The organism is Dehalococcoidia bacterium, from assembly GCA_035310145.1.
GTDB lineage: Bacteria > Chloroflexota > Dehalococcoidia > CAUJGQ01 > CAUJGQ01 > CALFMN01.
Genome location: DATGEL010000005.1, coordinates 1 through 54,721, shown reverse-complemented (window position 1 = coordinate 54,721; position 54,721 = coordinate 1). Strand labels below are relative to the sequence as shown.

Annotated in this window: 57 protein-coding genes (1 of these 57 cut by a window edge); 29 read left to right on the top strand and 28 right to left on the bottom strand. The window is 69.3% G+C overall.

All coding sequences use genetic code 11. The annotated features are described in order from the left end of the window. Positions 1–301, top strand: partial view of an FAD-dependent oxidoreductase gene (locus VKV26_00860; protein HLZ68436.1) — the 3' portion only. Its footprint begins 128 nt before the window's first position; only the last 301 of its 429 coding nucleotides appear in the window; its start codon lies beyond the left edge, outside the window; the stop codon is at positions 299–301. 18 nt (positions 302–319) lie between these two features. Continuing rightward, positions 320–631: a hypothetical protein gene (locus VKV26_00855; protein HLZ68435.1), complete on the top strand. Its 312-nt coding sequence runs from the start codon at positions 320–322 to the stop codon at positions 629–631. Positions 632–649: 18 nt separating this feature from the next. Here VKV26_00855 and VKV26_00850 read toward each other — a convergent pair whose 3' ends face one another. After that, on the bottom strand, positions 650–2,152 hold the full coding sequence (locus VKV26_00850; protein HLZ68434.1) for a 4-hydroxyphenylacetate 3-hydroxylase N-terminal domain-containing protein: 1,503 nt from the start codon (positions 2,150–2,152) through the stop codon (positions 650–652). Between the two features lie 132 nt (positions 2,153–2,284). Here VKV26_00850 and VKV26_00845 point away from each other — a divergent pair, with 132 nt between their 5' ends. Continuing rightward, positions 2,285–2,713, top strand: a complete 429-nt coding sequence (locus VKV26_00845) for a hypothetical protein (GenBank protein ID HLZ68433.1) — start codon at positions 2,285–2,287, stop codon at positions 2,711–2,713. Positions 2,714–2,949: 236 nt separating this feature from the next. Here the strand turns inward: VKV26_00845 and VKV26_00840 are convergent, their stop codons facing one another. From VKV26_00840 to VKV26_00830, 3 genes are all read right to left on the bottom strand, one after another. Next, a complete protein-coding gene (locus tag VKV26_00840; GenBank protein ID HLZ68432.1) occupies positions 2,950–3,750 on the bottom strand; it encodes a glucose 1-dehydrogenase in 801 nt (266 codons plus the stop codon). 1 nt (position 3,751) lies between these two features. Continuing rightward, positions 3,752–4,183 carry a nuclear transport factor 2 family protein gene (locus VKV26_00835; protein ID HLZ68431.1) on the bottom strand — a complete coding sequence of 144 codons (432 nt, stop codon included), beginning with the start codon at positions 4,181–4,183 and terminating at the stop codon, positions 3,752–3,754. An 89-nt stretch (positions 4,184–4,272) separates the two neighbouring features. After that, positions 4,273–5,097, bottom strand: coding sequence for a hypothetical protein (locus VKV26_00830; GenBank protein ID HLZ68430.1), 825 nt, complete (start codon positions 5,095–5,097; stop codon positions 4,273–4,275). 360 nt (positions 5,098–5,457) lie between these two features. Between VKV26_00830 and VKV26_00825 the strand changes: the two genes are divergently transcribed. From VKV26_00825 to VKV26_00805, 5 genes are all read left to right on the top strand, one after another. Next, entirely contained in the window at positions 5,458–6,090 is a 633-nt protein-coding gene (locus VKV26_00825; GenBank protein ID HLZ68429.1) for a helix-turn-helix domain-containing protein, read from the top strand. Between the two features lie 161 nt (positions 6,091–6,251). Next, a complete protein-coding gene (locus VKV26_00820) occupies positions 6,252–6,512 on the top strand; it encodes a hypothetical protein (GenBank protein HLZ68428.1) in 261 nt (86 codons plus the stop codon). Positions 6,513–6,714: 202 nt separating this feature from the next. Continuing rightward, the gene (locus VKV26_00815) at positions 6,715–7,533 is read left to right on the top strand and encodes an enoyl-CoA hydratase-related protein (protein ID HLZ68427.1); all 819 of its coding nucleotides are present in this window, start codon (positions 6,715–6,717) and stop codon (positions 7,531–7,533) included. Positions 7,534–7,555: 22 nt separating this feature from the next. Next, positions 7,556–8,206 carry a LysE family transporter gene (locus VKV26_00810; GenBank protein HLZ68426.1) on the top strand — a complete coding sequence of 217 codons (651 nt, stop codon included), beginning with the start codon at positions 7,556–7,558 and terminating at the stop codon, positions 8,204–8,206. Between the two features lie 95 nt (positions 8,207–8,301). Further along, positions 8,302–9,474 (top strand): acyl-CoA dehydrogenase family protein, encoded by a 1,173-nt coding sequence (locus VKV26_00805; protein ID HLZ68425.1) that lies wholly within the window; start codon positions 8,302–8,304, stop codon positions 9,472–9,474. 190 nt (positions 9,475–9,664) lie between these two features. On the opposite strand, the gene VKV26_00800 is transcribed toward VKV26_00805, so the two are convergent. Next, positions 9,665–12,625, bottom strand: a complete 2,961-nt coding sequence (locus tag VKV26_00800) for an adenylate/guanylate cyclase domain-containing protein (GenBank protein HLZ68424.1) — start codon at positions 12,623–12,625, stop codon at positions 9,665–9,667. A gap of 228 nt (positions 12,626–12,853) precedes the next feature. Between VKV26_00800 and VKV26_00795 the strand changes: the two genes are divergently transcribed. The 3 genes from VKV26_00795 to VKV26_00785 all read left to right on the top strand — a co-directional run bounded on the left by VKV26_00795 (position 12,854) and on the right by VKV26_00785 (position 16,811). After that, positions 12,854–13,801 (top strand): hydroxymethylglutaryl-CoA lyase, encoded by a 948-nt coding sequence (locus VKV26_00795; GenBank protein ID HLZ68423.1) that lies wholly within the window; start codon positions 12,854–12,856, stop codon positions 13,799–13,801. Beyond that, positions 13,798–14,841 (top strand): adenosine deaminase, encoded by a 1,044-nt coding sequence (gene add, locus VKV26_00790; protein ID HLZ68422.1) that lies wholly within the window; start codon positions 13,798–13,800, stop codon positions 14,839–14,841. The genes VKV26_00795 and add overlap by 4 nt, the downstream gene beginning before the upstream one ends. A 146-nt stretch (positions 14,842–14,987) precedes the next feature. Continuing rightward, on the top strand, positions 14,988–16,811 hold the full coding sequence (locus VKV26_00785; protein HLZ68421.1) for an ABC transporter ATP-binding protein: 1,824 nt from the start codon (positions 14,988–14,990) through the stop codon (positions 16,809–16,811). Between the two features lie 138 nt (positions 16,812–16,949). Here the strand turns inward: VKV26_00785 and VKV26_00780 are convergent, their stop codons facing one another. The 5 genes from VKV26_00780 to VKV26_00760 form a co-directional block, all read right to left on the bottom strand. After that, on the bottom strand, positions 16,950–17,981 hold the full coding sequence (locus VKV26_00780) for an LLM class flavin-dependent oxidoreductase (GenBank protein HLZ68420.1): 1,032 nt from the start codon (positions 17,979–17,981) through the stop codon (positions 16,950–16,952). 105 nt (positions 17,982–18,086) lie between these two features. Further along, positions 18,087–18,659, bottom strand: a complete 573-nt coding sequence (locus VKV26_00775) for a hypothetical protein (GenBank protein HLZ68419.1) — start codon at positions 18,657–18,659, stop codon at positions 18,087–18,089. A gap of 134 nt (positions 18,660–18,793) precedes the next feature. Beyond that, complete coding sequence (locus tag VKV26_00770; protein HLZ68418.1) at positions 18,794–19,180, bottom strand: group 1 truncated hemoglobin; 387 nt, start codon at positions 19,178–19,180, stop codon at positions 18,794–18,796. 232 nt (positions 19,181–19,412) lie between these two features. Further along, on the bottom strand, positions 19,413–19,715 hold the full coding sequence (locus tag VKV26_00765) for a hypothetical protein (protein ID HLZ68417.1): 303 nt from the start codon (positions 19,713–19,715) through the stop codon (positions 19,413–19,415). A 184-nt stretch (positions 19,716–19,899) separates the two neighbouring features. Continuing rightward, positions 19,900–22,527, bottom strand: a complete 2,628-nt coding sequence (locus VKV26_00760) for a LuxR C-terminal-related transcriptional regulator (protein HLZ68416.1) — start codon at positions 22,525–22,527, stop codon at positions 19,900–19,902. Between the two features lie 215 nt (positions 22,528–22,742). On the opposite strand from VKV26_00760, the gene VKV26_00755 reads away from it, so the two are divergent. After that, positions 22,743–23,114, top strand: coding sequence for a group 1 truncated hemoglobin (locus VKV26_00755; protein HLZ68415.1), 372 nt, complete (start codon positions 22,743–22,745; stop codon positions 23,112–23,114). Between the two features lie 113 nt (positions 23,115–23,227). Here VKV26_00755 and VKV26_00750 read toward each other — a convergent pair whose 3' ends face one another. Continuing rightward, positions 23,228–23,743, bottom strand: coding sequence for a hypothetical protein (locus VKV26_00750; GenBank protein HLZ68414.1), 516 nt, complete (start codon positions 23,741–23,743; stop codon positions 23,228–23,230). Further along, complete coding sequence (locus tag VKV26_00745; protein ID HLZ68413.1) at positions 23,698–23,955, bottom strand: DUF5678 domain-containing protein; 258 nt, start codon at positions 23,953–23,955, stop codon at positions 23,698–23,700. Before VKV26_00745 ends, VKV26_00750 begins: the two co-directional genes overlap by 46 nt. Before the next feature lie 186 nt (positions 23,956–24,141). Between VKV26_00745 and VKV26_00740 the strand changes: the two genes are divergently transcribed. From VKV26_00740 to VKV26_00695, 10 genes are all read left to right on the top strand, one after another. Beyond that, entirely contained in the window at positions 24,142–24,963 is an 822-nt protein-coding gene (locus VKV26_00740; protein ID HLZ68412.1) for an SDR family NAD(P)-dependent oxidoreductase, read from the top strand. Between the two features lie 39 nt (positions 24,964–25,002). Beyond that, positions 25,003–25,917 carry an NAD(P)-dependent oxidoreductase gene (locus tag VKV26_00735; GenBank protein HLZ68411.1) on the top strand — a complete coding sequence of 305 codons (915 nt, stop codon included), beginning with the start codon at positions 25,003–25,005 and terminating at the stop codon, positions 25,915–25,917. A 35-nt stretch (positions 25,918–25,952) separates the two neighbouring features. Next, the gene (locus VKV26_00730) at positions 25,953–26,987 is read left to right on the top strand and encodes a J domain-containing protein (GenBank protein HLZ68410.1); all 1,035 of its coding nucleotides are present in this window, start codon (positions 25,953–25,955) and stop codon (positions 26,985–26,987) included. Between the two features lie 69 nt (positions 26,988–27,056). Further along, entirely contained in the window at positions 27,057–27,845 is a 789-nt protein-coding gene (locus VKV26_00725) for an SDR family NAD(P)-dependent oxidoreductase (protein ID HLZ68409.1), read from the top strand. Between the two features lie 33 nt (positions 27,846–27,878). Next, positions 27,879–29,504 (top strand): 4-hydroxyphenylacetate 3-hydroxylase N-terminal domain-containing protein, encoded by a 1,626-nt coding sequence (locus VKV26_00720; GenBank protein ID HLZ68408.1) that lies wholly within the window; start codon positions 27,879–27,881, stop codon positions 29,502–29,504. A gap of 31 nt (positions 29,505–29,535) precedes the next feature. Then, entirely contained in the window at positions 29,536–30,804 is a 1,269-nt protein-coding gene (locus VKV26_00715) for a CoA transferase (protein HLZ68407.1), read from the top strand. Further along, on the top strand, positions 30,801–32,051 hold the full coding sequence (locus VKV26_00710; GenBank protein HLZ68406.1) for a CaiB/BaiF CoA-transferase family protein: 1,251 nt from the start codon (positions 30,801–30,803) through the stop codon (positions 32,049–32,051). Before VKV26_00715 ends, VKV26_00710 begins: the two co-directional genes overlap by 4 nt. A 246-nt stretch (positions 32,052–32,297) precedes the next feature. After that, entirely contained in the window at positions 32,298–33,458 is a 1,161-nt protein-coding gene (locus tag VKV26_00705) for an amidohydrolase family protein (protein ID HLZ68405.1), read from the top strand. Positions 33,459–33,589: 131 nt separating this feature from the next. Continuing rightward, positions 33,590–33,940: a hypothetical protein gene (locus tag VKV26_00700; protein ID HLZ68404.1), complete on the top strand. Its 351-nt coding sequence runs from the start codon at positions 33,590–33,592 to the stop codon at positions 33,938–33,940. Between the two features lie 315 nt (positions 33,941–34,255). Then, the gene (locus tag VKV26_00695; GenBank protein ID HLZ68403.1) at positions 34,256–35,398 is read left to right on the top strand and encodes an amidohydrolase family protein; all 1,143 of its coding nucleotides are present in this window, start codon (positions 34,256–34,258) and stop codon (positions 35,396–35,398) included. A 247-nt stretch (positions 35,399–35,645) separates the two neighbouring features. Here the strand turns inward: VKV26_00695 and VKV26_00690 are convergent, their stop codons facing one another. Together VKV26_00690 and VKV26_00685 are read right to left on the bottom strand one after the other, a co-directional pair. Then, positions 35,646–36,599, bottom strand: coding sequence for a D-2-hydroxyacid dehydrogenase family protein (locus VKV26_00690; protein HLZ68402.1), 954 nt, complete (start codon positions 36,597–36,599; stop codon positions 35,646–35,648). 74 nt (positions 36,600–36,673) lie between these two features. Beyond that, positions 36,674–37,090, bottom strand: a complete 417-nt coding sequence (locus VKV26_00685; GenBank protein HLZ68401.1) for a helix-turn-helix domain-containing protein — start codon at positions 37,088–37,090, stop codon at positions 36,674–36,676. 102 nt (positions 37,091–37,192) lie between these two features. Here VKV26_00685 and VKV26_00680 point away from each other — a divergent pair, with 102 nt between their 5' ends. Then, complete coding sequence (locus VKV26_00680; protein ID HLZ68400.1) at positions 37,193–37,642, top strand: VOC family protein; 450 nt, start codon at positions 37,193–37,195, stop codon at positions 37,640–37,642. A 55-nt stretch (positions 37,643–37,697) separates the two neighbouring features. Further along, positions 37,698–38,462: a class III extradiol ring-cleavage dioxygenase gene (locus tag VKV26_00675; protein HLZ68399.1), complete on the top strand. Its 765-nt coding sequence runs from the start codon at positions 37,698–37,700 to the stop codon at positions 38,460–38,462. 105 nt (positions 38,463–38,567) lie between these two features. Here VKV26_00675 and VKV26_00670 read toward each other — a convergent pair whose 3' ends face one another. From VKV26_00670 to VKV26_00660, 3 genes are all read right to left on the bottom strand, one after another. Then, on the bottom strand, positions 38,568–39,383 hold the full coding sequence (locus VKV26_00670; protein HLZ68398.1) for an enoyl-CoA hydratase/isomerase family protein: 816 nt from the start codon (positions 39,381–39,383) through the stop codon (positions 38,568–38,570). A 41-nt stretch (positions 39,384–39,424) separates the two neighbouring features. Beyond that, the gene (locus tag VKV26_00665) at positions 39,425–40,318 is read right to left on the bottom strand and encodes an aldo/keto reductase (protein HLZ68397.1); all 894 of its coding nucleotides are present in this window, start codon (positions 40,316–40,318) and stop codon (positions 39,425–39,427) included. 163 nt (positions 40,319–40,481) lie between these two features. Then, on the bottom strand, positions 40,482–40,703 hold the full coding sequence (locus tag VKV26_00660; GenBank protein HLZ68396.1) for a hypothetical protein: 222 nt from the start codon (positions 40,701–40,703) through the stop codon (positions 40,482–40,484). A gap of 205 nt (positions 40,704–40,908) precedes the next feature. Here VKV26_00660 and VKV26_00655 point away from each other — a divergent pair, with 205 nt between their 5' ends. Then, positions 40,909–41,724 carry a 5'-methylthioadenosine/S-adenosylhomocysteine nucleosidase gene (locus tag VKV26_00655; protein ID HLZ68395.1) on the top strand — a complete coding sequence of 272 codons (816 nt, stop codon included), beginning with the start codon at positions 40,909–40,911 and terminating at the stop codon, positions 41,722–41,724. Here VKV26_00655 and VKV26_00650 read toward each other — a convergent pair. From VKV26_00650 to VKV26_00640, 3 genes are all read right to left on the bottom strand, one after another. Continuing rightward, complete coding sequence (locus VKV26_00650; protein ID HLZ68394.1) at positions 41,721–42,092, bottom strand: DUF4267 domain-containing protein; 372 nt, start codon at positions 42,090–42,092, stop codon at positions 41,721–41,723. The genes VKV26_00655 and VKV26_00650 overlap by 4 nt on opposite strands. 31 nt (positions 42,093–42,123) lie before the next feature. Next, complete coding sequence (locus VKV26_00645; protein HLZ68393.1) at positions 42,124–43,365, bottom strand: CoA transferase; 1,242 nt, start codon at positions 43,363–43,365, stop codon at positions 42,124–42,126. Positions 43,366–43,510: 145 nt separating this feature from the next. Further along, a complete protein-coding gene (locus VKV26_00640; GenBank protein HLZ68392.1) occupies positions 43,511–43,954 on the bottom strand; it encodes a PIN domain-containing protein in 444 nt (147 codons plus the stop codon). A 15-nt stretch (positions 43,955–43,969) separates the two neighbouring features. Between VKV26_00640 and VKV26_00635 the strand changes: the two genes are divergently transcribed. After that, the gene (locus VKV26_00635; protein ID HLZ68391.1) at positions 43,970–44,290 is read left to right on the top strand and encodes a hypothetical protein; all 321 of its coding nucleotides are present in this window, start codon (positions 43,970–43,972) and stop codon (positions 44,288–44,290) included. Positions 44,291–44,688: 398 nt separating this feature from the next. Beyond that, positions 44,689–45,288 (top strand): DUF4389 domain-containing protein, encoded by a 600-nt coding sequence (locus VKV26_00630; protein HLZ68390.1) that lies wholly within the window; start codon positions 44,689–44,691, stop codon positions 45,286–45,288. Positions 45,289–45,408: 120 nt separating this feature from the next. Here the strand turns inward: VKV26_00630 and VKV26_00625 are convergent, their stop codons facing one another. Continuing rightward, positions 45,409–46,464, bottom strand: coding sequence for an LLM class flavin-dependent oxidoreductase (locus VKV26_00625; GenBank protein HLZ68389.1), 1,056 nt, complete (start codon positions 46,462–46,464; stop codon positions 45,409–45,411). Between the two features lie 240 nt (positions 46,465–46,704). Between VKV26_00625 and VKV26_00620 the strand changes: the two genes are divergently transcribed. Continuing rightward, entirely contained in the window at positions 46,705–47,103 is a 399-nt protein-coding gene (locus VKV26_00620) for a hypothetical protein (GenBank protein HLZ68388.1), read from the top strand. A gap of 27 nt (positions 47,104–47,130) precedes the next feature. Here the strand turns inward: VKV26_00620 and VKV26_00615 are convergent, their stop codons facing one another. From VKV26_00615 to VKV26_00585, 7 genes are all read right to left on the bottom strand, one after another. Beyond that, the gene (locus VKV26_00615; protein ID HLZ68387.1) at positions 47,131–48,339 is read right to left on the bottom strand and encodes a hypothetical protein; all 1,209 of its coding nucleotides are present in this window, start codon (positions 48,337–48,339) and stop codon (positions 47,131–47,133) included. A gap of 221 nt (positions 48,340–48,560) precedes the next feature. Continuing rightward, the gene (locus VKV26_00610) at positions 48,561–49,625 is read right to left on the bottom strand and encodes a fibronectin type III domain-containing protein (GenBank protein ID HLZ68386.1); all 1,065 of its coding nucleotides are present in this window, start codon (positions 49,623–49,625) and stop codon (positions 48,561–48,563) included. A gap of 168 nt (positions 49,626–49,793) precedes the next feature. Further along, a complete protein-coding gene (locus VKV26_00605; protein HLZ68385.1) occupies positions 49,794–50,750 on the bottom strand; it encodes a threonine/serine dehydratase in 957 nt (318 codons plus the stop codon). Positions 50,751–50,783: 33 nt separating this feature from the next. Next, positions 50,784–50,987 carry a hypothetical protein gene (locus VKV26_00600; protein HLZ68384.1) on the bottom strand — a complete coding sequence of 68 codons (204 nt, stop codon included), beginning with the start codon at positions 50,985–50,987 and terminating at the stop codon, positions 50,784–50,786. Between the two features lie 137 nt (positions 50,988–51,124). Further along, the gene (locus tag VKV26_00595; GenBank protein HLZ68383.1) at positions 51,125–51,538 is read right to left on the bottom strand and encodes a nitroreductase family deazaflavin-dependent oxidoreductase; all 414 of its coding nucleotides are present in this window, start codon (positions 51,536–51,538) and stop codon (positions 51,125–51,127) included. 64 nt (positions 51,539–51,602) lie between these two features. After that, positions 51,603–52,655: an agmatinase gene (gene speB, locus VKV26_00590; GenBank protein HLZ68382.1), complete on the bottom strand. Its 1,053-nt coding sequence runs from the start codon at positions 52,653–52,655 to the stop codon at positions 51,603–51,605. A 43-nt stretch (positions 52,656–52,698) separates the two neighbouring features. Further along, entirely contained in the window at positions 52,699–53,697 is a 999-nt protein-coding gene (locus tag VKV26_00585; GenBank protein HLZ68381.1) for a uroporphyrinogen decarboxylase family protein, read from the bottom strand. Positions 53,698–53,906: 209 nt separating this feature from the next. Between VKV26_00585 and ispH the strand changes: the two genes are divergently transcribed. Continuing rightward, a partial coding sequence (gene ispH / locus VKV26_00580) for a 4-hydroxy-3-methylbut-2-enyl diphosphate reductase (protein ID HLZ68380.1) occupies positions 53,907–54,721 on the top strand: 815 nt, incomplete at its 3' end.

Genomic DNA, 54,721 nt, shown 5'->3' with positions numbered 1-54,721 from the left:
CGTCGCGGTGGGCCGCGCGCCGAACGTGGAGGGGCTGCGGCTCGCAGCGGCGGGCGTGAAGCTCGGCAAGCGCGGCATCGCGGTCAACCGGCGCTTGCAGACGAACGTCAAGCACATCTGGGCGGCGGGCGACGTGGTCGGCGGTATGCAGTTCACGCACTACGCGGGCTACCAGGCGGCGGCGGTGCGCAACGCCTTCCTGCCGCTGCGGCTGCCGTTCAAACCCGGCCATGTGCCCTGGGTGACCTTCACCGACCCGGAGATCGCGCATGTCGGGCTGACCGAGGACGAGGCGAAGTAGCGCGGCAAGGCGTTCTCGGTGGTGCGCTGCTCGTACGCGCGGCTCGAGCGCGCGATCACCGACCAGGATCCGATCGGGCTGATGACGTTCCTGATCGACGGAAAGCGCTGCTTCATCGGTGCGCATATCGCCGGAGCGAACGCGGGCGAGCTGATCAACGAGCTGACGCTGGCGATGAACAACCAGCCGACGGTAGACGACGTGATCGGCAGCATCCACGCCTACCCGACCTACTCGTTCGGCATCCCCGTGGCGCTCTACGACTACGTGCTGAAAGAGAGTCCGCAGCGGATCGCCAAAGCCGGCCGTTTCCTGTCGAAGCTGACGTAGGGCCCTCGGCTGCTCGCCTTATCTGCCGCTCGCGGCCGTTTGAGCCGCAAAGCGCTCGGGCAGCGGCAGCGGCGCCCCGGGCCGCGGCGGCTCCAGGATGCGGCGCACCATGGCGATCGCCTCGCTTTTGTCGTAGCCCAGGTAGAGACCGGCGCGCATGCGCGTGCGGTCGCCGAAGAAGAAGCGCTCGTAGAGCTCCTGGCGTCCGCCCCAGCCGCTGCCGGCGATGTCCCAGGCCAGGCGGAAGAGCTGGACTTTGCCGTGCGCGTCCAGCGTGGCGCCGCGGAAGTAGCTCTCGACCGCCACGCCGAGCGCGTCGAGCGTGGCCTCCGCGGGCATCACCACGTAGCCGCTGCCGCCGAGCTGCTTCAGGTGATCGATGATCTGCACATAAAAGTCGGGGTAGAGGCGCAGGGCGGCGTTGATCGCGGCCGGATTGCAGTACCAGAAGCCGTTGTCGGCTTGATAGGCGCCCTCGACCGCGGCCAGCGCCAGCGACTCCATCGTCATCAGCGCCGTGGTGATATCGCCCAGCTTCTCCTGCACGTTGATGAAACTGCTTACCTGCGTCGACTCGGCCAGCAGGTGCGCGAGGCCCAGCAGGAAGCGCGTCTTCGCCACGTTCTTGCAGACCACCTGGTGCCCCAGCGACTCGGTGAAGTGCAGGCCGCGCACCGCCTCGTTGCCGATATCCACGTCGCGGCAGGCGTAGACCAGTTCCCAGGGCACCAGTACGTCGTCGAAGACGGCGAGACAGTCCATCTCCTCGAAGCGGCCGGCGAGCGGCCGGTCGAAGTGCGAGGAGCCGTCGTCCAGCACGTCGCGGCCGATGAAGCTGAGACCGGGCGTGTCCAGCGGCAGGTTGAAGCAGAGGGCGTAGTCGGCGCTCTCCGGCTCCAGCTTGTTCAACGCGCCGAGCGAGAGCAGCAGGTTCTCGTCGGCGAAGGGCGCCAGCGTGGCGACGCTCTTGGCGCCGCGCACGATGATGCCGTCTTCCGTCCGGCGCACGACGCCGGCGTTGGTGTAGGGCTCCTGGTCCTTGAGCGCTTTGAAGCGGTCCACCATCGGCGTGATGAAGGTGTGGGTGAGGCAGAGGTCGCCGCGCCGGCAGCGCAGGTAGACGTTCTGCGCGTGCTCACCCATCTCCGGGTCGTTGCGGCCCCAGAAATCCCGGGCCATGCCCACGGCGGCGACGGCGGCGTTCATGTAGTCGGGGCTGCGTCCCATCAGCCCGCACGAGACCTCCGCCCAGGCGGCGAAGGCGTCGGCGCGGCGGCGCAGGTCGTCTTTGCTGCGCGGCTGGATGAAAGAGAGCGGAGCGCGCTCGCCGTCGTCGGTGTCGTAGGTCATCAGGTCGCGCAGGGCGGGACGGCTCTGGAAGTCGTAGTAGGCGGCGATGGTCTGCGCCGTGCGGGCGAGGCCCGGCTCGGTCGTGACATCGGCCACGCGCTTGCCGCGCAGCCAGATCGCGCGGCCGTCGCGCAGCCCGGCCAGATACTCGGCCCCGCTTCGCAGCGCCATGATCGCGTCTCCTCCCGGTCCGTGTGCGTGCCAGCATACGCCGCGACCGGGCGCTTGCCTACGAATGTGGTGACGGCTCGGAGCGGGATAGAATGAACGGCAGTGGCGTTACAGCAGCGAACGGAGGCGGCCGTGGCGTACTACATCGGCCGGCGGCTGTGTGATCAACCCGGCGGGCACATCACCAGAGGGGCCCTGCATGCGGGCGAGAGGTTCGCGTATCCCGGATTGATCCTATGCCGCGAGCAGTACCGATGCCGTGAGCTGGCGGAGGCCGAAGCGCTGCTGCACTGGCCCGACGGCGCCGGCATGGTCATCGAGGCGAAGAACGCCAAACAGGCGCCCTCGCTTCTGGGCGCCGGCCTTCCTCGCCCACCCGGAGTATTTGGCCGGCTCCTGATGCCGTTGCGCATGTGGCGGCAGAAGCGCATACGCGGTCGAGGTGGCCCATCCAATGGCAACAGCCCGTTCGACTGCGGCAGCCGCGAGCCGCGCCGGCCTTCGCCGGGCGGGCTGAGCGCGAGCGTGGCGCTGCGGCCGCCGGATGCTGCGCCGGATTGATTCGACGCGCGGCAGTTGCGGCGGGGCGCCTAACTCTGCCTCGCTCAGGCTCGGTTGTCCCTTCCCGACACGGGAAGGAACTTCGGGAGCGTACCGAGGCGACGTGCGACGGCGGCGGGACAGGTGCGTCCTTGCGGGATCCGTGGCGGAGTTGTGTCCCAACCAGGCACCCTTTGCTAACCACGGACTTCCTGAACGGACGAGACGGCCTTCGCCTGCGAGGGCGGGGTGCGGTGCTATGCGCCGGAGGAGAGCCGGCCGCCGTCGACGGCGATCGTCTCCCCGGTGATGAACGAGGCCCGGTCGGAGCAGAGCCAGGCAACGGTGGCGGCAACCTCCTCGGGGCGGCCGATGCGCTGCATCGGCACGGCGCGTACGACCGGCGCACGCTGTTCGTCGCTCAGCGCCGCGAGACGCTCGCTGAGGATCGGCCCCGGTGCGACCGCGTTGACACGGATGCCCCGCTGCGCGTAGTCGAGCGCCGCGGCTTGGGTGAGGCCGATGATGCCATGCTTGGTGGAAACGTAGGCGGCGAGGCCGGGCACACCCCTGAAGCCGGCGGTGGAGGACATGTTGACGATTGCGCCTCCGCCGCCCGCGAGCATGGCGGGGATCTCGTACTTCATGCAGAGGAACGCGCCGCGCAGGTTGACCCGCACGGCGCTGTCGAACGCTTCGACGGCAACGTCGGCAAGCGGCGTCGGCGGGTGGCCGCTGCCGCCGGCGTTGTTGAAGGCCGCATCGAGGCGGCCAAACCGTTCGCAGGTGATTTGCACGAGCCGTTCGACGGCGGCGGCGTCGCCCACGTCGGTCGGCACAGCCAGGGCGCTGCCGCCGGCTCGCGTGATCGATTGTTCGACGCCTGCCAGCGCCGCCTGGTCCCGGGCGGCGAGCACCACGCTCGCCCCCGCGGCGGCGAACGCTCGTGCCGTCGCCGCGCCGATTCCGCGGCTGGCGCCGGTGATGATCGCGACTGTTCCGGCAAGCAAGTCACCTGGGCGTGCATCGCTGCCGCTGCTCGGCTGGAGCGCCGTCATCTCATTCTCCGTGGCGAGGCACTCCGGCGCGATGGCGCGCCTGGTTCGATTCAGACGCCGCCGGCGATGGGGCTGAGGTGCAACCCGCGAGCAGCCAGCGATCGCCATCGCGGATCGCGATTTGCGTCACGCGAAACTGCCCGTCGGCGGGACCGCCCCGATAGGCGGCCTGCTGCGACTCGCGGCCGATGGCGATGGCCATCATGCCGTGGGCGCGCACCTCTACCTCGTCGAGCGTCAGCGAGCGCATGACGAGATCGCCGGAGCGCAGTCGGTCGAGCCACTGCTGTCTGTCCAGCACGAAGCCCCGTGGCCCGAAGGCCTTGAAGTCGGGGGTGAGCAGGCCGTCGAGCGCGGCGGTGTCGTTGCGCTGCTCCGCGTCGGCCCAGCGGCGGCCGAGCTCTCGGACCTGATCCGCGGCGTTGTCCTGCATGATGGCCTCTCCTGCACCGCTGCACTCGAACTGACCGAGTTGGCGGCCGCGGCGACGGGAGCGGCTCACGGCATCTGCCCTGGCCTGCCCTACGTGGCCGCATCCGCGGTTCGGAAGGTGCGGCGATACAACACCGGCATCGCGCCGACGTGGTTCGCCGTAAGGTTGGCCTGGACGTAGCTCCAGAAGCTGGACCGGGCAAACTGCCGCCACAAGACACGCGCCAGCCCTTCGTGCCAGGAGGCGTGGTTGACGGCCAGATAGTCGGAGCGCTGGTCTGCAAGCGGCACGAGCAGCACCGAGTTGTCGAGCCCGGTCTCGGCGGCGTACCAGGCGGCCAGGTGATCCCACAGCTCCAGCATCACGGCCTCGTCATCGGCCACGAAGTGGTTGAACAGGAACGTGTCCCGGCGCCGGTGATCCACGTCGCCGATGCGCTTGGCGTTGCGCGCGGCCATTACGTGTAGGTCACGAGACTCGCGACGCAGGGTGTCCAGCACGGCCAGGTATTCGGCGGACTGCTGCAGCGCGAGCGCTGCGGCAGGCGAGGCCGTCTCGATCAGAAGGACGACGTCGAAGCGCGCGAGATGGATCTCGTCCGGGTGCTCGCGGATGTAGGGCAGCCGGCCGAAGGGCGGCGAAGCGATCGCATCGAAACCCGTGATCTCGTGCACGGCGTCGAGGCGCTGGAGGCGGCGCGCGAGCGGCCTCAGGTTCGTCAGCAGTGCCGTCTTCTCGCGCCCGTTCGGCAGGAACGGCAGCGAGCGCGGCTGCACCTGCGCGGCGATGTGGATGTAGCCAGAAACCGTTGGCTCGACGAGCGGTACCCGCGCGTACCTGGGGACGGGATTGACGATCTGCAGCGCTGTCGCCGGTTCGTCGTGGCGGGGCGGCGTTTCTGCGAAGGCGGTCATCTCAATCCTCCGGGATTTGTCGCAAACGGAGCGTTCGACGCAATCGACCGGGGTTCCGGCCGGGCGCCGCGGCCTCCGCCGCCGGCCATCGACTTTGGAGCCGGCGAGGTTGCGTTCGACGCCGCAGCCGATGACGAGGCTCGTTCGCCCCGGGCCACCGACCACCGATGCTCTGGGCAGTCGGGCGCCGGCGGTTCGTGTCGGTTGTGGAACTCGGTGCGGCGGGAGACTACGGCGCGGGGTGAAACGTGTACATGGCAATCTTCTCTGCCGAAGGCGGTTGAACCCGCTGGGCGGGGTTGACTGCGGAACCCTCTATTTGTACATAGTATACAATCAAATTGAGGTGTCAAGCGCGCGATGCCACGTCCCTACTCCCTCCGGCGGCGCCAGGCAGCTACCGAAGAGACCCGCGCGCGGGTGATCGCCGCCGCGCGTGAGCTGATCGTCGCCGCCGAAGGCTTCCGCGGCTTCACCATCGATGCCGTTGCCCGGCAGGCGGGCGTGGCGCGCATGACCGTCTACTACCAGTTCGGCTCGAGGCGAGGGTTGCTGGAGGCGGTCTTCGACCAGATGGCGGCGCGCGGCGGCATGGAGCGGATGGCGGAACTCTTCGCGCTGGCCGAGCCACTGGAGGCGCTGATGGAGCTGATCGCGGTGTTCGGCCGCTTCTGGGCCTCGGATCGCGAGGCGCTGCGCCGTTTCCGCGCTCTGGGCGCGCTGGACCCGGAGCTGGGGCAGGCCCTGCGCGCTCGGGATGAGTGGCGGCGCAACGGCTGCCGAGCCGTCCTAACCCGGCTGGCTGAACGGCGCGGCGGTCTCGACGGGGAGGCGCTCAGCGAGGACACCGACATACTCTTCACGCTGATCGGCTTCGAGACCTTCGATACATTGGCGGGCGCCCAGCGCAGCCCCGAGGCGGTCACGCCGCTGGTGCAACGGCTCGCCCGGGCGGCGCTGGGCGTTGACGGCAAGTGGCCGACTGTCTCCTGAGGTGCACGGAAACGCGCCGCCGCTTGACCGTCCGGCGGGCGCTGGGTGAGCCCCCGCGCCGGTTGTGCGCCCACACGAAAACCGCGCAGTACTCGCTTGAAACGCGGGTGAAAGGGCGATAGCGTGAATGTCGCGGAGCGATTCGTTAAGGAGACTTCGTCATGCCCGATTCCAACACCGAGGTGTTGCTGATTCGCGGCGACGACGGCACGCTCTACGCCATCCCGCGCGGGCTGCTCGAGCGCTGCCGCGTGGATGAGCCGGCGGGCGCGGAGGTGCAGGGCTACCTGAACCCCCAGCCGATCCCGCCCGGCCGCGAGGGCCAGTTCTACCAGGTGCTTGGCTACTCGCCGGTGAGGGTTCAGAGCAGCCTCGACTTCGGCGCGCCGTTCGGCATCATCGTCGGCGGGATTCCACGGTAGACATGCGACCGCGCAGCGCCGGCCTCCGCTCCACCAACGTGCGCCTTGCGCCGAACTGTTGCCACCGTCCCTGACCGGTGGCTCGAAGGCGGCCGCCCTCGTCGTTTCCCCGGACCGATCGGCCGGCGGCACCGCGGGCTGGACCGCCCGCGATCACGCCGGTACCGTGGCAGCATGCGGCCGCGCGTGGCGGGGGTGCTCGATGGCCGGAGCGGAATCAGTCGGGCAGGAGAAGGAGTACCGCTTTCTCCGGGTTGCTCGCGTCGAGGACGGCTTTGTCGTCACGGTAGAGCTGAATCGGCCCGAATCGCTCAACGCGATGAACACGGGCATGGGCGAAGACTTCCTCGACTTCTTCAACGCGCTGCAGACGGACCGGGCGGTGCGCTGCGTCGTGCTCTGCGCCGCGGGCGGCCGCGCCTTCTGCGTGGGCGGCGATCTCAAAGAGCGCGAGGGGATGACGGACGAGCAGTGGCGCGCCCAGCACGTGATCTTCGAGCAGGGCGCCTTCCGCCTGCTGCGCTGCCCCGTGCCCGTGATCTGCGCGGTTGAGGGCTACGCCTTCGGCGGCGGCTTCGAGCTGGCGGCGCTCTCCGACTTCGTCGTGGCGAGCGAGACGGCCGTCTTCGCCGTGCCCGAGGTGACACGCGGCATCTTCCCCGGCATCGGCGGCACGCAGTTGCTGCCGCGCATTCTCGGTGCGCCGCTGGCCAAAGAGCTGATCTTCACCGGCCGGCGCATGAACGCGCTGGAGGCGCGATCGGCCGGCTTCGTCAATCACCTCGTGCCGGCCGGCGAGGCGCGGGCGAAGGCGCTGGAGATCGCGGGGCTGATCGCGCAGAACGGGCCGGTTGCCGTGCGCCAGGCGAAGAAGGCGATCATGTACGGCTCGGAGACCGACCTGGAGACGGGCATGATCCTGTCGATTGAGGCCTACAACGCCACGGTGGTGACGGACGACCGGCTGGAGGGCGTGCGCGCCTTCAACGAGCGCCGTCCGCCGCGCTTCACGGGGCGCTGATCGGCAGTAGGAGAGTCGCGGGATGGTCGCGCTCGTACTCGGCTTTCTGCTCGCGCTGGGCCAGTGCCTGGCGCTGGGTCCGGTGAACACGGAGGCGCTGCGCCGCGGCCTGCGCGACGGCTTCTGGGCCGCGCTGTTCGTCGAGCTGGGCTCGACGATCGGCGACTGCCTCTGGGCGGCGCTCGCTTTCGCCGGCATCGGTGCGTTGCTGACTTTGCAGTTCATGGATGTGGTCGGCGCCCTGATGGGCGCGGCGCTGCTCGCCTGGCTGGCGGCGCAGGGCTGGCGCGACGCGGCCGCCGCGGTTGAGCCGGGCGATACAAGTGGGACGGGCGCGGCTCTACGCCAGCGCGCCAACCTGCCGCCGTTCTGGGCGGGTGCGCTGCTGGGCGTGGTCAATCCCGGCTCGGCAGCGTTCTGGATCGGCGTCGGCGCCACGCTATTGGCGACGCACCTGCCTGCCACCGGGCCGATGGCGCTGGCGCAGTTTGCCGCCGGCTACTACGCGGCACTGCTCGTCTGGTGCCTGAGCTTCGCGCTGATCGTCTGGCAGCTCGGCCTGCGCCTGCCCGGCCGGGTGCAGATCGTGGTACAACGCGCCGCGGCGGCGTTGCTGGCGGTGTTCGCCTGCATCTCGCTGGTCAACACGCTGCGCCGGCACGTGCACGCCTGACGTTTGCCTCCGCCGAACCAGCGCTCGCCCGGCCCGCGCGGCAGGCCCGCGGACGCGCTACGCTGCGGGCAGCAGGCGCGAGCGAGGTGAGGGCGATGACCACGGCAACCGACGAGCAGACCGAGCAGCTTGAGGCGATTCGCCGGGGCGTGCGCGAGCTGTGCGCGCAGTACCCGGACCAGTACTGGCGCGAGATCGACGAGCAGCGCGCCTATCCCGAGGATTTTGTCAACGCGCTGACCCGCGCCGGCTATCTCGCCGCGCTGATTCCGCAGCAGTACGGCGGCGCCGGCCTGGGCGTACTTGAAGGCGCGGCGATCCTCGAGGAGATCAACCGCTCCGGCGGCAACGCGGCGGCCTGCCACGCGCAGATGTACATCATGGGCACGCTCTTGCGTCATGGCAGCGAAGGGCAGAAGCAACGCTATCTGCCGAAGATCGCCAGCGGCGAGCTGCGGCTGCAGGCGTTCGGCGTCACGGAGCCCAACTCCGGCTCCGACACCACGCATCTGCAGACCGCGGCCGTGCGCAAGGGCGACCGTTACATCGTTAACGGCCAAAAAGTCTTCATCTCGCGCGTGCTGCAATCAGACTTGCTGCTCCTGCTCGCCCGCACGACGCCGGTTGAGCAGGTGAAGCGGCGCACGGAGGGGCTGAGCGTCTTTCTGGTGGACCTGCGCGCGGCGCGCGGTCACGGGCTGGAGGTGCGGCCGATCCGCACGATGATCAACCACGCCACCAATCAGCTCTTCTTCGACGACCTGGAAGTGCCGGCCGAGAACCTGATCGGCGAGGAGGGGCGCGGCTTCAGCTACATCCTCGACGGCATGAACGCCGAGCGCGTGCTGGTGGCCTCCGAGTCGATCGGCGACGGCCGCTGGTTCGTGGAGCGGGCAGTGAAATACTCGAGCAGCCGCGTCGTTTTCGATCGGCCGATCGGCCAGAACCAGGGCGTGCAGTTCCCGATCGCGCGGGCGCACATGCAGGTAGAAGCGGCCGAGCTGATGCGCACGCGCGCGGCGCAGCTCTTCGACGCGGGCAAGCCCTGCGGCGCCGAGGCGAACATGGCGAAGTTCCTGGCGTCTGAGGCGGCCTGGGCGGCGGCGAACGCCTGCCTCGACTGCCACGGCGGCTACGGCTTCACGGCCGAGTACGACGTGGAGCGCAAGTTCCGCGAGACGCGCCTGCTGCTGACGGCGCCGATCAACAACAACCTCGTGCTCGCCTACGTCGGCCAGCACGTGCTCGGCATGCCGCGGTCGTACTGAGCGGGTGAGTGGTGAGTAGGGAGTAGTGAATCGGGGAGCGGACGCTGCCACGAGCCGGTTTCACGGGCGCTGACATCAGGCTGGGGAGGGCCATGCGCGGGGTTGCGGTGCGCACAGGCGTGCCGAGCGCATCGTATGCGCCCTTAGCGGCGGCAGCCGAGGTGACCGGAGCAGCGAGATCAGCCGCGGCTCAGGCCGGCCGGGAATCGGTGCGCGCCTCGGTTGGCGGGTCGTGCTTGCCCGCCAGCTCTGCGGCGACCGCCAGCCCAAGGTCGATCGCGGCCTCCGGGGAGAGCGCCTCGCCCGCGGCCCATTCAGCGGCAAACGCTTCTTCGCTCAGCATGGCGCGCACTCGCACCGCTGCCGCCGCTTGCTCGGCGTGCAGGTGGATCATTTCCACAGAACTGAGATTCGGCTGCAGCTTGCCGGCGGCAATGGCAGCTAACAGGCGGGCGCTCAGCAAGAGCAGGCCACCGCGCTCCCCCGCCAGGGCTAGCACGCTGAGGACCGCCGGCAGCTGGCGCGACGGACCCTGACGGCGCTGGACAGCGAGACTCGTGGCGCAGGCGGTCACCGCTGCCCGGCTGTCGCCCTGCCGGAGTGCGGCCCACGCGAGGCGCACAAGGGCGGCGAGCCGGACAGGGTTTCGCGCACCTTGTTCAACCTCGAGGCGGTGCACGGCCTCTTCCAGAAACCTGCGCTCTTCGGCGACATCGCTGCGTGCCTCCGCCAGCGCTGCTTCTTGAAGCCGCAGCTGTGCGACGCCCGTCGTGCGGGCAAGGGTCCGGTTTGCCGTGAGCAGCGCCGCCGCGGTGGCAAGCTCTCCACGCGCAATCGCCACGTTGATGCGGTGGCCACGCGTAATCACCGCCAGGTCGGTACGGCCCGCTGCGAGCAAGAGGGGGAACGCCTCTGCCGCCAACGGGTCCACCTCGTCATAACGGCCCTGGTTCAGGCGGAGAAAGGCGAGGTTGCGCAGCGCATAGGCAAGGCAGGTGCGGTCATCCAGCTCGCGGCTGAGGCTAATCGCTTCCTCCAGCTCAGCGGCATACTGGTCTGTTTCGCTGCCGGCGACGAATTCAGTGCGATGCTGCGTCAGCAGCCGTGCCCGCGAGATACTCGGCTGCGCTGCCTCTGGCAATGCCAGCAAGCGCTGGCGCCACGCTTCGAGCTCTTTCAGGCCCCCATGGTAAAAAAGGTAGCCCTCGAGGGCCCACAGTAGACGCACACCGACCGCCAGCTCTGCTTGGTCCACGCACCAGCCCAGCACAGCCCGGGCGTTTTCCAACTCGGCGTCCAACCGCGTCCAGTCGTTTGCGGCCGTACCCTGCCGCGCGAGCTGCAAGATGTGCACCGCAAGCCCCTGGCGGACTGCCTCGGCCTCGCCGCTCCCTTCCAGTTGCTCCAAGGCGAACTCGCGGATCGTCTCCAGCATGCGGTAGCGGGCCTCACCACCGGGGATGATCGATCTCCGCACCAGGCTCTTCTCGACCAGGGCGGAGATGCCGTCCAGGATCGCTTCCTTCGGAATGACAGGTAGGGGTGGCCAGAGCGCAGCGCGACCGTCGGAGACCTTCACCTCAACCGTCCGCGCAGGGTCCGCGGGTACAGGCGCACCGTTCGGCGGTTCAAGGTTCGCGGAGGCTGGTGATCGCGGCTCTACCGCGACGGGTCGTTCGCGAACGGCCCCTACCGGAGTTTGGTGGTCGGCGCAGACGGCCTCCGCCAGCTCCAGCGAGCAGCCGCCGGCGAACACACCCAGCCGCCGGAACAGCCGCTGTTCGGCCGGCTCCAGCAGCGCGTAGCTCCAGGCGATGGTGTCGCGCAGGGTTTGCTGCCGCGCCGGCGCATCGCGGGCGCCGCCGGTTAAGAGCGACAGGCGCTGCGAGAGCCTGCCGAGCAGGGTCTCGGGCGCGAGCGAGCGCACACGCGCGGCCGCCAACTCGATCGCCAGCGGCAGCCCGTCCAGCCGGGCGCAGATCGCCGCCAGCGTGCCGGCGTTCTCGTCCGTCAGAGTGAAGTCCGGGCGGGCGTCCTGCGCTCGCGCCATGAACAGTTGCACCGCGGGATTGCCGGCGAGCGCGGCCGGCCCGCTCTCGTCACCTGCTGGCAACGGCAACGGCGACAGTGGATACTCGCGCTCCCCGCGCAGCCGCAGCGGCGTGCGGCTCGTCACCAGCAGCGTGACTGCCGGGCCGGTTTGCAACACGAACGCGGCGAACTCTGCGGCGTCGAGCAGGTGCTCATAGTTGTCGAGCAGCAGGAGCAGGTGTTTGCCGCGCAGCACGAAGCGCAGCGTCTCGCGCAGCGGTGTGCCGGGCTGTTCCTGGACACTCAGCGCCCGTGTGACCACGGACGGTACGGCCCCGGGTTCGGTCAGCGGCGCGAGATCAACGAAGAAGACGCCGTCAGCAAACTGGTCCACGAGGTCCGCCGCGACCTGCAGCGCCAGCCGCGTCTTGCCTGTGCCGCCGGGGCCGGTGAGCGTCAGCAGGCGCGCCGTCTTCAGCAGGTTTGCCAGCTCGGCCAACTCGCGTTCGCGGCCGATGAAGCTGCTGAGTTGCAGCGGCAGGTTGTTGGGCCGCGCGTCCAGCGTCTTCAGCGGCGGAAAGGTGTAGGCCTGGTCGGGCGCGTTGGCCTGAAAGAGTTGCTCGGACTCGTTCAGGTCGCGCAGGCGGTGCCGGCCGAGATCCAGCAGCGTTGCGCTGTCCGGCAACGTGCCGCGCACCAGCTTCGCTGTCGCCTCGGAGAGCAGGATCTGGCCGCCATGGCCGGCGGCGCGGATACGGGCGCAGCGATTGACGGCTGAGCCGTAGTAGTCGCCCTCGCGCAGGCCGGCCTCGCCCGTGTGCAGCCCCATGCGCACCTGCGGCGGCGCAATTTCACCCCAGTCCTCTCCCAAAAGCGCCCGCTGCCCATCCAGCGCGGCCGCCACGGCGTCGGACGCGCGCACGAAGACCGCGAACAGCGAGTCGCCTTCGCCGCGCGGGCGCACTACCACGCCGTCATGGCGTTCGAAGGCCTCGGTCAGCAGCGCGTCATGCCGAGCCATCACGGCCCGCATGGCGGATGGGTGCGTCTCCCACAGCCGCGTCGAGCCCTCGACATCGGTGAAGAGAAACGTGATAGTGCCGGTCGGCAGCTCCGGCATGGCTCACCTCGCAGCAAGACAGCGCCACGAATCGGAATCGCACTGCGGCGTCAGTGTAGCTGAGTGGAGAAGCGTTTGGGGTCAGCTTCGTTTGGGAGGGCATCGGTCTGCCGGCATGTGACTCGGACACGCCTCGCACACCGCCGTCGCCGAGTCTTCCGCTACACTGTTGGCTGCCGGTTCGATCCGCGGCCGCACGCACGTTGCCCCGACGAAAGGAAGCCGCCGATGAAGCTGCCGAAAACGGTCGAGGTTTGCGAGGTGGGGATGCGCGACGGCTTGCAGATCGAGCCGGGCTTCGTCTCGACCGAAGAGAAGATCGCGATCGTCGACCGGCTGAGCGGCACGGGACTGAAGCGGATTCAGGTCACGTCGTTCGTGAGTCCGAAGGCGGTGCCGCAGCTGCGCGACGCGGCCGACGTGTTTGCCGGCATCCGCCGCGCCCCGGGCGTCGTCTACTCGGCGCTGGTGCCGAACGAGCGCGGCGCTCAGCGCGCCGTCGAGGCCGGCGTGGACGAGCTGGACACCGTGCTCTCCGCCAGCGACACGCACAACCTGGCCAACGTCAACATGACCACCGCCGAATCGCTGGACCGCATGGCAGCCGTGGCCGAGATCGCGTGGCGGGCCGGCGTGCCGGTCGTGGCCGGCATCGCCACGTCGTTCGGCTGTCCGTTCGAGGGCGCGGTGCCGCTGGAACGGCTGGAGTGGGTGGTGCGCGGGCTGGTCGATCTGGGCGCGAAGGGCGTCTGCCTGGCCGACACGACCGGCATGGCCAACCCGCGGCAGGTGCAGCAGACGTTCGCCTATCTCACGCCGAAGTTCCCAGGCATCGAATGGCACCTGCACATGCACGACACGCGGGCGATGGGCATTCCCGGCGTGCTGGCGGCGATGGAGACCGGCGTCACGCACTTCGACGCCTCGTTTGGCGGGCTGGGCGGTTGCCCCTTTGCGCCGGGCGCCTCGGGCAACGTCTGCACCGAGGACCTGGTGCACTGCCTGGAGGCGATGGGCGTGCAAACGGGCGTGGACCTCGAAAAGTTGGTGGAGACGGCGACGCGTGGCGAGCGGGTGCTCGGCCACCCGCTGCGCGGCCAGATCATCAAGGCCGGCCCCAGCTCGCGGCGCTACGAGCCGCCCGCGGGCGTGCGCGAGCGGCTGGCCGCGCGGTGAGCGCCGAGTCCTACATCCGCGGCCTGCCCAAGGCCGAGCTGCACGTTCATCTGGAAGGCTCGATGCAGCCGGAGACGCTGCTGAAGCTGGCGCGCCTGCACGGTGTGGCGCTGCCCGCGGACGACGTGGCCGGCCTGCGCGAGTGGTTCCGGTTCAGCGACTTCCGCCACTTCCTGCAGATCTACAGCGCGATCTGCGACTCGCTGAAGGAGCGCGACGATTTCGAGCTGCTGACCTGGCAGCTCGGCGAAGAGCTGGCGCGGCAGCACGTACGCTACGCCGAGGTGACCTACTCGGTGGTGCCGCACACGCGGCGCGGCGTGCCATTCGACCAGAGCTTCGCCGGTCTCTGCCGTGGCCGGGAGCGGGTGCGCAGGGTGCTTGGCGTCGAGATCCGGTGGATCTTCGACCTGATGCACAACTCCAGCCGGTCCGACTGGCGCGATGCCTGTGAGCAGACGCTGGCGTGCGCGATCGAGGGACAGCGCGAGGGTGTAGTGGCGCTCGGCCTCGCCGGCGACGAACGCGACGGCCCGACCGCGACGTTTGCGCCCTGGTTCGAGCGGGCGCGGGCGGCGGGCCTGCACGCCGTGCCGCACGCCGGCGAGCTGTGCGGACCGGAAAGCGTCTGGCAGGCGATCGATGCATTGGGCGCCGAGCGCATTGGCCACGGCGTGCGCGCCGCCGAAGACCCGGCGCTGCCGGCCGTGCTGAAGGAGCGAGGCATCGCGCTGGAAGTCTGCCCAACGAGCAACGTCTGCCTGAACGTCTGCGACGGCTACGGCGGTCACGCACTGCCGGCGCTGCTCGCGGCCGGCGTGCCGCTCAGCATCGGCAGCGACGACCCGCCGCTGTTCAACACCACGCTCACAGACGAGCTGCTGCTTTTGCGTGCGCAATTCGGCCTCGACCTCGACACAATCGACGAGCTTGTACTCAACTCCGTGCGCCACAGCTTCCTGCCGGCGCCGCGCCGGCGCGAACTTGAGGAAGGGTTTCGGACGGAGATGCTTGCGCTGAAGGCTGAACACCTCACCTGACCGTGGCCGTGCGCCGGTTCCGGCCCGCGCTGCCGCCCGAATGGGCAGGGCCGTTCAGACAGTGCGAAACGGGCCGGTCTGCGGCACCATAGAGGGAAAGGCGAGCAGCCCTTTCGGCTGCTCCCGTCTCTGTTTCGGAGCGCTGCATGTTCTTCCACGGTCCCGGCGGCGGGCCGGGGCGTCAGCGATCGCGGCCCACACGCCCGGCCTGGCCGACGATGCGCCGCGCCACGGCGCTGCTCTGGCCGCACCGGCTGACGATGGCCGGCTACCTGCTCACGATCATCATCACCGCGACGGTGGGCCTCGGGCCGCCGCTGCTTTTCCGCCGCATCATCGACCAGGCGATTCCCCGGCACGACGGCTACCAGATCGACGTGCTGGCGCTGGCGATCGTCGGGCTGGTGACGCTCGGCGCCCTGGTCGGCGTGCTGCGCTCGTTCCTCAGCAACCTCGTCGGGCAGGATGTGGTCTTCGACCTGCGCGGCACGCTCTATCGCCATCTCGGCGGCATGTCGCTGCGCTGGTTCACCGCCAACCGTACGGGCGAAGTGCTCTCGCGCATCAACAACGACGTCGGCGGCGTGCAGAGCGTGGTCAGCGACACGCTCGGCGCGGTGATCGAAAACGCGATCACGGCGGGCAGCACGCTGGCGCTGATGCTGGCGCTCGACTGGCGGCTGGCGCTCTTTTCGATCGCGCCGCTGCCGCTCTTTGTGCTGCCGGCGCGGCGCGTGGGCGAGGTGCAGCGCGGCATCTTCGGCGAGACACAGGAGCAGCTCGCCGACCTCAACGCGCAGATGCAGGAGACGCTTTCGGTCAGCGGCGCCCTGCTGGTGAAGACGTTCGGCCGCCAGACCGACGAGTACCAGCGCTTCCAGCGCACCTCGCGCCGAATCCGCGACCTCAACATCCGCCGGGCGATGGTCGGCCGCTGGTTCCAGATGGCGATGGGCCTCTTCTCCGCGATCGCACCGGCCGTCGTCTACTGGTACGGCGGGCACCGAGTGATCGGCGGCGAGGCGTCGATCGGCACGGTTGTGGCCTTCGCGGCCTTCGTGCAGCGGCTGTTCGGGCCGATCTCCTCGCTGCTCAACGTGCAGATCACGGTGCTCAGCTCGCTGGCGCTGTTCGAGCGCATCTTCGACTACCTCGACCTGGAGCACGAGATCGCGGACAAGCCCAATGCCCTGCCGCTGACGAACGTCGCCGGACGGCTGGCGTTCGAGCATGTCGGTTTCTCATATCTGCGCGGCGTGCCGGCGCTGCGCGACGTGGACTTTGCCGTGCCGCCGGGGAAGTTCGCGGCGCTGGTCGGCCCCAGCGGCGCGGGCAAAACGACGATCGCTTACCTGGTGCCGCGCCTTTACGACGTGGGCAGCGGCCGTGTGACGATCGACGGTCTCGACGTGCGCGATGTGACGCTGGAATCGCTGGGCCAGGCGATCAGCATGGTCAACCAGGAGCCGTTCCTCTTCCACTCGTCCATCCGCGAGAACCTGCGCTACGCCCGCCCCGAGGCGACCGATGCGGAGATCGAGGCGGCGGCGCGGGCGGCGAACATCCACGAGTTCATCGCCGGCCTGCGCGACGGCTACGACACCGTCGTCGGCGAGCGCGGCTACCGCCTCTCCGGCGGGGAGAAGCAGCGGGTGGCGATCGCGCGGGCGCTGCTCAAAGACCCGGCGATCCTGATCCTGGACGAGGCGACCTCCAGCGTGGACACGGGCACGGAGCGGGCGATTCAGCAGGCGCTTGAGCGGCTGACGCGCGGCCGCACGGTGCTGGCGATCGCACACCGCCTCTCCACGATCCTCAAGGCCGACCTGATCCTGGTGGTGGAAGCCGGCCGCGTGGTGGAACGCGGCACACACGCCGAGTTGCTGGCCCGCGGCGGCGTCTACGCGCGGCTCTACGAGCAGCAGTTCGCGCTCGAGGGCGCGATCGACGCGGTGCCGGCAGGGGACTGAGGGCGGGCCGATTGGCCCTCACCCCCTCCCCTCGCCCAATCCTGGGCGAGGGGCGATCGCGCTTACGGCGTTCCGATCGCTTTGCGGTTAACCCGACGTCTGTCCGGATCGCTCCAACCCGCGATCGCCCCTTTCCCCTCAGGATTGGGGGAAAGGGGACGGGGGAACGGGAGCCGACAGCCCGAACGCCTCGGCCAGCAGCTCGTAGCTGTGCACGCGGGCGGCGAAGTCGTGGGTGATCGTGACGACGACGAACTCGTCCACGCCGTACGCTTCGCCCAGCGCCAGCAGGCGCGCCTTCACCTGCTCTGGCGTGCCGTGGATCGAGAGACGGCGCATGTACTCGATGTACTCGCGCTCCTGCTCGGTGTAGGAATATGCCAGCGCCTCTTCCACCGGCGGCACGCCGCCGCGCCCGCCGCCCAGCGCCGTCGCCCGCCAGTACCAGCGGCTCCAGCAGAGCCGTTCCGCCTCTTCTTCGGTATCGGCGCAGGTGACGGAGACGCCGATGCTCGCCCGCGGCTCGGCCAGCAGCGGCGAAGGCTTGAAGTGGCGCTTGTATGCTCTGATCATGCCCTCGCCGCCCTCCGGCGAGATGAACTGCGCGAAGGAGAAGGCCCAGCCGAAGTGCGCCGCCAGGCTGGCGCTCTCCGCCGTCGAGCCGAGCAGCCAGATCTCGGGCATCTCTGGTCCGGCGGGCATGGCGTGGATGCCGTGGAAGGGGTGGTTGCGCGGGAAGTCGTCGGTGAGAAAGCCGTAGAGGTCGGCGAGCTGTTCCGGATAGTGCTCGATGCCGAGGGCGCCGGGGCCGTGCGCCAGCGCCCGCGCCGTGCGGCCGTCACTCCCCGGCGCCCGGCCGATACCCAGGTCGATGCGTCCCGGATGCAGCGCTTCTAACATGCGGAAGGTCTCGGCCACTTTCAGCGGGCTGTAGTGGCTGAGCATCACGCCGCCGGAGCCGACGCGGATCTGTTGCGTACGCGCCGCCACCATCGGGATCAGCACTTCGGGGCTGGCGCAGGCGAGGCCGCCAGAGTTGTGGTGCTCGGCCAGCCAATAGCGCCGATAACCGAGTCGGTCACAGACCTCGGCCAGGCGCAGCGTTTCGTTGATCGCGTCCCGCGGCGTGCCGCCGCGGCGTATGGGAGACTGGTCGAGCACGCTGAGCATTGCCACGGGCGGACGTCCTGGCAGAGTCGGAGGTGTCGGGGCGCGCCTGTCGCGGTCCCCGCAGGATCGATCGAACCACGTCCGCGGCCGGAGCGCGAGAGGCGGTCATCTCCGCCGGCGGGCGATTCCGGCGGAGACCAGACCGGTGACGGCGATAAGGCCCAGCGACACCCCGGCGCCGAGCGCAAGCTGTAGCCCGAAGATCGCAAATGTATCAGCGCGCTTCGATGCTCCCGAGGGGTCTACACACGTGAAGCGCACGGTCATCTGGGTACTGTTCCCGAAGCTCGCCCTCGAGCGGTGAGAGACGAGGTGAGCGGGGCTGCTGCAGGCGAGCCGGCCGGTCCAAAGCGCGCTCGACGGGATGACCGCTGTCGCGACCGCCGCATACATGAATCCGCAGAAGATCGCCACGGTGATCGCCACACCCAGCGCCCACGGGTTGCGCCAGAACGGCGCGCGGCGTGACGCTCCCGGCCAGGCGCCTGCGGTTGTGTGAACGCTGCCCCCGTGCGACGAGCGCGCGTCCGCCACTGCCATGCCCGCGTGATCTGGCCTCTCGCTCTCCTCGCAGGCATCCAGCACCGACTCCTTCGCGGCTGCAAACGCTGCGTCGCCGAGGTTGCCGCGCCGGTGCAAAGCCGCGAGCTTCTCCAAACGGTCGACGGGGCTTTGCATGCTGCTGCCTCCTCCTCTCAGCGCGGCGAAGCCGGGGCCGCGCCCTTTCAGTGTCGCTGGCGCACGCGGCCGGCGCGGATGAGCCGGGCGACGCCCAGGACGTATATGCGGAGACAGAGGCGAAATGCCGACTCTTACGCCGCCGGCTCCTCCGTCTCCGCGTCGACCACCTCGCTGCGCAGTAGCGCGACGTGGCCGATGATCTGACCGATCGTTTCCTGGTCGACTTCGAGCGATTCGAGCGTGTCGGTGAGGTGCTGCGCGACGCGGTCGAAATCGCTGTCGATAATGTCGCGGCCGGCATGCGCCTCGCGCATGGATCTGCCCTTGTAGCGGTCCGGTCCGCCCAGCGCCATAGCGAAGAAGGCGGCCTGATGTCCCTTCAGCCGCTGCATGGGGATCTCTGCGAAGAAGGGGGCGAGCGCCGGATCGGCCAGCACGCGCCGGTAGAACTCTTCCACCGCGGCCAGCACCGCCGGCTGCCCGCCGATCGCGTCGTAGATCGAAGTATCGTGCCGCATGACGTTTCGCTCCTCGGCGCTCCGCGCCACCGGAATCGATGACGCGGGCGACCTGCTTGTCCGTGACGTGAAGTGACGGAGGGGGGCGCTGCCGCGGCCCCGGCGCAGAGAGGGACGCAAGGGCCGGCAGCCGCGCTATGCCCAGTAGGTGGAGATGTTGACGAGGACGTGGCACTCGCCGTCGCCGTTCCAGGGCGAGTGCAGCGAGGAAGCAGGGGACGGTGCGAGCGGGCTAGAGCACGCCGATGATGCTGAATTCGCCCTGGATGCCGCCGGCCTTGCGCATGGCAAGCGACGGGTCCGCCTCTCCAGCGGTACTGGTGGGGCTGCCCAGCGCCGGCAAGGTGAAGTTCAGCGCGGAGGGCATCTGTGGGCCGAAGTCGGGCACCTTAATGCCGTAGCCCTGTACCTCGTCCCGCGCCTCGTTGCCGCTGGTGCTGTTCGGCAAATCGGTCGCTGATTGTGTCGCGTCACGCATGAGTCTCACCTCGTTGAGCAGATACTCGGCGGCGCTCACCGCCGGCATGCTCAGCATCGCGCGGACTCTCCCCGGTTTCGCTCCGCGAGACTACGCAAGTTAAGGGCGCTGTGTGGTGCAGCCAACAGTGAAGCCGCCAGCCGAAGGCGCGGTCCGAGCGAAGACGTGAGGAGGCAATCCACGCGGTCCGCGCTCCGCTGGGCCGGGGAGGGGAAGAGGGAAGAGGGGCGGGAGGTCGGACTCAGTTGTCGTCGCGGCCGGCGCCGTCGTGTTCGCGCCACCAGACGGCAAGGGCCACGCGGCCGCGCTGTCCGGTCTTGGGGTAGATGCGGGCGAGATGGCTTTCGACGGTGCGTACGCTGATGCCGAGGTCGTCGGCGATCGCACGGTTGTTGGCGCCCGCGGCGACGAGGCGGCAGACCTCGCGCTCGGTCGGCGTGAGGCCATCGTCGGCCACCGCCGCGCGCGTGCGGCGCGGAATCCGCTGGGTGTTGGCGCGCAGCAGCAGCGCCGTCTGGCGGCGGGCGTTGCCGGCGCCCAGCTCGCCAAACGCCTTGTAGGCCGCCGCGAGGTCGCCGGCGTCGCGCAGCGCCAGCGCCGCTTCGTATGGGCAGCGCATGGCCGCAAGCCGCCCGGCGACGGCGCGCAGCCCCTCGGCATCCTGGCCGACGATGCCGGCGGCCCACTCCCAGAAAACGCCCAGCGGCGAATCGTCTGCGAGCCACGGCGGGCGAGACGGCGCTTCTCCCGCGCTGAGCGCCTGCGCGACCGCGGCCACGCCGGCGACCCGCGCATGCCGGCGGCGATCGGCCTCTTCGTAGACGCGCTGCGCCAGCCCGGCCGCGGCAGCGTCCGGCTCGACCAGCGCCAGGTCGAGCTCGGCCAGTCCGAGCAGCGCCTGGTGCCGATAGGCGTCGTTTCGCTCGGCGGTGTTCAGCAGCGCCCTGGCCCGCTCAAGCGACCCGGCTCGGGCCTCAGCGATGATGTTCGCGCAAAGCAGGGTGCTGCCTTCCAGTGAGCCGGGCTGCGGCGGCGTCAGCGTTCGCGCGAGCTCGCGCGCCGCGGTGTAACGGCCGAGCTGCACCAGTTCCAGCACACGGTGCGGGTCGGCCCAGGGCAGCCAGCCCAGCTCGTGCCGGCGGATGCCGTCGAGCAGCTCCTCGCGCAGGCGCTCGGCCTCGGCATGGAAGAGCGAGAACACCGAGCCGGCGAAGGTGTTGATGCGCGCGATCACCATGTCGCTGGCATAGTTGCGCCCGCCGGCCGGCACGCTGAGCAACTGCCGGAAGCTGCGGTAGGCGGCCGGGTCTCCGCGGTCCAGCAGGGTGAGCACGAGGTAGGCACGCGCCTCGGAGTCGATGCGCAGCGCCTGGGCAGGGTCGGTCAACTCCCGCGCCATTGTCAGCGCCCGCTCGATCGCGTCGATGGCCTGGTCGGGCGAGACCTGTACCGTGTACTGCAAGGCCCGCGCCACGGCGACGTTCGCCTTCTGAAAGCTGACGGGGCGATCGGCCAGCACCTGTTCGGCGGCGTTCATGTGGCTGCCGGCCGCGGGCAGGTGCCCATGCAGCCGGGCCGCGTTGGCCGCGCGCTGGTGCAGCAGCGAGATCGTCTCCGGATCGCCGCCGGGCAGGGCGATCCCTTCCTCGTTGAGCCGCTGCGCCTCGACGAAGCGGCCGAGGCGGAAGGCCTCCATGGCGGCCGCCCGCAACGCCGCACGGCGCTGCTCCGTTTCCAGGTCAAACGCGAGCGCCCGCTGAAGCTGGGCGAGCGCCTCCGCGTGCGCGTCCACGGCGCCGGCCTCGCGCGCGGCGCGCAGCGCCCAGTCCACGGCGCGCCGATCGCCGGCGGCCGCGTAGTGCATCGCCAGCTCGGGCGCGCCGGCCTCGCGCCGTTCCAACGCCTCGGCCAGGGCGCGGTGGGCGTCGCGGCGGTCCGCGGCGATCATCCCGTCGAGCAGCGAGCGGCGCAGCAACTCGTGCCGGAAGGCCCAGCCGAGCGGCTCTTCGATCAAAACTCCGGCGTCGCGCAGGCCGAGGAAGACGCGGCGCAGCCCCGGCCGGTCGCCGCCGCAGACGTCGGCGGCGACGGCATGGGGAAGCGGGCGGGCAGCCGGCGCAAGGGCGGCGAGGGCGGCGCAGGCGCCAGGAGTCGCGTTCTCCAGCCGGTCCAAGCGCAGCAGCAGGCGGTCGCGCGCGGCGGCGATGGCGCTGTTGCCGCGCGCCAGCGTTTCGGCGAACCAGGGATTGCCGCCGCTGTCACGGTAGATGCTGTCGGCGTCGATCTCGGCATCGCCCCGGGCGCGCACGGCGGTGACCAGCATGGCCACTGCCTCACGGGACAGCGGCGCCAGGTCAAGCCGCTGAGCCCGGCCCTGCGCCACCGTTTCGGTCACGGCAAGCTGCAGGGCAGCAGAACCCTCCGCGGGCCGCAACATGGCAACGATCAGCCAGGGACGCTCGCGGCTCTCCAGGCAGAGGCGCACGAGTACGGCGATGGTGCCTTCGTCGGCGAAGTGCAGGTCGTCCAGCACACACAGCAGCGGCCCCCGCGCACCTACCTGCTCAAACTGCGCCATGACGTTCGCAATCGAACCTTCGCGCGTGGCCGCTGGCTCGAAGCCGGGCAGGGCGCGCTTCAGCGCCAGGTATGGCTCAGGCGGGGCGACGGGTTCAGCGGCTCCCCACAGCGCCCGCGCGCCGCTCTCGCGGAGGAGTTCGTGCACCAGGCGCGTTTTGCCGCCGCCCGCCTCGGCACAAACCAGCCACGCCGATCCGTGCCCGGCCCGCACCTCGCGCCAAGCTCGGCGCAGGCGATCGAGCTCCAGTTCGCGCTCCAGCAGCCGCGAGGAGTACCGTGCTGCCACCATGCGGCCGTCCTGCGCGCAGCGGCGTCATCCCCCCGGTCTCGCGCCGCTCCGTCCGGGCCGTGCGATCGAGCGTGACCGGCCGAAAGACTCCCGCGTAGTATACGGTATCGACTGGTGCGGAACGCTCGTACAGGTCGGAGGGCGGCCGCGGGCAGCACATGAACGTGCGAGTTCGGTGCCTCCCGCTTCGGTGTGGCAGCGATCCGGAGGCGGCGTTGGCGCGAAGCACGCGGAGGAGCCTCTATCAGGCGATCGGCGGCGCGCCGGTGCTCGAAAAGGTGGTCGATGCGTTCTATCTGCGCGTGCTTGGCAACGCGCGGCTGGCCGCGTTCTTCGCGCACACGGACCTGGAGGAGTTGAAGCGGCACCAGCGCGAGTTCCTCGGCCTGGTGCTGCACGGGCCGGAGCAATACACGGGGCGCTCGATGCACGAGGCGCACGCGGGCCGTGGCATCACCGCAGCCGACTTCGATCGTATGCTGATCTACTTCAACGAAGCGTTCGCCATCGCCGGCGTGCCGGAGCCGCTGGTCGCACGGGCGCTGGCAGCGGTTGCGCCATACCGGCAGGAGATCGTGGCGCAATAGCAAGCGGCACCTTCACGGACTCGGCTGGCAACGTCGCGGTGCGGGCGCGCTGCGGCCGGAGCTTGCAGGCATCAAGCGTCAGGCCATGTCCGCCCAGCGATCGACGCGGCCGACTACGCTCGCCGCTGCCGGCCCCGCCGGCGCGTCAGGCGCACGTCGCCGGAAGCGTAATCGAGCGAGAGACGGAAGTGTTGCAGCACATCCCAGCCCATCAGGGATGGCATTTCCTCGTTCTCACGTGTGAGTTGCGCGATGTAGATAGGTTGGCGCAGCGCTAGATGACGTCCTGATTCATGCGCGAACCTGTAAACCGCTGGCATGGGGAAGAATGCGCTGCTTCCGCCTATGCCGAAGCCGCCGGATGTGGATGGCCACGCGCGCGGATCGCGCAGCCGATCATCCGGGATGCCTGCCCAAGTCCCCGCGTCGTTCGGTTGCAGGCAAGTGAACTGAGCACCCGTGTCAATCACGAAGTCGATCTCAGCCGGCTCGGGTGTAATTCCGTTGATTGACAGTGCGATGCGTACGATGGGAAACGGATTCTGGAGCCTAAGGTCTTCGAGTCGCTCAAAGCTTCCGCGGATCACAGGATCAACATCAGGGGCTTGGTGATCATTTTCCTTGCCCACACGTCGCCTTGATCGAAGCCCAGCTGCCGGGCGGCCTCCCACACGTCAGCAAGGTGCGGCGCGACGGCGACGATTTCACCCGTCGCTCGTCGCACGGCGACAAATTGATCCGGGTATCGTGCCGTCAGCTCCTCGCGGTGCATTCGCCAGAAGGCGCGCTCCCGGTCCAGCGGCGACAGCACCACAGGAGGTGCTACTGTTCGTTTCGTCATCTTGACGCTTCTCTCGGCGGAGTATGCGCAAAGGATGTCCTCTTCAGCATAGCCGCTGCGGCTGTCCCGTGCTGGGCTTGAGAGCCGCCCGCCGCGCGGCCGCGGTTTCTATGCTATCGTGGCCCCGTTGCCGGCGTTTTCCGCGAGTGGCGGCGCCGGCACGAGCAGGAACCGGCGAGGCGTGGGATGCAGGATTTGGCCGGGAAAGTCGCGGTGATCACCGGCGGCGCCAGCGGCATCGGCCTCGCCACGGCGCGGCGCTTCGCCCGTGAGGGCTTGAAGATCGTGATCGCCGACATCGAGCAGGCGCCGCTCGACGCCGCGGCACGTGGCCTTGAGGCGGCCGGCGCCGAGGCTCTTGGCGTGCGGACCGACGTCGGCAAGCTGGAAGACGTGCAGCGCCTCGCCGAGCGTACGGTTCAACGCTTCGGCAAAGTCCACGTCGTCTTCAACAACGCCGGCGTCAACCGCGCCGGGCCGATCCAGGAAATGACGCACGCCGACTGGCAGTGGGTGTTGCAGGTCAACCTCTGGGGCGTGATCCACGGCGTCGAGGTCTTCGTGCCGCGCCTGCTTGAACAGGGTGAGGGTGGGCACATTGTCAACACCGCCTCGTTCGCCGGCCTGATCCCGAACCAGGGGCTGGGCGTTTACTGCGTCTCCAAGTACGGCGTGCTCGGCCTCTCCGAGGTCCTGTTCCGCGACCTCAGCGCCTACGGCATCGGCGTCTCCGTGCTCTGCCCGATGGTCGTGAACACCAACATCCGCTTCGCCGGCCGCAACCGCCAGCCGGAGTTCGGCGGGCCCGTGGCGGCGCCGACGCGCTCCGAAGAGGAGCAGGAGGCCGTGGTCGGCCGCCACATCGAGCCGGACGAGGTGGCCGAGCTGGTGCTGAAAGGTGTGCGCGAGAACCGGCTCTACATCCATACGCACGCCGAGGCGCGCGGCTTCATCCAGCGGCGTTTCAACCGCATCGACCGTGCCTTCACCGACGCCGGGCTGGTCTGAATGCAGGTGATAGGTGCCAGGTAACAGGTGACAGGCGGGATGAGCGAGCGGATCGGCTTCATCGGGCTTGGGCACATGGGCGGCCCGATGGCGCGCCGGCTGCACGGCGCCGGCCATCCCCTCGCGGTCTGCGACGTGAACGCGGCGGCGCTGGCGCCGTTCGCCGACCGGGCCGAGGTCACGGTCTGCGGCACGCCGCGCGCCGTGGCCGAGGCGGCGGACGTCATCTTCGCCAGCCTGCCTGAGCCGGCCGTGCTGGAAGCGGTCGCGACGGGCGAGGATGGCATCATCGCGGCGGCAGGCTTTCGCGGTTGTCTGATCGACCTCTCCACGACCGGCGTGACGGTGAGCCGGCGGGTGGCCGCGGCGCTGACGGCGCGCGGCATCGGCTTTCTGGATGCGCCCGTGAGCGGCGGAATCCGCGGTGCCGAAGAGGGCACGCTGGCGGTGATGTGCGCGGGCGAGGCGGCGCTCTACGAGGCGCACCGCGACCTGCTCGGCATCATTGGCAAGAACGTCTTCTACCTCGGCGCCGAGCCGGGCATGGGGCAGGCGATGAAGCTGGTCAACAACATCCTCTCCTCGATGGCGCTGGCAGCGACGTCCGAGGCGCTGGCCGTGGCCGCGAAGGCGGGGATCGACCCTGCCCTCGCGGTCGATGTGCTGAACGCGGGCAGCGGCAGCAACAGCGCCACGCTGGGTCAGATCCCGCGCCAGGTGTTGACGGGCCGCTTTCAGGGTGGCTTCCTCACGAAGCATATGCTGAAGGACGTGAAGCTGTTCGAGGAGCTGGCCGAGTCGCTGGGCGTGCCCACGATCGTCTGCGAGGCGAACGTCAACGCCTGGCGCCACGCCGTCGCCGAAGGCTACGGCGATGACGACTTCACCAGCATTGCGAAGATGGTTGAAGCCAGAGGAGGAGTACGGCTCCGCGAAGAGAGTCGCGCCACCTGAATCGGCGATTCACTCTGCGATGAGGCGTGCAAGTCATGGATCAGAAGCAGTGGCTAATACTATGGGAAGACTACTACGAAATCCTTCAGGTGCACAGGAATGCCACCCTTCCAGTGATCGAAGCCGCCTATCGACGCCTATCGCAGGAGTATCACCCAGACAAAGTCAACGGTGACAACTCTGTCATGAAGAGCCTCAATCGTGCTCATGATGTGCTGAGTGACGAAGTGGAGAGGAGAGCCTATGACTGCGACTGGGATATACGCGACAATCTTGATCGATCCTCCGGTACATATTCACGCCAAGAAAGTTCGAGTCATTCCGCTTCGAATCGCGAGGACGATGGTAATCAAGAACTTTATCTTATGGAAGCCGAGGCGATGTTTGGAACATCAATGTCAGATAAAGGCGATCTGGTCTTCACTGATAGAAGATTGCTCTATGTTCCAAGGCTGTATACATCTGATATCACCGTTGTCAGTATTCCGTATCATGAAATAGCTACCGCAAGACAGGAAAATTCGTATGTGGTGATCCCCACACTAGTCATCTGCATGAGAGATGGGGGGCAATGGAAGTTTGTGATCCAAAAGGGAGTAATACCATCTGTTCTCAGCTTCCTTCAAATGCTACTGGATCCGGCGACTTACCATGCATACGTGGCCCAGTTCGGACAAGCCATGCCTATCGACTTGGAAGAGCGTGTCTTTGGCAATGGCAAGAGCGCAGGAGCTGTGCGTGAGGGGGAGTGTGCTGCGGTCGTAACTGGAAAGTTTGCGGTCACACTGATCACAAACTCGCAAAAGCGCACGGGGCTGATCATAATATACAGCACCGGATTTGCATTCTATCAGAATCCTGTCACTCCGGGGCAGTCCCCGACGGCTAGCAATGCATGGAGGGATGTTGAGAGGATAGATAGCCGCGGGGGCACTGGCCTGTTCCGGAAGCATCTCTTGATTCACCTGCACAACGGGATATCGTTTCAGTTTGAGGTGAGCCGCTGGGATCGGTCTGACATTTCTAATGCCTTGGCCAAGGCCATTGAGCTATATTCGCCGACTCCATGACATCCCGGTGGGCTGCTAGCTGGGTGTCCTCTGTTAGTGGGCAGCGATGATCGAGTCAAGGGATTGACGATGGCCGGACGGCTTGAGGGCAAGGTTGCGTTGGTGACGGGCGGCGGCAGCGGCATTGGCCGCGCCTGCTGCCTGCGCTTCGCCAGAGAAGGCGCCGCGGTCTGCGCCGCCGACATGAACCTCGAAGGCGCCGCCGAAACGGTGCGCCAGGTCGAGGCGGCCGGCGGCAAAGCGACGGCGCTGCAGGTGGACACCACCGACCAGGCGGCGAACGAGCGCATGGTGCAGCAGTGCGTCTCGGCCTTCGGCGCCGTCGATGTGCTGGTGGCCGCGGCGGGCATCGGCTCCGGCAGGCCGGCGACGGAGGAGCAGCCCCAGCAGCCGTTCACGGTGCTGACGATGCCGGTGGACTGGTTCAAGCGCGTGATCGACGTCAACTTCTGGGGCGTCTACTACTCGGACAAGGCCGCCGCCGCCTGGATGCTGGCTAACAAGCGGCCGGGCAGCATCATCAACCTCGGCTCGATCATGTCGCGCATGCCGGGGCAGGGCGGCGCCTACAGCATCAGTAAGGCGGGCGTCTGGATGCTGACCAAAGTGCTGGCGATGGAGCTGGCGACGAGCGGCATCCGCGTCAACGCCATCGGCCCCGGCTTTATCGAGACGCCGATGACGGAGCGCCTGCGCACCGATGAGGAGGCTCAGCGCCGCGTGCTGGGTATGACCTGGATGGGCCGCTTCGGCCAGCCGGAGGAGATCGCCAACACGGCGCTTTTCCTCGCCTCGGACGAGGCCTCGTTCTTCACCGGCGAGCTGCTGCACCCCAGCGGCGGCGTGTTCGTGGGCTGAAGCCCGCCGGAGATCGTAAATCGAGGAAGCGCCATGCCCGCTCGCTCCGGCCAGCAGTACATCGAGTCGCTGAAGCGGCGCAAGCCGTGTGTCTATCTCGGCGGGCGGCGCGTTGTCGACGTGACCGAAGAACCGATCTTGCAGGAGCCGATGCGCGCGATCGCCGAGCTGTACGACATGCAGCTCGACCCGGCCTACCGCGAGGTGATGACCTTCTGCTCGCCCAGCAGCGGCGATCCGGTCTCGACCTCGTTCCTCGTGCCGCGCTCGCGGGCAGAGCTGATCCAGAAGCGGCAGCACTGCAAGCTGCGCGCCGACCACAACTTCGGCTTTTTGGGCCGCGGGCCGGACTTCATGAACTGCTTCGTCACCGGCTGGAGCCTGGCGAAGCAGCACTTCGCCAGAGGGAAGCCGGAGTACGGCGAGAACGCCGTGCGCTACCATGAGTTCGCGCGGGAGAACGACCTGTTTCTCACGCACATGCTGATCAACCCGCAGATCGACCGCTCGCGTACCTCGGCGCAGCAGGAGGACCCGTTCCTGCACCTGGGCAAAGTCGGGGAGACGAGCGAGGGGATCGTCGTACGCGGCGCTAAGATGCTGGGTACGATGGCGCCGCTCACCGAGGAGGTCGCGGTCATCCCCTACGGCGGCGTGGCGCCCGGCGACGACGCCTACGCCGTGACGTTCTCGATCCCGATCGATACGCCCGGCATGAAGTTCATCTGCCGCGAGACGGTTTCGCCCTTGCCACGCTCGCGCTTTGACCACCCGCTCAGCAGCCGCTTCGAGGAGATGGACTGCATCGCCATCTTCGAGGATGTGGTCGTGCCCTGGGAGCGGGTGCTGGTGGACGGCTCGCCGGGCAGCGGCGCGATCATCAACCCGATCTTCGCCGCCGTGGGCTCGACGACCGAGCTGCAGATCGCGGCGCGCATGCTCAGCCAGATGGAGTTCTTCTGCGGCCTGGCCACGAAGCTGGCGGACTGCATCGGCATCACCGGCTTTCTGCACGTGCAGGAGAAACTGGGCGAGATGCTCTCGTATCTCGAGATCGCCCGCGCCGTCTTCTACGGCACGGAGGCGACGGCGCAGCCGGGGCCAGACGGCGTCTGGCTCTCCGGCGGGCTGGGCGGCCGCGCGTTTCACCTGCACACGCCGCAGATCTACGCCCGCTTCGTCGAGATCGTGCAGAGCCTGGCCGGCGGCGGCTTCTTCTACGCGCCGTCGGAGGCGGACCTGCTCAGCCCTGAGATCCGGCCGTATGTGGACAAATTCGTGCGCGGGCGGCCGGGCATCTCTGCGGAGGAGCGGGTGTCGCTGTTCAAGCTCGCCTGGGACGTGACCGGCGAGTCGTTCGCGCAGCGCATGCAGCAGTACGTGAGGTTCTACTCCGGCGACCCGATCCGCAACATGGCCGGCTTCTACCTGCAGTACGACAAAGAGCCGCTGAGCGAGATCGTGGAGCGGGCGCTCGGCCGGCGCGAGGGCACGTCGCTGCCGATCTCGTCCGAGCGCCCCGGCGCCCGCCCGCGCTACCGCCCGCCGCCCGGAGCGATGGCCGGCGCCTACCCCGCGGGTACGCAGCCGCAAAGCACCGTTTCGGGTGCTCGGCCCGCCGGAGGCGTGACCGATGGCTCGACAGGAAATAGCAACTAGAAAATAGGAAACAGGAGTGAGTGGGAAAGCGATGTTGGACGGCGTTCCCTCCGGCCCATCCGCGCTTGGACACCTGCGCATCTGCGACTTTACCGGCCAGCTCGCGGGCGCGGGCGCAACGCGCTTCATGGCCGCTTTCGGCGCGCAGGTGATCCGCATCGAAGACCCGACCAATCAGGGCCGCTGGGACATCCTGCGGCAGATGGGGCCGTTCAAGGACCACAAGCCGGGGACAGACCGCAGCATCAGCTTCAACAACCACAACGTCGAGAAGCTGGGGATCACGCTGAACCTGCGCACCGCCTCGGCGCGGCGGGCGCTCGAAGACCTGATCGCCGTTTCGGACGTGGTCTCGGAGAACTTCGCCGCGGGCGTGATGGAGCGGCTGGGCTTTGGCTACGAGCGGCTGCGGCAGATCCGGCCGGACATCGTCTACGTCTCCAACTGCGGCTTCGGCCACACCGGGCCGTACAAGCAGTACAAGACCTGGGGGCCGAGCGTGCAGGCGTTTTCGGGCCTGACCTTTCAGTCCGGCCTGCCGGACCAGCCGCCGGCCGGCTGGGGCTACTCCTACATGGACCACACGGGCGCCTACTACATGGCGATCGCGATCATGGCCGCGCTCTTCCACCGCGAGCGCACGGGCGAGGGCCAGTGGGTGGACATGGCCACGACCGAAGTCGCCGCCACGCTGAACGGCCCCGCGTTGCTGGACTACACCATCAACGGCCGCCCGCTGCGCCGCCCCGGCATGCCCAACAGCAACCGCGACCAGGGGCTTGAGCTGGGCCATCGCATGGTTCCGCATGGCGTCTACCCGGCGAACGGCGAGGACCGCTGGGTGGCGATCGCCTGTCGCGATCAGCACGACTGGGAGTGCATGTGTTCGGCGCTTGATCTCCCCTGGATGAAGGAGAAGCGCTTCCAAACGCTGGAAGGGCGCGCTGAGCACGAGGACGAACTTGACGCGTTGATAGCGGACTGGACCGGGCGGGCCGAGGCCCGCGAAATAGCCCAGCTGTTGCAGGAGCACGGTGTGCCGGCGAGCGCCGTCGTGTCGCCGGAGGAGCGCATCGACCACGATGTGAATACGGCGGCGTGGGGGCTGTGGCCGGAGGCGCAGCACACCGAGCTCGGCGGCGTGCGCGTGGATGGGCAGCCGGTGCACCTGTCCGAAACAGACTGGACGATTGAGCGCGGCGCCGCCTGCCTTGGTGAGCACAACGGCTGCGTGCTCGGCGAAATCCTCGGCTACAGCACGCCGGCGATCGGAGTGATGCAGCAGAGCGGTGCGATATGACGGCAGGGCCGCTCACCGGAGTCACGGTCATTGAAGTGGCCAGCGAGTACGGTTCGTTTGCCGGCAAGCTCATGGCCGACATGGGCGCGGCTGTCGTCCTGGTCGAGCAGCCCGGTGCTGATGGACTCACGCCCGAGCGGCAGCTCCTGCGCTGGCACTACCACACGAGCAAGCGCGGCGTCACGCTCAACCGGGAAGCGGCGGCGGGCGGCGCTCTCTTCGATCGTCTGGTGCGGCAGGCCGATGTCTTGCTCGCGTGCCCCGTCGCCGGCGCCGCGCCGGGGCTGGCGCCCGATTCAGATTGGCACGAGCTGCTGCAGCGGAATCCTCGCCTGATCGTGGTGACGATCACGCCGTTCGGCCTCGCCGACCCGCGTACGAACCAGGCGTTCACCGACCTGACCATCCTCGCGGGCGGCGGGCCGGTGTGGATGTGCGGCTACGACGACCACGCGCTGCCGCCGGTGCGCGGCGGCGGCAACCAGGGCTACCACACCGCCTGCCATTTCGCCGTGATGTCCACGCTCGTCGCGCTGCTCTCGCGCGAGCGCAGCGGCCGCGGCCAGCACATCGACGTCAACATGCACGCCTGCGCCAACGTCACGACGGAAGCCGGCACGTACACCTGGCTCGGCATGCGCGAGACCGTGCAGCGCCAGACCGGCCGCCACGCCTCCGTGCACGGCACGCAGCCCACGCAGATCCGCTGCGCCGACGGCCGCTACGTCGTCTCCGGTGTGCCGCCGCGCACGGCCGCCCAGTTCCGCAGCGTGCTCGACTGGCTGCACGAGCTGGGTATCGCCGAAGAGTTCGACCAGACGCCGATCCTCGAACTGGCGATCGAAGAGACCGGCGGCCTCAAGCTCGACCGGGTTGCCAGCGACGACAACGTGCGCGCCCGCCTCGGCGCCGGCCGCGACGCGCTCAACTTCATCGCGGAGCGCACGCCGGCCATGGACTTCTTCCAGGGCGCGCAGCAGCGCGGCTTCCAGGTCAGCATCGTCTACAGCCCGGAAGAGGCGTTCGAAGACGAGCACCTGAAGGCCCGCGGCTTCCAGGTCGAGGTCGAGCACCCGGAGCTAGGCAAAACCTTCCTTTACCCCGGCGCGCCGATCCGCTTCACCAGGACCCCGTGGCAGATCCGCCGCCGTGCCCCGCTGCTCGGCGAAGACAACGCCGAGGTCTTCGCTGAACTGGGCCTGACCGAAGCAGATCTGGCGAAGCTGCGGGCCGAAGGCGTAATTTGAGGGCGTAGGTCGGAGGGCATAGGGCGTAGGAGAGAGGCTGGCGGGCCTCACCCGGCTTTCGGCCCTCACCCCCGGGATATCCTCTGGTCCCAATCCTGGGCGAGGGGAGGCTCGGCATCGCGATGCCGAGAGGGAGCATGGGTAACCGCACCGGCTACGGAGCGCCCGACGCAGGATCGCCCCTTCTCCCAGGATTGGGAGAAGGGGAAGGGGGATGAGGGCCGACAGGCCGCAAGGAGCCAGCGAATGGTCACCGCACAGCCGCTCAAGATCATCGACGTCGACACACACATCTCGGAGCCGGCCGATCTCTGGACCTCGCGCGTCTCCACCAAGAAGTGGGGCGACAAAGTCCTGCACGTCAAGAAGAACGAGGAGCGCGGCAACCTCGCCTGGTTCATCGGCGACGAGATGATCGCCGCCGCGCCGGCCGCGGCGATGGCCGGCTGGAAGGAGCCGCCGCCCAACAATCCGCCGACGTACGAGGATGCGCACCAGGGCGCCTTCAACCCGATCGAACGGCTGCGGCTGATGGACGAAGAAGGCATTTACGCCCACGTGCTCTATCCCAACGTCGCCGGCTTCGGCAGCGGCCGCTTCCTCAAGCTCAAGGACCCCGAGCTGATGCTGGAGAGCGCCAGGGCCTACAACGACTTCGCGATCGAGTGGTCGGCGCCGGGCAAGGGGCGGCTGGTGCCGCTCTGCGTGCTGCCCTTCTGGGATGTCGAGGCGTCGGTGAAGGAGATGCACCGCGCCCGGAAACTCGGGCATAAAGGCGTGATCTTCACCAGCGAGCCGGACGACTTCGATCTGCCGATGCTGGCCGATCCGCATTGGAACCCGATCTGGGCGGCGGCGCAGGACCTGCAACTGCCGATCAACTTCCACATCGGCTCCGGCGACCTCAGCTCGGAGCACAAGCAGTTCAAAGAGAACGGCAAGCACGCCAACTTCGCCGCCTCCGGCGTCGGCCTCTTCATCAACAACGCCTACGCCGTGATGGAGATCATCTTCAGCGGCATCTGCCACCGCTTCCCCGATCTGAAGTTCGTTTCCGTCGAGAGCGGCATCGGCTGGATCCCGTTCCTGATGGAGGCGATGGACTGGCAGTGGGTCGGCAGCGGCGTTCGTGAAGAGCATCCGGAGTACAAGTTGCTGCCCAGCGAGTACTTCAAGCGCCAGATCTACGCCTGTTTCTGGTTCGAAACGACGGCGCCGCAGCGGCTGCTGGACGTGATCGGCCACAAAAATGTGCTGTTCGAGACGGACTTTCCGCACCCGACCTCGCTCTATCCCGCCGAGACGGCCAAGGAGCATATCGAGCGCTGCATGGCGGGCCAACCCGAAGAGGTGCGCCGCGCCGTCTTCCACGACAACGCCGCCGCGCTCTACCACCTCGACTTCTGACCTCACCCCCAACCCCTCTCCATGCCATGGAGAGGGGGCTTTTGCGGGCCAGGGGGTGCTTCCAGACTTCAAAACGAGTTCCGCAGCCTCCCCCTCTCCATGGCATGGAGAGGGGGCCGGGGGGTGAGGCCATGCAGTACATCCGTATGTACGCCGGCGACGACGGCCAGACGCACTTCGAGGACGTGCAGATCGAGCTTTCGGCCAACGGCTCCTCGGAGACGTCGAAGCTCTTCAATGGCGCGGGGATCATCTTCCGCACCAGCCCGGCAGACCAGCTCGTGGACTGGCACCATGCGCCGCGCCGGCAGTTCGTGATCACGCTCTCCGGCGAGGCCGAGGTCGAGGGCGCCAACGGCGAGAAGCGCCACATCGGCCCCGGCACGATTCTGCTGGCCGAAGACCTGACGGGCAAGGGCCACATCACCAGGGGCCTGGGCACGCAAGAGCGCGTATCGCTCTTCATCCCGCTGTCGGACTGAGCGGTTGGGCGCGTAACCGCGGCTCTGGCCCTCACCCCCTTCCCCTCGCCCAATCCTGGGCGAGGGGCGATCCTCGGGTGCTGGCTCGGACGGCGTCCGGTAAACCGCAAACCGATCGGAACGCTTCAGGCCGGATCGTCTCCCTCTCCCAGGATTGGGAGAAGGCGAGACGAGAGGTTGAGGGCCGAACGGCCGCGGGCATGCCTGGCGCGCTGTTGAAGGGCGCGGATTTGGCGTATTGTGACCTCGAAGCCGCCGCATGCCGGCAGTCATGGCGGAGCCCGGCGCACCCGGTTCACGAGAGAGGTGACGAAGATGGCGCAGATCTTCTACTCCTGCGATTCGCACGTGGTGGAGGCGGCCGAGGTCTACGACGGCCTCGTCGATCGCTTTGGCGACCGGGCGCCGCGCGTGGTGGACGGCGTCAACGGCCGCGAGGGCGTCTATCTCTACTGGCCCAAGCTCAACCGACCGATCCTCGTCGGCCGGCTCGGCATCGCCGGCAGCCGGCTCGACCAGCCGGAGACGCACGAGCGCATGAAGCACGGCTGGGAGGGGATGAATCCCGGCGTTAAGGACCCGGTGGCGCGGCTCAATGAGCAACAGGTCGACGGCATCGTCGGCGAAGTGATGTATCCCAGCCTGAACATGTTCACCTTCGCCGTCCCGGACCGCGAGGTGGCGCAGGCGGTGATGCAGCGCCACAACGACTGGATCCGTGACTACTGCTCGCACTCGCCGGAGCGGCTGATCGGCGTCGGCTGCCTGCCGCTGCCCGACGTGGACGAAGCGATCGCGGAGCTGTACCGCTGCGCGAAGATGGGCATCCGCGGCGTCGCCATCCCCTGCACGGCGCCCGTCGCCAAGCCGTACAAGGATCCGGTCTACGAGCCGTTCTGGGCGGCGGCGGAAGAGGTCGGCCTGCCGATCACGATGCACATCTTCTGCGGCGCCGAATGGGGCATGAGCCTGCCCGACTACTGGGATCCGATCGTCGGCTACACGCTCTCGCACGCCGGCATCTGGAACACGGTCAGCAACCTGATCACGAGCGGCGTCTGCGAGCGGCATCCGAAGCTGCGTTTCATCTGCGCCGAGTGGGAGACGGGCTGGCTGGGCCACGTGCTCAAGCGCTTCGACCACGCGATCTACCGCAGCCGCAACGACGCCTCGCCTGACCTGAAGATGACGGGAAGCGAGTATTTCAAGCGCCAGTTCTACGCGACGTTCGAGGACGACGACATCGGCGTGGAGACACGCTATTCGATCGGCGTGGACCGGCTGCTGTGGGGCAACGACTACCCGCACCACGACTCGATCTGGCCGCGCTCGCAAGAAGTATTGCGCGAGATCATGGCCGGCGTGCCGGATGACGAGCGCGAGGCGATGGTCTGGAAGAACGTGCAGCAGCTCTACGCGATCGACCAGTCGAAGCTGCCGGTGGCCGCGGCGGTGTAAGCGGGCAGTCGGCCCTCACCCTCCCCCAACCCCTCCCTCTCCCAATCCTGGGAGAGGGAGGGGAGCTTTGGTTCGAGGGGACGGAGGCTGCTGCGCGCTGCGGAGGCCACCTGTGGGCGCCTGCAGGCGCCCTGCGCCTGATCAAACAGCTACGCCTTAGCCCCCCAGCCTTCCGCGTCCAGATCTTCCCTTCCTCCGTCATCGGGGGCAACCGAGATGACCTGGGGCGTGGGGGCCACAACTGGCCTCACCCATTGATCACGCGGTGCGGCTCGCCGGCGATGTACGCCTCGATGTTCTCCAGCGTCTGGCCGTAGAACACCCGGTACGTGTCGCCGGTGACGTAGCCGAGGTGCGGCGTGAGCACGACGTTGGGCAGCGTGCGCAGCGGGTGATCGGGCGGCAGCGGCTCGCGGTCATACACATCGATCCCGGCGCCGGCGAAGGCGTTCCGCCGCAGCGCCAGGATCAGCGCCGTCTCGTCCACGATCGGCCCGCGCGAGGTGTTGACCAGGTAGGCGCTGGGTCGCAACAGCGCCAGCTCGCGTTCGCCCAGCAGGCCGCTGCTGCGCGGGCTGAGCACGAGATGGATCGTAACGATGTCGCTTTGCGACAGCAACTCGTCCTTGCTCACCCGCTCGGCGCCGCAGGCCGCTGCCCGCTCGTCGGTCAGGTTCTGGCTCCAGGCGAGCAGGCGCATATGAAAGGCCCGACCAACTTCGGCCACCTGCCCGCCGATGTTGCCCAGGCCGATGATGCCCAGCGTCTTGCCGTCGAGGCCGCAGCCGACCGTCTCCTGCCAGCCGCCGGCGCGCACCGAACGATCCTCGCGGGGGATGCTGCGCACAAGGGCGAGGATCAGCCCCCAGGTCAGCTCCATCGTGGCGCGACCGCCTCCGCCGGTGCCGCAGACGAGCACACCGCGCTCTTTGGCCGCCTCCATGTCGATCGAGGCGTTGCGCATGCCGGCGGTGCACAGCAGCTTCAGGTTTGGCAGCCGTTGCAACAACGAGCGGCGGAAGGGCGTACGCTCACGCAGCGCCATCACCACCTCAAACGGCTGCAGCCGCTCGGCCAGCGCCGCCTCGTCGGTGAGATGGTCGTGAAAGACCTCGACGCTGGCCTTGCCGTCCAGCCGGTGCCAGTCGGCCGAAGTGAGCCCCACATCCTGATAGTCGTCCAGCAGCGCTACGCGCAGCATCGCCGTACCTCCATGTTATATACAGAAAGCATACATGTTGGTGCGGCGGCTGAGTAGCTCGGGCGCGCGTCTGGTCAGGGCAGCGGTTCAACCTGTTTGCTCGAGCGCGCGTCGAAGGCGTCGCGGGCGGCGAGCACCTGCTCGATGTTCGCCTCGGCCCAGGCGCGCAGGGCGCCGATCGGCTCGATCAACGTCGCGCCGAGCGGCGTGAGCGCGTACTCAACGCTGGGCGGCGTGGTGGGATAGACGCGGCGGCTGATGAGGCCGTCGCGTTCGAGGTTGCGCAGCGTCTGCGTCAGCATCTTCTGCGAGATGCCGTCGATGGCGCGGCGCAGCGCGCCGAAGCGGCGTGGACCGAGGCCGAGGAGGTCGATGACCAGTGTCGCCCACTTGTCCGCGATCGAGTCGAGCAGGGTGCGAGTAGGGCAGCCGGCGCTGAACGGGCTCAGCGATGAGACGGCCGCCGGTTCGTCCGAAATGCTGGTTACCATCGGGTACCTACATCACATCTTGGTGCCTTCTTGCGAACCAACACCATCACTACTATCGTAAGTATACACCGCGAACACGGGCGGGCGATCGGAGGTCTTCACATGACCGTCAAAGAACTCGGGCACCTGGTGCTCTACGTGCGCAACGTGCGCGACTCCGCCGCCTTCTACGGCGACGTGCTCGGCTGGCAGCGCATTCCCACGCCGGAGGGCGCGCCGGTGGCGCTCTTCTCCGGCGGGCGCACCCATCACGAGCTGTTGCTGATCGAGGTCGGGCCGGACGCGCAGCCGATCCCCTCGGGCCGCCGGGTGGGCCTCTATCACTTCGGGCTGAAGGTGGGCGACACGGACGAGGATCTGCGCGAGGCGCTGGCGCGCCTGCAGGCCGCCGGGGCGCGCATCGTCGGCGCCAGCGACCACACCGTGAGCCACAGCCTCTACATCCTCGATCCGGACGGCAACGAGATCGAGCTGTACGTCGACGTGCCGGGCGTCGACTGGAAGAACCACCCGGAGCTGGTGCTGGCGCCCGTGAAGGCGCTGGCGCTCTAACCGAACCCCGAAGGGAATCCGTCCAATGACCTCATCTAGCACCGGTGCGGCGCGCATGCCCGCGCTGTACCTCGGCCACGGTGCGCCGCCGCTGGTTGACGACGCGATCTGGCCCGAGCAGCTTGCGGCCTGGGCCGGCGAGTTGCCGCGGCCCTCATCCATTCTTGTGGTCAGCGCCCACTGGGAGTCGGCGCCGCTGACGATTGGCACCACCGGCCCGGCGGAGCTGACCTACGACTTCTACGGCTTCCCGGCGAAGTACTACCGCGTGCGCTACGACGCGCCCGGCGCCGCCGATCTGGCGGCGAAGGTGCGGGCGCTGATGCCGCACGACGAGCCTGTCGCCGAGGATCCCGAGCGCGGCCTCGACCATGGCGCCTACGTGCCGCTGACGGTGATGTACCCCGCGGCCGACATCCCCGTCTTGCAGATCTCGATGCCCTCGCTCGATCCGGAGCGGCTGTTCAGGCTGGGCCGGCGGCTGGCGCCGCTGCGCGACGAGGGCGTGCTGATCATGGGCAGCGGTTTCATGACGCACGGCTTGCCGTATCTCGACTTCCGTGCACCGGATGCGCCCGCGCCCGCCTGGTCGGCCGAGTTCGACGCCTGGGCGACGGAGGCACTGGCCCACGGCGCTGTGGACGAGCTGATCGACTTCCGCCACCGCGCTCCGGCGGTGCGCTACGCCCATCCGACCACGGACCACTTCGCGCCGCTGTTCGTGACGCTCGGCGCGGCGACTGATGCCGCGACCGCGCCGCGGTTCACGATCGACGGCTACTGGTACGGCCTGGCGAAGCGCTCGTTCCAGGTGAACTAAGCCCCCTGCCGCGAAGGGTGGCCCATCAAGCGGGCGAGCATCGGGAGCAGAGGCACAGCCGGCGCCTGGCGGGCTCGGCCGGCGGAGGGGCGCGGGCCAGCGGTGTTAGCGCGCGGAGGGGAAGGCGCCGGGCCGGCGTTCGCGGATGCCCTGGATGCCGGCAGCCACGTCGCCGCCGAAGAAGCCCATCATCTCGGCCATCAGCGAGTAGTCGAACGCGGTGATGCCGCCGAGGCGCAGCCACTGGTTCAGCGCCCGCTTGGTGAAGCGCAGCGCGTGCTGCGGACCGTCGGCCAGCTTGCGCCCCACCGCCATCGCCTCGGACAGCACCTGCGCCCGTGGCACGGCCTTGCTTACCAGGCCGATGCGCTCCGCCTCGCGGCCGTCGATGAAGTCACAGGTGAGCAGATAGTATTTGGCCTTCGCCATGCCGCAGAGCAACGGCCAGATGATGCAGGCGTGATCGCCCGCGGCCACACCGAGCCGCGTGTGACCGTCGGTGAGCCGCGCGTCCTCGGCGATGATCGAGATGTCGGCAAGCAGGGCCACGACCAGGCCGGCGCCGACCGCCACGCCGTTGATCGCCGAGATGATCGGCTTGTCGCAGTTGACGATCGTGTAGACGAGCTCGCGCGCTTCCTTGGCGAGCGCGACGATCGCCTCGTAGCGCTCGTTGGCCGGCAGCGTGTCGCGTGCTTCCAGGTCGCCCAGGTCGCCGCCGGCCGAAAACGCCTGATCGCCGGCGCCGGTGACGACGGCAACGCGCACCGTCGGGTCGTTGTCGATGTCCGGCCAGATTTGGGTCAGCTCCCAGTGCAGGCGGTTGTTGGTGGCGTTGTAGAACTCGGGGCGGTTGATCGTGATCAGGGCGATGCCGTCTTCAACCGCGATCTTGAGGAACTGGTACTCGTCGTACTGCATCTGTGGCGGTCCTTTCCGCGTTGCCCGGGGCCGTACGGTCCTCAGGCGACCGATGCCGTCAGCCAGTGCGGGTTGCGATCGGTGCCGTCGTGCAGGCTGGTGGTCTTATAGCGCTCCCAGGCGCCGTCAGCCGCCGCGGGCGCCGTGCGTGCCAGCAGCGCCGCGCGTTCCTCGGCGCTCAGCGGCGTGAACGCGCCGCCGGCGCGCAGCGCCTGCTCGACCTGCGCCCGCGACTCGCAGCCAGTGATCACGACGGAGACCGGCAGGCTGAGCGCGTAGCGCAGGCACTCCTCGGCGCCGGCGCCGCCGCTCTCGAGAATCCGCCCGCCGGCGAGCGGCTTCATGCCGAGCACGCCGATGCCCCGCGCGACTACCTGCGGCAGCACCATGGCCTCGAAGCTACGGAAGTGCGCGTCGAAGCAGTTGAGCGGCATCTGCACCGTGTCGAAGGGGAAGCCCGACGCGAGCATCTTCAGGTGCACCGCCGGGTCCTTGTGCCCGGTGAAGCCGATGTAGCGCAGTTTGCCGGCCTGCCGCGCGGCCAGCAGCGCTTCGATCGCGCCGCCGGGCGCCAGCAGTGCGTCAGGATCCCCCGGACGGATCACCTCGTGCATCTGCACGAGGTCGATGCAGTCGGTCTGCAGGCGGCGCAGGCTCTGCTCGAGCTGGGCCGCCGCCATCTCGCGCGAGTGCGCGTCGAGCTTCGTCATCAGGAAGACGCGCCGGCGGTAGCCGTCGCGCAGGGCGTGGCCCATACGCACCTCGCTTTCGCCGTTGTGATAGTCCCAGCAGTTGTCGAGGAAGGTGATGCCGCCGTCGATCGCGGCGCGGATCAGGGAGATCGCCGCGCGCCGTTCGATCTTGCCGATGTGGAAGCCGCCCAGCCCGACGGCGCTGACGCGCTCCCCCGTGCGGCCGAGGACGCGGTACTGCATCGCTCGCTGCTCCCGGCGCGCCGAAAAAGCACCGGCGCCTCACCTTCTCCCTATAGTGAGGAGAAGGTGAGGCGCCGGTCCAGAGGGGGGGCGTGAGTTTTCGCGCTCGCCGGCTCGGCCGCGCCGCATGGCCGCCGGAGGCTTCAGGCGCGGGGCGCGGCGCTTATGCTGCACGCCGCGACGACTCGTCCTCGCTGTCAGGTCCGCCCGGGCCATAGCTGCCGGAGCCGGGCGCAGCGAGGCCGGCCGCCGCCGGCGTGGAGCGCTGCAGCCAGCCGCGCAGGCGGGCAAATTTGCTGGGGCCATCTGCCTTGAGGCGAGCCTGCCGGCGGATCTCCCACGGATGGTCCAGCGCGAGCAGGATCATCAGTTCGAACTGATTCATCGTCGTCTCCCTCGCCGGGTGGTCACCCCTGCTTTCTCTGTTACAGGATGCGGTCTCCGCCTGTGCCGCGGCAGCGATCTGCAGGACCGGCCGCAAGCCCGCCGATCGACACTGCGGTGCGCCCTGTTTCCGCTACCAATGGCCGTGGCGCGCCCGCCGGTGTGCGCGGTTGTTCGCCGGGGCGCGGGCCGCTATGCTGCGCGCGATGAACCACCGAGCACCGCTTGCGATCCTCGTGCCCACGCGCGGCGAGTTCACCCCATACGGCGCCCTGCTGCCGGACCTGCAGCCGCTGGCGAGCGCCGGCGCCTGGGAGCTGTACGAGGCCGCGCTGGCGGGGCGCCGCCTGCTGCTGATCCTCTCGGCGGCGGGGCCGGTGAACGCCGCCGCGGCCACAGAGCGGCTGATCGCGCAGTTTGCGCCGGCGGCGGTGCTGCACGGCGGCTCGGCCGGGGCGCACAACCCGGCGCTGATGCCCGGCGATGTGGTGGTCGGCTCACGCTTCGTGATCGTGGCGGCGCCTGGCGTGCGCGAGGCGCGCATCGCTCGCGGCCTGCCCGGCTCGCTGATTCGCTTCTACCGGTACGGCGAGATGGTCAGCCTGGAGTACATCGACGCGCAGCCGGAGCTGCTGCGCCAGGCGGAGCAGGCCGCCGCCGCGGCTTCGCAGGCGGCGGGACCGTGGCAGGCGCCGGGTTGGCCGCAGGCGCTGCCACGCCGGGCGCCGTTCGTGGTCAGCGGGGTGGTCGGCTCGGCGGACGCCTGGACGATCGAGGCCGAGGCGCTGCGGGAGCTGCGCGTGCTCTACCAGGCCGAGTGCGAGGACATGGAGAGCGCCTATGTGGCGCAGGTCTGCGCCATGCACGGCGTGCCCTTCGCGGCCATCCGCGTGATGTCGGACAACGAGGCCGCCTGCGCCCTGACGCCGGAGGAGGTGCCGGCGGCGATCACGGAGGCGGGCGACCGCGCGGCACGGTCGCTGCTGGCGCTGGCGGCCACGCTCACCCGCGCCGGCGTCTAGAAACGCCGCGCCCGGCGAGCGCGATCCAGTGCCCAGAACTCGCCCGTGGCCGCGGCGCCGGCGACGACGACGTTGCTGAGCACGGACCGCGGGCGCAAGCTAGCGCCCGCTGAGCCCAGCGCCACCAGCAGATCGGCGGCATCGACCGCCACACAGGCGCCGAGCAGCGGCGGCGTCTGCGCCGCGGGCGCGAGCAGCAGCGCCGCGCCCAGCATCAGGTCGCGGTTGCCGGCGATGCGGGTGACGAAGCGCGCGTCGGCAGTGGCGCCGGCTTCGGGCAGGGCGAAGAGGCGCGCCGCCAGGCGCGGGCGGGCGATGATCAGCAGACCGACCGCCACGCGGCAGGCGCCGATCAGGCGGACCAGCATCGCGCTTGCTCCCCGGAGCGCCCGCGGCGGCTCAGTCGGCGGCGGCGGAGACGGCCGGCGCCTCGCGCACCTGCACCACGCCGGACGCGCTCAGCTCGCGCAGCTGCTCCGCTGCCAGGCCCAGCTCCTGGCCGAGCACCTCGATGGTGTGCTGGCCCAGCAGCGGCGCCGGGATCATCTCCACGTCCGACTCGCTCATGCGGATCGGCGGCGCGATGAAGTCCCAGGCGCCGCGCTCGGGATGCACGAGTGTGCGCACGGCGCGGCGCTCGCGCATGTGCCGGTTGGTGAAGATGTCGCTGCTGTCGAGCACGGCGCCGCAAGGCACGCCGTGGGCGCCCAGATGCTCCCAGACCTCTTCCTTGGTGCGCTGGCTGGTCCAGGCGGCGATCTCCTCAAACAGGGCGTCGCCGTTCTGGTGCCGCGCCCTGGCGTCGGCGAAGCGGGGGTCCAGCGAGAGCTCGGGGCGGTCGATCGCCGTAACCAGCGCGTCCCACATGCGCGTGGTGACGATCATGATGTAGACATAATCGTTGGGGCCGCCTGGGGCGCAGGGGTAGAGGTCGGTGGGCGAGACCGTGCGGTTGCCGCGGCGCGGCACGGGGTCGCCGGTGCGCTCGCGGTGGGAGAAGGGGCAACGCATGAAGCTGGCGACCGACTCCTGCATCGAGACTTCGACCATCTGGCCGGCGCCGGTTTGCAGGCGCTGGATGTAGGCCGCCATGATGCCCATCGCCAGGTGCATGCCGGTGCCGGTGTCGCCCAGGGTGGGGCCGGGGCGCAGAGGCGGATCTTCCATGCGCCAGCCGGTGGTGCTGAAGGCGCCGCCCGCGGCCTGGGCCACCATGTCGAAGCACTTGAAGTCCTTGTAGGGGCCGGTGGTGCCGAAGCCCTTGAGCGTGGCGTAGATGATGGCCGGGTTGTGCTGCTTGAGCACCTCGTACCCCAGGCCGAGCTTCTCCATCGTGCCCAGGGTGAAGTTTTCGACGACCACGTCGAAGCGCGGCAGCATGCGCAGGAAGAGGCCGCGGCCGGTTTCCGTCGAGAGGTTGATGGCGACGCTGCGCTTGTTGCTGTTGAAGCTGAGGAAGTAGAGCGAGTCGTGGCCGCTGGTGGTGCGCTCGGTGTGGCGTCCGGGGTCGCCGACGCCGGGCCGTTCGATCTTGACGACGTTGGCGCCAAGCCAGGCGAGCAACTGAGTCGAAGAGGTGCCCGCCTCGTACTGCGTCAGGTCGAGAATGCGCATCTGCTCTAGCGCCGGCATCGTGCCCATGCCCTTTCAACGGGCGGCCGCCGCCTGTGGGGTCAGGCGCGCGGACGCTCAGGAACCGCTCGTCCCCATGCTAGCGGCGCCGGGGCCGCTTGCAAAGGGCGACTCGTACGGCAGTGAGCGCGACTTCACCGCGTCCGCGTACGGTTCATGGCTGCGCAGTGAGTTCGCCCGTGTCGCTCGGCTCCATGCGCTTCAGGGTCGGTATGCGGCTGAACGCGCGATCGAAGCTCACCATACGGGTCAGGCCGCGTTGTTCCATGACGGCAATATGAAAGCTGTCGGCGAAGGAGAGGGCAGGCATGCTGACGTAGAGGTCGAACGCGCGAAGGTAGCGCCGCTTGTTCGCCAGACGCACACCGCGCAAGAGCAGCAGCGGCAGGACGCCGTCGCGGATGTCGCTGCGGCCGACCTGATAGAACCGCTGCAGCGTGAAGACCGTCTCAAAGACGACAGTATCGACGGTTTCGACCACTTCCGCACCGCCGGCGACCCGTCGCCAGAGCGCGGTCGCCCTGCGCGAGCGGACGGGGTCGTCCTGAGTCAGGTGGCGCAGGAACAGATTCGTATCGAGAAACGGGTGGTCGGGCATCTACGCTCCCGGACCGTGCACGACCTCGTCAGCAACGCCCTGCTCGAACGCGGCGGTTTCCTCGGCGATGGTTGGCGGCGGCCGCCTTGCGTTATCGTGGAAGATACCGGCAGTCCGCTCAACGACCGCGAGGGCTGCGGCAACGCCGCGGGGGCCCGGCGCCGCAGCGCGACGCCGGAGCACGGGCAGCGGTGCGAGGACAGCGATGTTCTCGCCGTCGCGGCGAAGAACACGCCGGCGACGGCTGGCGCGCACTTCCTCGGCCAGGCGAGCCAGATCCGGGAAGCCGGAAAGATCAATAGAAAAGTCGCGCGCCATAACTCTGCGCTCGCTTGAACAATTCAGCCGCTGGGTGAGCGGTCACCAGCAGACGGCACAATCCGGCACACACTGGCGGGGCACGGCCATGGGCGGCTTGCCCCGTACAGACCGACGCGCAGGAAGCGATCGTCCCCATGCTAGCGGCGCCGGGGCCGGTTGCAAAGGGCGAAAGGCAGCAAGCGTGGAACGCTATCACATTCTGTAACGGTTCGGCTGTGAACGAATTCACATTTTTGACATGCGATCGATGACACCGTACTCTTGGCCAAACGCCTACGCTGCTGTGGGTAGTTTGGCGTTAGGTGCCGTTCCTCTGTGCGTAAGGAGGAGGTATCGGGCGAATGCTGCGCCGCCGCCGCGGCGCCCCGTCAGCAGATTCAGCGCGTGAACTCGTTTGACCGCTGGAGGCAGCCATGTCCGACACCGTGCACTATGACGTGCCGTATCCCGCCCAACTCAACCGCGTGACCACGCTGCTGCGCATCTTCATGCTGATCCCGCACATGATCGTGCTCGCCGTGCTGGGTGTCTGCATGGAGGTCGTTACCGTCATCGCCTGGTTTGCCATTCTGATTACGGGCAAGTATCCGCGAGGCATGTGGGACTTTTCGCTGTCGGTCGCGCGCTATGCCGCTCGTGTCAGTTCCTACGGCGCGCTGCTGCGCGACGAGTACCCACCCTTTGGCGGCGGCGGCGACTATCCGTTGCAATACGAGCTGGCCTATTCGGAGCCGATGAATCGGCTTTCGACGCTGCTGCGGATCATTTACGCGATCCCGCACATCATCGTTCTTTACCTGCTGGGAATCGCCCTTGAGGTTATTACCTTCATCGCCTGGTGGGCGATTCTCTTCACGGGTAAATATCCGCAGGGCATGTTCACCTTTGCGGTCGGCGTGTCGCGCTGGCAGCAACGCGCGAGCGCCTATGTGCTCCTGCTTACTGATGCCTATCCGCCGTTCAGCATGGAACCCGGTCCGGCCGCACCCGGTTACGCGACCGGCATGGCCTAGCCGTCCCTGCAGCAAAACCGACGAACGAACGAGCGGCCGCTCCCTCGTGATGGGAGCGGCCGCTCGTTCGTGCGCCTCGCCGGCGACAGCGATGCATCCGCGTCAATCGACCGCTTCGGCCTATGAGGCCGTCGCCGGCGCGCCAACAAGGTCCGGGCGGCAGGCACGCAGGGCGGCGCGGGCGCCTTCGAGGCCGGGGCGTGCGGGCACGATGCGCACGATCGCCAGGTCGAGCCCTTCAGCGGGCCGCGCGAAGGCCGCCGCCGCGCCGGCGGCAGGGCCGTAGTAACCGACGGCGCGCAGCAGCTCGGGCGGGAAGGCGTCGATCAACTCCGCTTCGCTTGCGCCGGAGTCGCGCTTCGCCTCGATCGCCTGCAGGTGCGTTTCGAAGCCCATGCGACCGAAATGGGCGCGGTAGCCGCGGTCGTTGCCAGCGCCGGGGCGCGAGAGCGCGTAGCCCATCACCGCGCGGGCGAGGCCGCGGCGGGCGCGGTCCTCGTCTTCGTCAACGCAGACGCGGATGTACTCGGTGATGCGCACGGCGGCCGGATCGCGGCCGGCGGCGCTGGCGCCCGCGGCCACCTGCTCGCGGCACCAGGCGCGTTGCTCGGGCGTACACCAGTTGAGCGAGACGCCGTCGGCCAGGCGCCCGGCGAGGCGCAGCATCTGCGGCCCCAGCGCGGCGAGATAGAGCGGCACCGAGACGGGCCGCTGGAGGATCTGCGCCCGCCGCAGCCGGATCAGCGGGCTGTCGATCGTGACCGCTTCGCCGTTCAGCAGGCCGCGCAGCGCGGTGAGGTAGTCGCGCATGGCGCCGACGGCGCCGACATCCGGCAGGCCGAACATCGGCCGGTAGGCGCTGCTGTACAAACTGCCGGTGCCGATGCCGAGCACGAAGCGGCCGCCGCTCAGCTCGCCCACCGTCGCGGCCTGGCTGGCGAGCGGCGCCGCGCTCCACAGCGGCGCCGGCACCACGGCGATGCCCGTCGGCAGGCATTGGCCGGCTCCGCCCGTCCACAGCGACCAGCGCCCGCAGACGTGGAAGCCGTCGCGGCTGCCGGCGCCGCTGGGCGTCCAGGCGGCGGCGTAGCCCAGCGTCACCGCCTCTTCGACCAGGCTGCGCTCCTCGTCGAGCGTGAGCGCCAGTGAGCCGTCAATGCCGATGCCGATCTCCATGCCCTGCCTCCCGCTGGCGTCGGCGGCCGCCTCCGCAGCCGGAGTGTAGCACGCGGCGCCCAGCCGCTTCCTAGACCCGGCGGCCCGCTGCGGGCACATGGCGGCGCTCGGAAGATCCGCCTGTGCGCGGCCAATCGGTCCTGTGCAGGCGGCCGCTGCTGCACGATGATGAATGCGGCAGGCTGGCGCAAGCGTGCGCTGGCGGCGCGGGGATGGCCGGATCCTGGAGGAGCGGGCGGCATGGCGAGGATCGAGATTGCCGGCGGCAAGCTGGCGATCGTTATGGAGGGGATGGATAAGCTCTGGGCGTTGAAGAGCCGGCTGGAGCTGCCGCTGGCGCATGTGACCGACGTGGTGTACGACCCGGCGCAGGCGAGCCGCTGGCGGCGCGGGTTGCGGCTGGCCGGCACAGCCATCCCCGGCGTGATCACGGCCGGCTCGTTTTGGCGGCCGGGTAAGGGGGAGGACGATGGCTGGGCGTTCTGGGACGTGCACGGCGCGGAAAAGGCGATCGTGATCAGCACCTCGCACGAGCACTACAAGAAGGTGGTCGTCGGCGTTGACGATCCGGAGGCGGCGGTGCGTCAGATCCAGGCGGCGCTCGACCTGCGGCCCGCGGAGCCCGAGCTGCCGGAGTAGGCGTCCACCACCGGCTCGCGCGGCTGGCTAGCGACCTTGCTGCGGGATCGGCCGAGCGGTGGCGGCCGAGACTGGCTGCAGGGGGATCGGCCGCGCCGGCGGCTCGATCGTCGTGTTTGCCACTGCGGCTGACGGCGCCGGCTGGCTGTTGTCCTCCGCCGCCGGCGCGGCCACGTTGGTGATTGTCGGAACCGGAGCGGCGACCGGCTGGCGAGGCTGCGGCGACGTGGCCGGCGGCGCGACAACGGCGTGTGGCGCTGCCGGTGCCGGGGCCGGGGCGGATCGCGACGCTGCCTGGCGTGCCGCCGCCGACTGCGAGCTGACCTGCGCCGCGACAGGCAACCCGCCCGGCGCGGCGTCCGGCCCGGGCGGCAGCAGGCTGACGCTGATATCGTCGCCCGTGCGCAAGCCGCCGATCAGCAGGTTCGGCGCGATCTGCGTCGCCGGCGTGACCTCGATTGCCGTGACAGCGCTGCCTGGGCCGGCGGGGCAGCGGAAGGCGATCGCCAGCCCGTTTGCCGAGGTCGTCATGTCGAGCACACTGCCGGCCAGGCAGTTGAGCGTCAGATTGCGGCTGCTGAGCGCGAAGCCGCCGTCCTGCCAGCGGAAGAGATCGTCCGTACGCCCGATCGCCTCGCCACGCAGCTCGGCGAGACCCGCGCCGTCCGGCGCGGTTAAGGACGTTTCGATCTGCAGCGAGCCGGGCAGGCCGTCGGCCAGGCTGATCTGTGCCGCCGCCGCGACCGGCAGCACCACGGACGGCGCGTGCGCGGGATCGTCGAGCGCTTGCGCGATCACCCGCTGGCTGCCGTCGGCGCCGGTGGCGGAAAAGACGAGAAACGGTGTGCCTGAGGCGTCCAGCGGCCGCACCGCGAACAGGCCCACGGCGGCATCGCACGAAGCAGGAACGAGCGGCGCGTTGCCGTTCTGGCCGGCGCTCGCGTCCCAGACGGCCGCCCACTGGCCGCCTGCGTCCGGTCGGAAGACGACGATACGCGGTTGGGCGCAGCCGCCCGCGGCAACCGTCTGCCAGTAGGCGACGATCGTGTCTGGCCTGCCGTCCACAGCCGCGAGGTTCACCCGCCGCACGAGCGTCGCCCCAGCGGGCGCGATCGCCGTGTCAGGGACTGCGTCGGCAGACAGCGGCGCTTGGAGCCACGGCGCGGGCGCGCTGCTCGCCGGCGTGGCGGCGGCTGCGGGTGCGGCCTCTGCCGCCGCGACGATCGAGCCAGCCACGGCCGGCGCCGTGCCCGCACTGGCTTCGGCGGGAGGGGCGATCGCCGCGGGAGCTGCCGCAGTGCGGCCAGCGCGTCGCGCCGACCGCGATCCGGAGTGAGCCAGCGCGCCCGCGGCAACGACGGCCAGCGAGAGGGCCAAGGCGAGCCAGAGTCCGGCGGTGACCCGGTCGGAGCCGCTGAGTCCCGCGCAGCGCGCGGCCAGGCCCGCCCGCCGTGCGCTCATCCCGAGAACCCCGCCGCTGGCTCGCGAGCGGTGCTGCTGTCGCCGGTGTCGGATAGCGTGGTGAAGCAGACGAAGTTGCTCAGGTCAGACGCGCCGGCCTGGTTGTAGGCGTAGACGGCCGCGCAGTACGGCCCGTCCGGATCGAGGCCGACCAGCGTGATCGTGGTCACGCCCGCGGGCACCTGGGCCACCACGCTGTAACCGTCGTCCACGGCGAAGCCGCCTTCATCTTCGGAGTTGCTGGTCCAGTCCAGGCGTACTTCGCTGGCGTCCAGCGGGGTGGCGACCAGGTCGCTGGGCGCGGCGGGCGCTGCGGCGTCCGCCACGGCAGCCGCTGGCGGCGCGGGCGCCTGCGTGGGCGGCAGTGGCCGCGAGCTCGCCCCGGCGTCGATGCAGACGCTTTCGATCGGTAGACTCACGCGATCGGTTTCGGCCAGGCCTGCGGCGCTGAGCGGCAGCACGACCGCAAAGTACGGCTGTCCGGGCACAGCCGGGGTGGAGAAGGTGGTGTTCGTGGCGTCGAGGCGGCCGTTGAAGGTGTCTGCATCGGCCAGCGTGCCGTCATCGAGCTGGCCGGCGGTAGTTGAGACTTGCAGGAGGTAGCCCGCGGCGTCCGGCGCGGGAACCCATGACCAACTGATCGCGTCGCCGCCGCCACTGCACACCGGCGCCAGCATCCTCAGCGCCGCGGGCGCCGGTGAGATCGCGACGATCGACAGCGCCGCGGAAGTGGCGGCGACCGGCGCCCGCGACGTTGGCGTCGGGGCGACGGTCACCGCCGGCGTTGGCGTGCGCGTTCTCTCCGGCGCTGGCGTGGGCGGCGGTCTGGTCGGAGACCCGGTGCGGGTCGCGGGCAGCGATGCCGTAACCGTGGGCGCATCGGGCGTGGGCACGGGCGGCGTCCTGGGCTGCGGCGGGCCGTTCGGTCCGTCGTCGGCCAGCGCTGCGCCCGGCGCCGGCACGGCGCCGGGCATGAGCGCGGGAGACGCCGCAAGCAGCGCGACCAGCAGCAGCACGCCGGCATACGGCGCCCAAACTCGTTTCTGCGAACGACGGTGCACCCTCAGCCTCGCGCGAGCGCCGCCGCTGCGGTGACGGCGCGGCGCCAGCGCCCACCGTAGCCGGGGTCCGCGGGCCTGTCAATTCACCCTTTTGGGGATAGTCCTGAGGCAGTTACAGCGATATAGATGGCAATCTCGACTGCACGGCCACGGCTGTCGGCGGCCCGATCACCAGCCGAGATCGATGTTGCCGCCGCAGACGATCACGCCGCAGCTTCCCTCGCGCGCCGCGCGGCCGCTGAGATAACCGGCGAAGGCGGCGGCGCCGCCGTTCTCCGCCGCCAGGTTCAGCTCAAGCCAGAGGCGTGCGCGCGCCGCCACGATCTCGTCGTCGTTCACCAGCACGACCTCGTCCACGTGCTGCTGTGCCGCGGCAAACGTGAGCGGCGCCACGTCCGGCGCGCCGAGCGAGTCGGCGGCGACGGAGCCGATCTTGGGCAGGGTCACCGGCCGGCCGGCCTGCCGCGCGGCGGTCAGCGTGGCCGCGCCTTCCGGCTCGACGCCGACGATGTGGATCCCCGGCAGCTGCGCCTTCGCGGCGATGCTCACGCCGGCGAGCAACCCGCCGCCGCCCACCGCCACATACAGCACATCCAGCGGCGGTGCATCGCGTACGAATTCCAGCCCAACCGTGCCCTGGCCGCAGATCACCAGCGGGTCGGCGTAGGGATGCACCGGCACCGCGCCGGCCGCGGCAACGCGCTCGTCCGCACGGGCGAAGGCCTCGGCGATCGTCTCGTTCAGCACGATCTCAGCGCCGAGCGCGGCGATGCGCTGCTGCTTGACGGGAGAGGCGTAGACGGGCAGGAAGATCGTGGCGGGCACGCCGAGGCGGTGCGCGGCGAAGGCGACGCCGAGTCCGTGATTGCCGCCGGAGACGGCCACCACGCCGGCCTTTCGCCGCGGCTCCTCCACGCTGAGCAGCTTGTTGAAGGCGCCGCGTGGCTTGAATGAGCCGGTGTGTTGCAGGCTCTCCAGCTTCAGCCACAGCTCACCGGGCAGCGCCCCGTAGGTGGGGCGCAGCGGCAGGGACGGCGTGCGGCGCACGTACGGCGCGAGGCGTGCCGCGGCGGCCTCAATCTCGTCGAGGCGGGGCAAGGAGAGCGCGGTTTCCATGCCGGTCATGGCGGATTCTTCGCCTGCCAGAGCGGCGCCACGCTAATCGCGCGGCGCCGCAACTCCGGCTGTAGCCGGTTGATCTTTGATATGACGGGTGATCTGCTGCCAGGCACTGATGAATTCTTGCGCCGCGGTCTCGCGATCCGGGGCCGGGGTGCGCTTGTCGCCAAGTATGGCGCCGATGCGACGCAGCACGGCGCGCAACTCGTCGTAGTGCGCCTGCCAAGGTTGGCTCTCGTCCATACCATCCTTTCTTCGGCGGCCGCCGAGCGCGCCGCCTCCGCAGGGAAACTGTATCACAGGCGATCTGCGATGGAATGGCGCAGCGCTGCAAGGTGGGGGAGACGGCACGCCGGCGGCGGTTCGCCGCCACCCGTCGATCAGGCGCCGCTCTCCAGCGCGATGGCGACGGGCAGGGCCGTGCGCGCCCAGCCGGAGAGCGGCTTGCCCGGCTGCCAATCCTGGTACTTGGCGGCCAGCAGCGGCCTCGCCGCGCGCTCTTCCTCACCGGGTTCCAGCACGCGTGCCGTGCCAGCGAAGGTCTCGTCGGCGATGCGCACCCGCACGCGCGGTTGTTTGATCAGGTTTAACACCCAGTGGGCGTTGTGGCCGCCGCCGGAGAGCAGGTAGATCGTGTCGCCCTCGGCGGCGAACCAGATCTCGATCTCGCGCGGCTGGCCGCTGCTGCGGCCGGTGGTGGTGAGGTAGCAGTAGGGCTCGTCGGGGAAGCGGTCCTCGATCGTCACGCGCCGCCCCCGGCGCACGACCTGGTTGGGGCGGACAGAAGGCGGCAGTGTGCTGAGTGCAAGCGGCGCTCCTCAGGCAACGTCTACGTGCTGGAGTATACGGGCTCTGCGATCACGAAGCGGGCCGATTCCGCGGCCGGCGCCGTGCGGCCGGCGCAGACGCCCGCCCGGCTCGGTTGCTCGTTGCCCGCCGGTTGCTGCCCCGCTTCAGGGCGGCGGCCAGCTCCAAAAACTCGTAGACCAGGTTGGCGGCGAGCAGGGCGGTGATCTCGCTCTGGTCGAAGGGCGGCGCTACTTCCACGATGTCGAAGCCGACGATCGGCAGGCCGCGCAGGCCGCGGACGAGCTGCACCAGCTCGCGGCTGGTGAGGCCGGCCACCTCCGGCGTGCCGGTGCCGGGTGCGTAGGCGGGGTCGGCGCAGTCGATGTCAAGCGAGACGTAGACGGGCGGCCGCACCACGCGGTGCAGCCGCTCCAGAGCGCCGTGCACGCCGAGCTCGTAGAACTCGTCGGCGGTGATCATGTGAAAGCCGGCCTCGCGCACCTCGTGCAGGATGGCGCCGGAGACGCTGCCGCGGATGCCGATCTGCACCGACTCGTGCACGCGGATCAAGCCTTCGTCGGCGGCGAGGCGGAAGGGCGTGCCGTGGTGGTAGGGGCGGCTCGCATCGGTTGGCTTCCAGAAGTCGGGGTGGGCGTCGAAGTGCACGAGCGACGCGGGGCCGTGCGTTTGCGCCATGGCGCGCAGGATCGGCAGTGAGATCGTGTGATCGCCGCCGAGGATGATCGGCGTGACGCCGGCGGCGAAGATCGGCGCCAGCAGCTCCTGCATCTTGTCGATGGCGTAGGCGATGTAGGGGGAGGAGACATCGAGATCGCCGTAGTCGACGACGCGCAGCGTCTCCAGCGGCCCCCACAGCGGATCGCCGGGCATGGGATGGGCGCGCACCTGCGCCGTGGCGTTGCGGATGCCGCGCGGGCCGAAGCGTGCGCCGGGGCGATGGTTGACGCCGCCGTCGAAGGGAACGCCGACGATGGCGACGTCGGCGAAGCGCAGGTCGCGCGTGAGCGGCACGCGCATGAACGAGTAGGCGCCGCTGAAGCGCGGTCCGCGCTGCCACTCTTCCGGCCACAGCCGCTCCGGCTCGGGCTGATCGGTCGTCACATCACTGCTCCGTACCAGGGTTTGCCTCGGACCGCTGCATCCTTCAGCCTCCGCGCGCCGCCTCGGCGACGGCGCGCAGGTTGGCGGCGGGCGCCGAGGGATCCACGGAGCAGCCGGCGGCGAGCACCACGCGGCGGCTGCCGGTCTCTGTCAGCGCCTGCCGCGCCTGGGCCGCGATCGCTCCCGGCGTGCCGTCGCGCAGGGTGGCGCGGTCGATGCCGCCGATCACGGCCCGCGGCGTCTTCTGCTGCGCGGCGGCGAGCGAGGCGTTGCCGGCGCCGTGGTCGTCCCAGTTGAAGGCGGCGACCGGATAATCGAGCAACAGATCGAGCAGGTTGTGATCGCGGCAGACATGCAAAACGTTCAGCGGCGCCTCGTGCACGGCGGCCAGGACTTGCAGGTCGTAGGGGCGGCCGTACTCGCGGTAGAACGCCGCGTCGGCTGCATCGCTCGTACCCCAGTCGACCGTGGCGAAGAAGACGCCGCCGGCGCCCGCCTCGCGGCAGGCAGCGGCGTAGCGGGCCAGCACGCGGGCGATCGTCGCCAGGCCCTTGTGCACGAGCGCGGGCCGGCGCCGCGTCAGCTCAAGGAAGGCGGGCGGACGCATGCCCAGCAGGCCGCTGGCGACGGTGAGCGGATTGAACACGGTCTGGATCACGTCGACCTCGTGGCCGACCTGCGCAACCACGCGGTCCAGGCCCTCGAGCTGCTCGGCGAAGACGCCGGCCGTCGCCTCGATCTCGGGCAGGTTGGCGAGCTCTTCGGCGCTGTTGAGCGGGTGGTGTTGTAGGCGCGGCTGCGTGCTGCCGGTGGGCTGGTAGACGCTGCCCCAGGCCTCGAAATAGTAGGTGGCGCGCGGGTTGAGCTTAATCAGGTCCCAGCCGTACGTGTCGTAGGACTCGATGGTGAAGGCCGCAAGGTCAACAGCGGACCACTCCCGCTTGAAGTCGTGGCCCCAGAGCGCGGCCGGAGCATGATCCACCGCCTGGCCGTCCAGCGCGGCGCGCAGCCGCTGCTTGTGAGACATGGTCGTGGTTGTCATCGCCGGCCTCCTTGCCGTGCCGCGGGCACACGCGCTCGCGCGATCGATGATAGCGCGTGGCCTCACCCCCCGGCCCCCTCTCCATTGCATGGAGAGGGGAGGACTCGGAATTTGAGATTGGAATCGCCTTCCGCAGATCCCCCTCTCCAGGAACTGGAGAGGGGGTTAGGGGGTGAGGCCACGCGCCCAGCCGTGCCATACTTGAAGCGATGGAACCCGAAGCCGCCGTTCCCGTTGCAGCCGCGGCCCTGAGCGTCGAGCGCGTGCTCGTGGCGCATCCGCACGGCTATTGCGCCGGCGTGCTCTTCGCCCTGCGCGGCGCCGACCTGGCGCGGCAGATCTACCCCGACCGGCCGGTATGGGTCTATCACGAGATCGTGCACAACCCCGACCCGGTGAACGAGCTGCGGGCGCTCGGCGTCGAGTTTTGCGACGACGTGGCCGAGGCGCCGGACGGAGCCGTACTGCTGTTCAGTGCGCACGGCGTCTCGCCGGCGGTGCGGGCGCAGGCGGCGGCGCGCGATTTTCATGCCGTGATCGACCTCACCTGCCCGCTGGTCGCCCGCGTGCACGAGGCCGTGCTGCGCCACGCCGCCGACCAGATCATCCTCATCGGCAAGCGCGCCCACGATGAGATCACGGGTACGCTGGGCGAGGTGCCCGACCGTACGCACGTCGTCTCCTCGATCGCCGACGTGGAGCGGCTAGAGTTGCCGCCGGATGATCAGATCGTCTTCGTCACGCAGACGACCTGGAGCATCCAGGACGCACAGGCGATCATCGCCGCGATCCGCCGGCGCTATCCTCGCGCCCGGCCGGCGATCGCCACCGCGGCAGAGGCGGCCGGCGCCAACGAGCACGCCTCGATCTGCTACGCGACGGAGAACCGCCAGCAGGCGGTGATCGCCGGGGCGCGCCGGGCGGACGTGGTGCTGGTGATCGGCGGCGACAAGAGCGAGAACACGGCAAATCTTGTGCACACGGCGCGGGCGCACGGGGCGCAAAGCCAGCGCGTGCAGGACGT

Bases quoted from the DNA above. Each gene is read 5' to 3' on its own strand.
- VKV26_00600 (HLZ68384.1), bottom strand. From the start codon at position 50,987: ATGGACGAGAGCCAACCTTGGCAGGCGCACTACGACGAGTTGCGCGCC.
- VKV26_00725 (HLZ68409.1), top strand. From the start codon at position 27,057: ATGGCCGGACGGCTTGAGGGCAAGGTTGCGTTGGTGACGGGCGGCGGC.
- VKV26_00825 (HLZ68429.1), top strand. From the start codon at position 5,458: ATGCCACGTCCCTACTCCCTCCGGCGGCGCCAGGCAGCTACCGAAGAG.
- VKV26_00680 (HLZ68400.1), top strand. From the start codon at position 37,193: ATGACCGTCAAAGAACTCGGGCACCTGGTGCTCTACGTGCGCAACGTG.
- VKV26_00700 (HLZ68404.1), top strand. From the start codon at position 33,590: ATGCAGTACATCCGTATGTACGCCGGCGACGACGGCCAGACGCACTTC.
- VKV26_00760 (HLZ68416.1), bottom strand. From the start codon at position 22,527: ATGGTGGCAGCACGGTACTCCTCGCGGCTGCTGGAGCGCGAACTGGAG.
- VKV26_00730 (HLZ68410.1), top strand. From the start codon at position 25,953: ATGGATCAGAAGCAGTGGCTAATACTATGGGAAGACTACTACGAAATC.
- VKV26_00785 (HLZ68421.1), top strand. From the start codon at position 14,988: ATGTTCTTCCACGGTCCCGGCGGCGGGCCGGGGCGTCAGCGATCGCGG.
- VKV26_00815 (HLZ68427.1), top strand. From the start codon at position 6,715: ATGGCCGGAGCGGAATCAGTCGGGCAGGAGAAGGAGTACCGCTTTCTC.
- VKV26_00810 (HLZ68426.1), top strand. From the start codon at position 7,556: ATGGTCGCGCTCGTACTCGGCTTTCTGCTCGCGCTGGGCCAGTGCCTG.
- VKV26_00685 (HLZ68401.1), bottom strand. From the start codon at position 37,090: ATGGTAACCAGCATTTCGGACGAACCGGCGGCCGTCTCATCGCTGAGC.
- VKV26_00740 (HLZ68412.1), top strand. From the start codon at position 24,142: ATGCAGGATTTGGCCGGGAAAGTCGCGGTGATCACCGGCGGCGCCAGC.
- VKV26_00690 (HLZ68402.1), bottom strand. From the start codon at position 36,599: ATGCTGCGCGTAGCGCTGCTGGACGACTATCAGGATGTGGGGCTCACT.
- VKV26_00710 (HLZ68406.1), top strand. From the start codon at position 30,801: ATGACGGCAGGGCCGCTCACCGGAGTCACGGTCATTGAAGTGGCCAGC.
- VKV26_00840 (HLZ68432.1), bottom strand. From the start codon at position 3,750: ATGACGGCGCTCCAGCCGAGCAGCGGCAGCGATGCACGCCCAGGTGAC.
- VKV26_00620 (HLZ68388.1), top strand. From the start codon at position 46,705: ATGGCGAGGATCGAGATTGCCGGCGGCAAGCTGGCGATCGTTATGGAG.
- VKV26_00775 (HLZ68419.1), bottom strand. From the start codon at position 18,659: ATGCAAAGCCCCGTCGACCGTTTGGAGAAGCTCGCGGCTTTGCACCGG.
- VKV26_00675 (HLZ68399.1), top strand. From the start codon at position 37,698: ATGCCCGCGCTGTACCTCGGCCACGGTGCGCCGCCGCTGGTTGACGAC.
- VKV26_00655 (HLZ68395.1), top strand. From the start codon at position 40,909: ATGAACCACCGAGCACCGCTTGCGATCCTCGTGCCCACGCGCGGCGAG.
- VKV26_00830 (HLZ68430.1), bottom strand. From the start codon at position 5,097: ATGACCGCCTTCGCAGAAACGCCGCCCCGCCACGACGAACCGGCGACA.
- VKV26_00625 (HLZ68389.1), bottom strand. From the start codon at position 46,464: ATGGAGATCGGCATCGGCATTGACGGCTCACTGGCGCTCACGCTCGAC.
- VKV26_00770 (HLZ68418.1), bottom strand. From the start codon at position 19,180: ATGCGGCACGATACTTCGATCTACGACGCGATCGGCGGGCAGCCGGCG.
- VKV26_00665 (HLZ68397.1), bottom strand. From the start codon at position 40,318: ATGCAGTACCGCGTCCTCGGCCGCACGGGGGAGCGCGTCAGCGCCGTC.
- VKV26_00745 (HLZ68413.1), bottom strand. From the start codon at position 23,955: ATGACGAAACGAACAGTAGCACCTCCTGTGGTGCTGTCGCCGCTGGAC.
- VKV26_00660 (HLZ68396.1), bottom strand. From the start codon at position 40,703: ATGAATCAGTTCGAACTGATGATCCTGCTCGCGCTGGACCATCCGTGG.
- VKV26_00585 (HLZ68381.1), bottom strand. From the start codon at position 53,697: ATGACAACCACGACCATGTCTCACAAGCAGCGGCTGCGCGCCGCGCTG.
- VKV26_00645 (HLZ68393.1), bottom strand. From the start codon at position 43,365: ATGGGCACGATGCCGGCGCTAGAGCAGATGCGCATTCTCGACCTGACG.
- VKV26_00715 (HLZ68407.1), top strand. From the start codon at position 29,536: ATGTTGGACGGCGTTCCCTCCGGCCCATCCGCGCTTGGACACCTGCGC.
- VKV26_00765 (HLZ68417.1), bottom strand. From the start codon at position 19,715: ATGCTGAGCATGCCGGCGGTGAGCGCCGCCGAGTATCTGCTCAACGAG.
- VKV26_00605 (HLZ68385.1), bottom strand. From the start codon at position 50,750: ATGACCGGCATGGAAACCGCGCTCTCCTTGCCCCGCCTCGACGAGATT.
- VKV26_00735 (HLZ68411.1), top strand. From the start codon at position 25,003: ATGAGCGAGCGGATCGGCTTCATCGGGCTTGGGCACATGGGCGGCCCG.
- VKV26_00850 (HLZ68434.1), bottom strand. From the start codon at position 2,152: ATGGCGCTGCGAAGCGGGGCCGAGTATCTGGCCGGGCTGCGCGACGGC.
- VKV26_00835 (HLZ68431.1), bottom strand. From the start codon at position 4,183: ATGCAGGACAACGCCGCGGATCAGGTCCGAGAGCTCGGCCGCCGCTGG.
- VKV26_00670 (HLZ68398.1), bottom strand. From the start codon at position 39,383: ATGCAGTACGACGAGTACCAGTTCCTCAAGATCGCGGTTGAAGACGGC.
- VKV26_00795 (HLZ68423.1), top strand. From the start codon at position 12,854: ATGAAGCTGCCGAAAACGGTCGAGGTTTGCGAGGTGGGGATGCGCGAC.
- VKV26_00630 (HLZ68390.1), top strand. From the start codon at position 44,689: ATGTCCGACACCGTGCACTATGACGTGCCGTATCCCGCCCAACTCAAC.
- VKV26_00695 (HLZ68403.1), top strand. From the start codon at position 34,256: ATGGCGCAGATCTTCTACTCCTGCGATTCGCACGTGGTGGAGGCGGCC.
- VKV26_00780 (HLZ68420.1), bottom strand. From the start codon at position 17,981: ATGCTCAGCGTGCTCGACCAGTCTCCCATACGCCGCGGCGGCACGCCG.
- VKV26_00805 (HLZ68425.1), top strand. From the start codon at position 8,302: ATGACCACGGCAACCGACGAGCAGACCGAGCAGCTTGAGGCGATTCGC.
- VKV26_00650 (HLZ68394.1), bottom strand. From the start codon at position 42,092: ATGCTGGTCCGCCTGATCGGCGCCTGCCGCGTGGCGGTCGGTCTGCTG.
- VKV26_00640 (HLZ68392.1), bottom strand. From the start codon at position 43,954: ATGCCCGACCACCCGTTTCTCGATACGAATCTGTTCCTGCGCCACCTG.
- VKV26_00820 (HLZ68428.1), top strand. From the start codon at position 6,252: ATGCCCGATTCCAACACCGAGGTGTTGCTGATTCGCGGCGACGACGGC.
- VKV26_00720 (HLZ68408.1), top strand. From the start codon at position 27,879: ATGCCCGCTCGCTCCGGCCAGCAGTACATCGAGTCGCTGAAGCGGCGC.
- VKV26_00800 (HLZ68424.1), bottom strand. From the start codon at position 12,625: ATGCCGGAGCTGCCGACCGGCACTATCACGTTTCTCTTCACCGATGTC.
- VKV26_00705 (HLZ68405.1), top strand. From the start codon at position 32,298: ATGGTCACCGCACAGCCGCTCAAGATCATCGACGTCGACACACACATC.